Raw genomic sequence first — 42,716 nt, 5'->3', positions numbered from 1 at the left:
ACCAGAAGGCGGCCCCCGCGGGCCGCCCGGCCAAGCCACCACGTCAGGCGGCCGACATATTCACGGGGCCCGAGGATGACGCCTGGACGCAGAACCGTGGACTGCTCCGTGCCGATAACCGAGACTACAGCTCGCTCACATCCAGCCTTCAGAGCGCCGTACTGCCCCGCGTAGCCCAACTTGTCCTGCCAGCCGCGTGCGGTGAAGTAGCCCTTCAGATCGTGGTCCTCGGTGAAGTAATGACGCACCTGGCGGCCAATCTCGCCGGGTGCGGTGACGATCGCGATCTCGCGGGCGCCTGCGGCGATGCAGTCAGCGACTGCGTAGGCGACGACTGGCTGGTTGAGGATCGGCAGCATGCACTTGTTGATCGTTTTGCCGATCGGGAAGAAGCGGCTGCCCGTGCCGGCGACAGCGATGACGGCCCTCACTGACTCACCTTCCGGCCGGGGTCCACCGACCCGTCACGATGTTGTGACAGTGTGCCGGGCGAATCTACTGAGTTTAGGCCGGGCACAAGCGGCAGTCCCGGCTTTCCCCCGCACTATCCAGCGAGTGGCGCGGTGGCGACCGTTGTCCATCGGTAGGTGCGGTGTTCTCGGCGGAGCGCGATCAGCGTTGCCTGCTGCACGGTTACCTGAACAGGCGGCTGGTGGCGTAGGGCGGTGAGGCGGTCGCGAATCGGTCCGGCGGGTGCCGACGTGCCGCTGTAGGCGATGGTCACATGCGGTCGAAAATCCTCTGCGGCGTCCGGCACGTCCTGCCAGACGGCGCCGATGGCTTCGCGGATGGCCGCGCGTAGATGTTCGACTTGATTCCAGGGCTGAACGAGCAGGCCAATCCCTTCCGCGTCCGGATCGACGGGTCCGAGCATCAGGCGCAGGGGTTGTAGTTCGGCGCAGCGTTGACGGGCCTCGGCGACGATGCTGCTCAGGTCTTGGACACTGACGTTATCGGTGAATCCCACGCCTTGCATGGTGAGGTGCAGGGCACTGATGGGCACAAGGTCGAGTTCGGGCAGTGCCAGTTGGCTCTGGGTGTGGGTAGCGAGGTGGTGAAGGTCGGGTTGGTGCTCGAAGGTGAGGTGCCAGGTGTAGAACTGGCGGTCGGCTTGCCAGCCGGGGCGCCAGTACCAGTGGTTCGTGAGTTTGGGCAGGTTCTGGTAGGTGGTCCATCGCTGGTGCAGGCTGGCCAGTTCCCGGCTGCTCATGTCGCAAATGGTAAAGCTGGCGGTGCACGCCGGCTTCTGTGAGCGCGGGTGGCGAGCTGCTCCGCGATGTGACGAATCTGCGGAATGGCGGCGAACGGTTTGGCGCTGGTGAGGAATTGGTGGGTGCGCTGGTTGACCGACTCGTAGCGGTGGTCCGCGGTCAGGGCGAGAGCGTTCAACGCCAGCTCTGCGGCCTGTTCGGGATCCGGGTCAGCGTGGTGTAGGTAGGCGGTGGCCAGGTCAAGGCGGCTGAGGGCTTGCGGGCCGCGCAGCTCTGCGGCGTCGAACGCGTCGATGGCCCCGGAGAGGTGGGCGGTGACGTTCTTGCCGCAGTTCAGGACGAGGTAGGCGGTCGCAGCGTTGGCTGCTGTGCGGGGGTGGCAGTACGGGCCGAGGGCGAGGCTCGTGCTAACGGTCGTGCCGTGCGGTTGCTCGGCCAGCATGATGAACGAGTGGTTGACGGCTTCATCGACGCCGTAGCGGTCGCCAAGGTGTGCCAGTGCCCGCGCTTTGCCGTTGATCGTCAGGCGGATGGTGTGAGGGCCGGAGCCGGAGTGGCGCAGGCCGTCTTGGGCGTAGGCGAGCGCGTCGTGGTGGTCGCCGGTGTAGTAGGCGATGAGGCTTTGGGTGGCGCGCGCCCACGCCCGCACGTCGTGTTGCTGTGCTGTGTCGGCGAGGTCGAATGCTTCTGCGGCGTAGGCGTGCGCGACGCGGAACGCGCCGAGGTCCAGCGCGACGGCGCCGAGGAGTCCGGATAGGTGAGCGGCGAGGGTGTAGAGCCGGGCGCGTTGTCGTGGGTGCTGCCGTCTGTTCATGAGCTGATCGACGTAGGCGCGCAGCGGTCGCATGCGTGCCAGGAGGACGGCTGAGGGGAGTCGTTCGTTGTCGGCGATCGCGCGATGGACCTCGCCTTCGAGGTAGCTGAGTCGGGCGTCATCGTCGGTGCCGGACTTCAACGCGAGCCGGCGGGCGTTGATGCACTCCTCGGTTTCCCAGAGAGCCGAAACGTCCTCTCCGCCCTCGGTGGAACCGGTGCCGCCGGTGGGCTGCGGCCGGTCGGGGGTCTTCGAGAGGACTGCCGTCGACTGCGGTTGTTTCCGCTGGGCACGCTTGGCGGTGCGGTCGTACTCTTGGGCAAGGACGCCGCCGGTGTGCAGGGCGGTGTCGCAGCGTGCCCAGAACTCGCGCTCGGGGTGTTGGCGGCCGGTCTCGGTGTTGGCGACGGAGCTGCGGCCGTACTGCACGAGCCGAGCGAGGCCCTGCTGGGTGAGGTTGGCTCCCTTGCGCAACTGTGCGAGGTGGCGGCCCAGTGCGCGCCGTGCAGTCGTGATCTCGTCGTCGGCCATGGTTTGCCACCCCCTGGCGGTGCCGAGATGCGGTAACGGTGCGGGCAGACCGTATCCGCTGCCTCCGACAGTTCCTGGATTGGTCACCACGGGCCGTCGTGCATCGGTAGGGCGCTGACGGGGTTTGGCCGACAGCCGCGCGGGGCCGGGCAGCCTAGCGGCTGCGTCGGCCGCCGGTAGGAGTCACGCGCGGTCAGCGATGTCGCAGTCTTGTCGGCGTCGGCAGCTGGATCTGCCGACAATGTCGTGGCCCGGCGCGGCGGGCGTGTCGGGCGGCCGGCGTCCTACGGTCGACTCATGCCCGCCGAACGCCGTGACTTCACCGCCGATCTACCTCGCAAGCGGATGGCCGCAGGGCTGCTCCTGACCGATCCCCGCGGTCGAGTGCTGCTTGTCGAGCCGGCATACAAAGCCTCGTGGGAGATCCCCGGTGGGTGCGTCGAGGCCGACGAATCGCCCTACCAGGCGGCGGTCCGGGAGTGCCGTGAGGAACTCGGGCTGACCCTGACGCCCGGCCGGCTGCTGGTCATGGACTGGGTGCCACCGCAGCCTGGCCGCACCGAGGGGGTCATGTTCGTCTTCGACGCGGGCACGCTCACGTCCGAGCAGACGGACCAGATCGTCTTGCCGCCGACCGAGTTGCGCAGCTGGTCCTGGTGCGACCAACCGGAGGCCGATCAACGCCTGCCGGCTCTGCTGGCCCGACGCGTCGCTGCGGCCCGGGAAGCACGCGGCCACGGGTTCACCAGGTACTTGGAGCACGGGCTGCCGGTCACCTGAGCCCCGGCCCCTACACGGGCCAGCCGCATCCACGATCCGACTCATAGCCCTCTGCTGAAAATCCGATCTGCGGGAGGTCGCCTTCGGGCGACCGGCCCGATTCACACACGTCCCACTGCCATCCATTTGCACAATTTTGAGGAGGTTTGTCCATGGCTCAGACGACCACCGCACAGAGCCCCAGTACAGCGGGCCAGCCGGGCACCGCGCGACCGGAGTCGGTCTTGCCGGAGCTACGGGCCACATGGTGGGAGACGGGAGTGCGGGCGCGGGCGGAAGCGGGCGTGTTCACCGTCTTCGCGGAACTCCCCCGGCTCGTCTGGACCGCTCTGGGTGTCAGTTGGCGCGCAGACCGGCTGCGTACGGGTGTGGTGGCGGTAGCGACGGTCGGCGCCGGGGTGATGGCGGCCTTCGGCCTGTTGGCGACCCAGCGGGTGTTGGTGGAGTTGTTTGCCGGCGGGCCGACCGCGGACAAAGTCCGGGCGGCGTTGCCCGCGCTGGCCGTGCTGGCGGTGGCGGTCGCGCTGCGTGCCGGGATGGGCATCGCCACCGGGTACGCGCAGAACGCGTTGACGCCGCAGGTGAGCCGGGAGGTGGAGCGGGGCCTGTTCGAGGTGTCCACGCAGGTGCGGCTGGAGGCGTTCGACGCCGACGCGTTCGCCGACGACATGGAACGCGCCTCCCGAGGCACCGAGTCGGCCATCGGCCTGGTGCAGTCCTCGATGAACCTGCTCGCCGGGCTGGCCGGCGTACTGGCGGTGGCCGTCGCCGTCGTGGTGATCCACCCGCTGTTGCTGGTGGCGTTGTTGGTGGCGACAGTCCCGAACGGGTGGGCCGCGCTGCGGGCGGGGCACCTGCGGTATCAGACGTACACCGCCGGGTCGGTGCGGCGGCGCCGGCTGTGGCTGTTGCAGCGGCTGATGGCCGAGCGGGCGTCCGCGCCGGAGTTGCGGTCGTACGGGCTGCGCCGGTTCCTCCTCGACCAGTACGACCGGGTCATGCAGGTCGAGACCGACATCCAGCTCGTCCTGGCGCGGCGGGTCACCACCACCACCTCGGTCGGGGCGATGATCGGAGGAGTAGCGACCGCCGCGGTGTACGTCCTGCTCGGTCTGCTGCTGATCGACGGGCAGATCCCCCTCGCCGCCGCGGCGACGTGCGTGATCGCCGTGCAGTCCGCGCAGCGCTCCCTCGCCATCGTCACCTTCCAGGTCGACCGCGTCTACACCGAGGGTCAGCACTTCAACGACTACACCGGGTTCATGACCCGCGCCGCCGCCTACCTACCCCACCAGCAGACGGGACCCGATCCCACCGCTGCGCGACCCGACCGACTGCGCGAGCTGACGGTCAGCGGGGTGAGCATGTGCTACCCCGACCGCGACACAGCCGCCGTCGACAGCGTCACCATGACCATCACCGCCGGGCAGACCGTCGCGTTCGTCGGGGAGAACGGCTCGGGCAAGACGACCCTCGCCGCGATGATCGCCACCCTCCGTAGCCCCAGCGACGGCGTCATCGAATGGAACGGCCGCCCCATGTCGGAGTGCGACATCGACGGGCTACGGGCGCGGATCGCGGTGGTGACGCAGGAATACCACAAGTGGCCGTTCACCGCGGCCACGAACATCGCCATCGGCAACGTCGACACCGACGCCCAGCAGGACCGCATCGAGGCCGCCGCCGCCCGCGCGGTCGCCCACGACATGATCACCGAACTTCCCCACGGGTACGAGACGCTGCTCGATCGCACCTTCGCCCGAGGCCAGGACCTCTCCGGCGGGCAGTGGCAACGCATCACCGCCGCCCGCGGCTTCCTGCGCGACGCCGAACTGCTCATCATGGACGAGCCCTCGTCCGCGCTCGACCCCCGCGCCGAGGACGCCCTGTTCCAGGCCATCCGCGACCGCAGAGGCCGGGCCACCACGATCCTGATCACCCACCGGCTGGCGAACGTCCGCCACGCCGACCGGATCTTCGTCCTGCACCACGGCCGGCTGGTCGAGGCCGGCAGCCACGACGACCTCATCGCCACCGGCGGCCGGTACGCCGAACTGTTCGCCCTCCAAGCCGCCGGCTACGACACCACCCCGAGCGAGGGCAGCCCCATCCCGCAACAGCACCAGCCCGCCTCGCGATAGGAAGGACGGTCATGGACCACGCGGCCCCCACCGGCACCTCCGAGACGATCCTCATCAGCATCCGCGGCAACTCCAGCGCCGGGAAAAGCACCATCGCCACGGCGTTGCGGCGCCGACACGGCCGCGGCTGCGCCATGGTCGGCCAAGACCACATCCGGCGGATCCTGCTCAGAGAACGCGACAAGCCAGGCGGCCTCGCACCCGCACTCATCGCGCAGAACGTTCGCTTCTGCCTCGACCACGGCTACCACGTGGTCCTGGAAGGGATCATGCACACCGCCCGGTACCGCACCATGCTCACCGAGCTGCGCGACGCGCACCGCGGGCGAACGCTCTTCGTCTACCTCGATGTGTCACTTACCGAGACCTTGCGACGCCACGAAACGCGGCCCTTGGCGGCGGAGGTGTCGCCGGAGAACCTGCGCAGCTGGTATTCCCCGCGCGACGTCCTCGGCTGGCCCGACGAGCTCGTTCTGACTGAGACCACCACGCTGGAGCAAGCGATCGAGTGCATCGCCATCGCGGCCGGCCTGCCGTTGACCGGCCGTGACGACGACCTGCTCCCGGCCGTCCCGTGACCGCACCACCGGGAGCAACCCCAGACCATGCCGGGCTCGGGGCGGATGATGTGTTCCTGGCGCTGGTCGCCCGTGCCGCTGCCGCGCGGGTGGGGGTCGGCCGGGTTGTGCACCGTACCGGCAAGGCCGTCGTCGCCACCGGCCGCCGCGACGGCCGACCGGTGATCGTGAAGCTGTTGACCACCGACGGCCCGTACTGGGTCGGCCGGCGCCAGCACGAGCTGCGCATGTACGAGCTGTTCACCGATCAGCCGCCCTGCGTGCGCGTGCCGCGGGTCCTGTACGCCGATGCCCACCTGACCGTCCTGACGCAGCTACCTGGGCAGCGCCTGGACGACCAACGCCACCTCACTCGCGACGTCAGTCCGGCCACCGCACAGCTGGTCCTGGACACCCTCGACACCTTCGCCGCCTGGGCGCCGGCACCGCCACTGCCGCAACCTGTCGACTACCACGGCCGGATCGACGCCGAACGCGCCGCCGGGCTCCTCGACGACGCCGACCAGCACGCCCTGCACACCCTCGTCGACCAGCTCGGCCCGGGCCGGGTCACCGCACACGGCGACCCCCTACCCGCGAACCTGCTCCTCGACGGCGAGCACTGCGCCCTCGTCGACTTCGAGTACACCGGAAGCTACCTACCCGGCTACGACCTCGCGCTGCTGCACATCGTCGGCGCAGCCTCCGCCCCGACCCTCACTGCCGCGATCGCCGAACGCGTGCACACTGCCGACATCACCACCGCCTACTCCGTCAACCTGCTCCTGCTGACCTGCAGAGAGATCCGCCTGCACACTGTGCTGCCAGCACGCGGCGCGACCACGTCCCGGCTCGCGCACCTGCGACAGCTACTCAGCCAGGCACGCCGTGACGTTCAGGCGCTGATGCGATGGGCTTGAACCGCACAACCGCCGGCACGCCGGTCCAGCGCGGCCTCGCGGGCGGCTCACAGGCACCTCCCCCGCTGAGCCGTGACTTCCACCGACTGTGGGGCGCCTACTCGGTCAGCCAAGCGGGGTCCGCCGTCGGGGCGGGCGCGCTGCCGCTGGTCGCGATCCTGCTGCTGGACTCATCGGCTCTGCAGATCTCCCTGCTCGCGGTGATCTCCGGCCTCGCTTCGGCGGTCATCGTCTTACCCCTGGGTCCCTGGATCGAGTTCCGGCGCAAACGGCCCGTGATGATCGGCGCCGACCTGCTGCGCTGCGCGGCCCTGGCCAGCGTCCCCATCGCCGCCGCGCTCGGCGCCCTGACGTACGAGCAGCTGTGCGTCGTCGCCGTCGTGCAGACCGCCGGCTCCATCGTGTTCAGCGCCGCCGGCGGCGCACACCTGAAGCACTTGGTCACCGTCGATCAGCGTGTCACTGCCAACAGCCGATTCGAGACCTCCCAGTGGACGGCGAACAGCCTCGGCTCACCCATCGGCGGTGTCCTCGTGTCCTGGCTCGGCGCTACCGCGTCCATCACCGTCGACGCCGCGAGTTTCCTGATGTCCGCGCTCGGGATCCGCCGCCTCCGCAGCCCCGAACCGCCGCCACCAACGCGCCAACCCGCCCCGAGCCGGGGCCGGGAAGCCATCGAGGGATGGCGGCACATCCTTCACCATGCGGGCCTGCGGGCCCTGTTGATCAACGCCGTCATCTTCGGCGGCGCCATCACGGCCAGCACGCCCATCATCGCGGTGTTCATGCTCCGCGACCTACACCTGGCGCCCTGGCAGTACGGCCTGGCCCTCGGACTGCCCTGCCTCGGCGGCATCCTCGGCTCCCTCACCGCCGGCCCCCTCACCACCCGATACGGCCTCCGCACGGTCCTGCTCACCACCGGCGTCGCCCGCACCCTCTGGATGGGACTCATCCCACTCGCCCCGCCCGGCACACCGGGCCTGATCATCATCACCCTCGCCGACACACTCCTGCTGTTCATGGCGGGATCGTTCAATCCCACCTTCGCCGCCTACCGCATGAACCACACCAGCGAGCACTGCTTGTCCCGCGTCCTGACCGCCTGGTCCATCACCAGCAAACTCACCCAACCCATCGTCATCGCAGCCGCCGGCATCCTCGCCGCCGCCACCGGCCCCCGCACCGCCCTCACGGCAACCGCCGCCCTCACCCTCACCAGCGCCACGTTCCTGCCCTGGAAGACAACCCTGAACAGCCCGCTCCACACCGCCGACGCGAACCCGCCCAGCGGACGTCGCCTACCGGCACGTCGTTCCGGTAGCGCGAGCACCCGCCTACCCACCGCCGTCACGGCCACCGCCACCACACCCAGGGAGAACGCAAAATGAGCGATGACAACCCGCAGCGGCGGACACCCCGCCGGTACACCGGCACCACGACCGATTTCGTGCTGGACGGCAATACGGGACGCCTCACCACGGCCACGTCATCCGGTCAGCTCACCCACGTCGACCTGCGCGTCGGCAAACACGGCTCCACCCTGGCCGGCCTAACCGAAGCGCTGTCCACAGCGATCACCACCGCGCTGCAAGCCGGCGCGCCCCCGTCCGAGTTCGTGGCCCAACTACGGCACACCCACTACACCCCTTCCGGCGCAACCACCGACCCGGACGTGCCACACGCAACCTCGCTGAGCGACTACCTCGCACACCGTCTCCAACGCCAACACATCAGCACCCCGCCGCATCCAGACGCTGCGGAGCTGCCTGGAGACGTCCGAACCAGCCCGCAGCCACAACTGCCCACGGCCAGCTGGGTGCCACACCCCCGCAGCTGACCCGACCTCGATCACCCTCAACCTGGCGGGAGGCAGACAGGGCATGCGGGACGACGAGTTACGCGGCCTGGTTGGCGCGAGTCAGCCGCTGATGCGGGCGCTGCGCACCGTGCGGGACTCGGGCCTACCGGACGCCTGGATTGGCGCTGGTGTCCTCAGGGACCTGGTATGGGACCAACGCTACGGGCACGGATTCGACTTCTCCCAAGCGCGGGACATCGACGTGGCATTCTTCGACCCCACCGACCTGACCCGCACGAACGACGAGCACGCCACCGGACGTCTGACAGCGATCTGGCCCGGACCGCCCTGGGAAGCGAAGAACCAGGCCGCTGTGCACACCTGGTACCCCGCCCGATTCGGAGGCGACGCCGTCCCCGCGCTGCGGAGCATCGCCGACGCGGTCGCGACCTGGCCCGAATACGCTACCGCCGTCGCGATCCGTCTCGACGCCGACGGGCACATCGCTGTCTGCGCACCACACGGACTCGATGACCTTCTCGACGGCATCTGGCAACGCAACCCGGCCCGAGTCAGCCTGGCCGTGTCCGCGCAACGACTAGCGCGGCACCGCCCCGCCCACCGCTGGCCGCGAGTCCGAGTCCTCACCTGACCACCCACGATCGACGCCAGGAGGCTCACCCCGAAATGCTCGACGCCCTCCGAACGGACAACCCGTCCAATCTCACGATCGCTGCCGCCCAACCACTGGTCACCTGCGACGCCACGCTCAACGGCACCGCAATCCGTGCGCTCATGCGGCGCGCGCATCAGCAGGGCGCCCACCTGGTGCAGTTCCCCGAAGGCGCCCTGTCCGGGTACGCCGGGCAGGCCAAGGACCACTTCGCCGGCTGGAACGTCGACTGGACGTCCCTGCGGCGAGAACTGGACAAGACGGCCGCGCTCGCGGGTGAACTCGGCCTGTGGGTGATCCTGGGCAGCAACCACCGACTCAGCGGCGAGCACCGTCCGCACAACAGCCTGTACGTAATCTCCGACCAGGGACGCATCGTCGACCGCTACGACAAGCGCTACCTCTCCCACACGGAGGTCACCCGCTTCTACACCCCCGGCTTCACACCAACCGTCCTCGACATCGCGGGGTACAAGCTGGGCCTGGCACTCTGCATCGAGATCAACTTTCCGGAGCTGTTCCTCGACTACCTCCACAGGGGCGTGGACTGCGTCCTGTTCTCCACCTTCTCCGAAGACCCGATGTTCGCCGTGATCGCCCAAGGCCACGCCGCCACCATGAGCCAGTGGGTGAGCACCTCGGTGCCCGCGCAATGCAGCACCGCCATGCCCGCCGGAATTATCGGCCCACACGGCGGCTGGCTCGCCCGCTGCACACCCGATGGCACCGCCGACCTGGTCTGCGCCACGCTCGACCGCGACGCCCCAGAGCTGCGCATCGCCGTGCACCACGCCCGCCCCTGGCGCGTCACCGCCCGCGAAGGCACCATCTACCGACAGCGGCGCGTGGACGATCCACGCAGCCACAACCGCACCGAGAGGTGACAACGGTGCCGAACCTGCGCCGCCTGCTCCGCGGCCAACCTCAGCTCCCGCTGATGATCGTCGGACATGGCCGCATCGACCACGCCCACCTTCCCGACGGGCAGCGGAAACAACTAAAGGAACTGGCCGCTACCGACACTGCACAATGGGGACTGCTTTTCGTGCTCGACGCCCGGCGGCGCCGCTGGACCCTCTACTCCCCCGACGCGGAGTACGCGGCGCTGTTCGCGCCCGCCGCCCACACCCTGAACCTCGACGTCAACATCTTCACAACAAAGTTCCCCTGCTGGAACAGCGGATGGAGGATCACGTAGCTACGGCACCGGAGGGATCGCCTCGGCTGCGGAGAAGGGATCAACTCGCCCCGGACCGCCGGATCGTCGCTTGCCTGCCCATCGCCGCGCAGCCTTCCACCGCACGCTCAGGTGTGCTGTTAATCGTCGGTCCTGGTCCCGTACCCAAGTAGCTGCATCGCAGCGACGTTGTCGGGCTGGGCCCAGAAGAGCTGGTGTAGCTCGTCGGGCAGCTCGTCGCGATGGGTGCCGGTGAGCCCCTTGCGGAAGAAGCGGTCGTCGGACTGCTGCAGCTCGGTGAACGACGGAATCCGCGCGTCGGCGAGGGGTCGGAGCTGGGGTACCAGCTTTGCCATGACCTGTTCAATGGCCGCTCTCGGCTCGCGGGCGAGCTCCTCGTACCTGAGGACCACCCGGTGAGGTGCCGGTGGCCGCAGCCAGCTCAGCACGTTGCGTCCCCAGCTACCGGTTCCAACCTTGTCCCGCCGGATAATCATAGCGCTCAATTCTGATGGGAACCGTGTGGAGTCCTTCTCGCTGGCCAGGCGGGCCCACGAGACGAGTGCATCGCGGCCGTCTCGGACGAGGCAGATGGCCTTGTCCAACTCATCGACTTGGTCGTCGCGCTGCCGGTGTGTCTTGACGAGGTGCACCTCTTCGGACTCGCGCATGGCATCGATCGCTGCAGGCCGTTCGGTGAAGCCGACCAGATCGGCGCCCAGGCGCTCAGCCACACCGTCGACGTCATAGACGACGGATGTCCGCACGCCGTAGAGCCTGTTGAGGGCGATTCGCAGGAAGGTGTTGCCGGACCGGGGAAACGAGGACACCCAGACAATCACCTGTGCACTCTAGCGAGCGCGACCGCCCGCGTCGTTCACCATGCGCCTGGTCGAGGCCAACGGTGAGGTGTCACCATGCGAATCCTTCACGGCATCTGGGTAGCGTCCGTAAGCGTCATCGCGCGTCCGAGCGGCTAACCCGCACGGTCGTTCTAGCCACGGCCATCCTGAAGTGGTGAGATCTCAACGACCACCATGCCGGTAGTCATCAACGGCACCTGCGCCACAATCTCCCCCTGTGGGCTGATGACACTGGTCGGCCCGTAGCCGACACGATGCTCGTCGCGCTCGCCGGTCACATCAGCTGACACCAACCACATGCCAGTCTCCCGCGCGCGCTCAGCCCGGATCCCGTGGTGCAGGTCCTTCCAGCGCACTGCGGCCTCCCGCCGCATCATGTTCTGAGCTGGCACGAGCAGGACGTGGGAACCCTGCGCCGCCACCGCCGCGGCGGCCTCGGCGAACTGGGTGTCGTAGCAGATGTTGATGCCGTATCTGACGCCCTTCAACTCGAAGGTCGGGTAGGCATCGCCCCTGTCGAGCAGCGCTTCCCCGGGCAGTAGATGGGTCTTGCGGTAGACGCCCACAAGCACACCTTGCGTGACGACGACCGCAGTGTTGCAGTACCTGCCGCCGTTTCGTTCGATGACGCCGAACACGAGGGTCTGCTCGATAGAGCTCAGCCGCTTAAGCACCGACGCGAACCTCGCGGAGCTCAGTTCCATCGCCTGGGTGCGCATATGGTCGTCGTTGACCAGATACCCCTGCAGGAAGCACTCCGGGAATAGCAGGAGGTCGACGTCCTGCGCATCGGCCTGCCGGGCGAAGCCCTCGATACACGTCAGCGCTGCATCGATGTCGCCGAGGAACTCCTGGGTCTGGCATGCACCGATACGCAGCCTCTCCTGCACGCTCTGATCGTAGCGGGACGACGGCGAGGCAGCCGGCGACGACTTTTCGCGTAGTCGTCGACGCGGGTATCGCCCTTACATTGGCAGCACCTCCCCAACGCGTCGACCGTGCCGCGTGCACACCCGTCGCGTAACGCGGGATACAGATCTCCGCAAAATGGTCGGCACAGTACCGCGTTGGCTACGACTTCCGATGCCGGAGCGACGCCCTGCGGCGGAACCTTCTCTAGCTAGGGGCTAAGGATCTCCCTAGCCGGTGCCGGTTCGCCGGTAGCGAGCACCGCCTGCCCACCGCAGTCACGGCCACCGCCACCGCACCCAGGGAGAACGCAAATGAGCGATGACAACCCGCAGGGGCCGGCACCCGCCGCTACACCGACACCGCGACCGACTTCGCTCTCGACAGGCCACGGCACGCCTCACCACGGCCACCTCGTCCAATCAGCTCACCCACGTCGATTCTTAAGGACCACTGCCGATAATCGCTTCGGCTAGGCTGTGGCGCTACCGACGATCGCATCGGAGACCGGGGAACAATGACCGACCAGCACGCGAGCGCGCCAGGCCTCGAGGGTGGCCGGGCCACCTTCTCCCGCATGTACGACTACCTCCTCGGCGGTGTGCAGAACTTCGAGGCCGACCGCGAGGCGGCACGACAGCTCCTCCAGGCGTTCCCAGACGCGGCGGACACGGCCCGGTCCAACCGGCTGTTCCTGTCACGTGCGGTGCGTACCTTGGCCGAGGACGGCATCTGCCAGTTCCTGGATCTGGGATCCGGCATCCCCACTCAAGGGAACGTGCACGAGATCGCCCAGGCCATCGACCCTGCGATCCGAGTCCTCTACGTCGACATCGACCCAGTGGCGGTCGTCGCCTCAAACCAGATCCTCATGGGAAACCCGGCTTGCCGCGCGATCGAGGCCGACTTCACTCACCCCCACCTGATCCTTGACGCGCTCACCGCCGGCGACCTCTCCAACGTGATCGATTTGGACAGGCCCACCGCATTGCTCTACTGCTCTGTCCTGCAACTGGTCTCAGACGATTTGATCGACAGCGTCGTCGCGCCCATCCGCGACCGGCTTGTGCCCGGTAGCGCATTGGTGATCTCTCATCCAGGAACGGCAGTGACGGATGGATACGACGAGTCGAGCCTGTCTTCGGTTGCCGAGGTGTACCGGACCAAGGCTGCCGCCGAGATCGTCATGCGCTCGGACGATCAACTTGCTGCCCTCTTTAAAGGCTTCACCTTTATGGAGCCAGGACTGGTATCGATCAACGAATGGCGGCCCGAGCTGGGCGAGCCGGACCCCTATGTCTCCAAGTCCATGCCTTCACCGATGCGGGGAGCAGTGGCAGTCCGCTATTGACCGCTGGCGGCGTCGGCACGACTACGGCTAAGCGGCAGGCCCGCCTCGGCTATACAAAAACGGCCTAACCGGTCTGCGGCTTAGTGCGTTCCTGACGGATAGCCGCGTCGCCGGCCGATTGGTGGCAGCCTGGATCGGCGCTGGCCTCTTATGGCCATCGGTACGGGCACGGATTCGACTTATCCCGGGGCCCGAGACGTCCGCGTGGCGTACTTCGGCCCGCTGCCGTCGGGATCGCGTCCACACCTTCACGCCGTTCTGCACCGCTATCAGCAGCACGCCCTCGCTGGACCGACCTGGTGGCGCTGGGCGTCGATCAGCCGCGTTATCGACACTGGCTTGAAACTTCGGGCGCGTTGCCAGGGTGCCAGAGTGCGGCGGGACGGCACGGCACTCGGAGCGCGGTTTGACCTATGCCCCGGAACTTGGACCGTCGCCGCGTGGCAGAAGCCGGTGCCCTGGACAGCGAGCCATCGGCGGCGCATCAGGGACGGCCAGAGCCACACCGCTGCTGACGCACTTCCGGATGGGCCAAACCTTGCTTTCGAGGGGTCGTAGGCGTGGTGGGCCGTGGGGAGCATGCCATAAAAGCCAGTAGCCGGCTGCTGTGCGTTACAGACCCCCACCTCGGTGTGCGCAGATCAGCCAAAACGACTCTTCGGCGTTGAAGAAGTCCGCTACGCCTTCGTATGGTCGAGCCTAAGGCAACCCAGAGAAGGGAGATAGCTACCATGCGTAAGGGCGTCGAATGGGACTAAGTGGATGGTGTTGACCTGCTACGATGGATGACTCATTTCGGGAGGCGGGGGATAACGATCGCGGGGTACTAATTGAATCCGATCAGGCGTGACCGATGGGCGTTAGTCCTGCTCAGCACGTCAGGCGTCCTGGTAGCGCTTGCGTGCCTCGCGTGGGCAGTGCGTGAGGCACGGTGGCCGGCACCTCATCAGCAGGTTCATCTGTGGATGGGTGCCGCGCTCATGGCGATGGGAGCCGCTTTTTCGGTTCCGATACGACCGCGGATGTCAGTCCGGGTCACCTTGACGCCAACGGCGTGCCTTGTGTGCGCGGCAGTGCTGCCAACGCCGTGGGTGATCGTGTGCACGGCGGTCGGGGTCAGTGTGGCCCGGCTGGTGACGAGGTACCCCCGCTCCTCGGGCTTGTATAAGGCAGTGCACAACACCAGCATGGACATCTCCGCTGCCGCTCTGGCTGCCTCGGTGATGTATGGCTTCGGTGTCCACCCAAGCCTTGGGGACCCCGCGTCGGCTTCTCATTTCCCTGGGGACCTGCTTGGGTTCCTAGTCGCGGCAGTTGCGGTGCTCTTGTTCGAGGAGTTGACGACCGCGACGGCCGTGACTCTGGCGACAAAGCGACCGATGCCGGTCGTGGTGCGCTATCTCTGGCGAACTCGTTTGGTCGTCGCTGTCGTGGAGATCATCACCGCCGGACTGGTCACGGTGGTCGCTGGACTGGACCGGCGGGCGCTGTTAGCGCTCCCGGCGGTAATGCTCCTCCTGCGGTTCGCGCTCGCGTTTCGGCTGCGGATGGATGAGGAACGGCGGAGTTGGGAGCACTTGGCCGCTCTGAGTGACGCCCTGTCGGCGCGGGATCTGGATGCGGTGCTGCACACCGCCGCTGGTGGGGCAGTCGATCTGTTTGGCGCTCAGTCGGCGGAGATAGAGATCGCTGGCAGCCAACGGCTGGTACGGGCTAGTCAACAGGCCGGCATCGCTCGGGTGGTGTACGACGGTTCGGCCGCCGATGCGCCGGAGGCCGCCGAGACGTGGGCGCCGGTGCGGCATGAAATCGGGGTTGACGCGACCGGGTTGCACGGGGCGATGCGTCTGTACCTGCGCGGGCCGCGTGATGAACTCTCGGCGCGAGAGCGCGTTGCTCTGCGCGCCTTCGCGGCGACCCTTTCTACCAGCCTGGACATCGCCCATGCCTACGGTTTGTTGGCGGTCGAGGCGCGCCGGCACGAGCTGGCGGCGACCACCGACGCGGACACCGCCATGCCTAATCGCGCGGCATTGCTCAGCCGAGTCAGCGAGGCTGCGGTCGGGCCGTGTTATGTGGTGGTCATCCGCTTAGAGAACTATCACTTTTTGGCCGACGCGATCGGCCGTGACCTAGCTGTTGAGTTGCTGAACCGGCTCGCTGCTCGGCTGTGTCACGTCGCGCACGAGCCAACCTCGGCGGTGGCCCGTGTGGGTGACGTGACTCTCGCCCTCGTCACGTGGGGCGTCACGGCGGACACTGCCTACCAACGAGCCTGCTGGGCGGTGGCGGCTCTTCGGCGTGAGGTCAAGATTGATGGGTGTCGGCTGTTGGTGCGGGCGAGTGCCGGGATGACAGCCGGCGCGCCTGAGACCGCCGCGGACCTGCTCGACGGGGCAGATCGGGTGTTGTCGCGGGCCATCAGGCGGGGCGAGGACAGGCTGGTGTCGCGTCAGATGGGCCCGCTGCGTGAATCGTCACTCGCCCGCGAGTTGGGGCAGGCGCGGATGTCGGTCTCATTCGAGGCGGTTGTTGACCTCACTTCCGGCAGGATTGCCATGGTGCAATCCATGCCACGATGGCTGCATTCACGCCATGACGTGCTGGCCGCTGACGAGTTCGCTTACCAGCTCATCGATGACCCCGACAGCCTTGAAGGGCTAGCGCGGCAGGTGTTGACGCGGTCGCTGGCCGCAGCGGCGACCTGGCGCGATGCACTTCCCGAGGCAGCGCTAGTCGTGCCGGTACCGGCTGGCGCCCTCACACCCGCCTTCGCCGAGGCCGTGCGCGACGTGTTGCGCGAGCACGCCGCTCCAGGGAGTTCGCTGGTGCTCGCGATCAGCCAGCCGACGGACCTGCACACACGGGAGGCGGCCGAGCAAATCAGGCAGTACGGGGTGAGGCTGCTGTTGGACAACTACGGCAGCGGTCACGTCGGCCTCGACTCGGTCAACGCCGTGGCTTGGAGTCTGCTGCGCCTGCACCCGGCCTACGCGCTGGACGCCGGCTGGCGACCCGCGCGGTCGGTCATCCACGCGGCGGTGGACCTCGCCACTGATCTGGATCTTTCCGTCATCGCCGCGGGAATCACTGCCGAGGATGAGCGACGCCTGCTCGCCTCGATCGGATGCGTCCTGGGCAGCGGGCCACTGTTCGGAGGCGAGATGTTTCCCAGCCAGATGCGCAGCCACGCCCAGTTGTGGAAGCCAACGGCGCTGGATCCCGGGGCACGCGTATTGCGGCTACACCGCGCTGGCCGATCGGCCGCGCCGCGCCGCGCCTAACGCAAACATCGGTGTGTCGGCCACCATCCTCGGACGCGGTAACGCGTCCGGGTCGCTACCGGCCACCACCGGCACACAACGAGCGATCTCGGCGGCGACCAGCGGGGAATCATGCAGCGCGCGGGCCACGGCGGCCAAGCGACGAGCCTCGGCGCGCACGTCAGGCAGGTCGTGGCGGTCACGGCGCTGCCATGGCAGAGGTGGGTCGTCGGCCTCGGGTGGCAGCGAGGCCTGGCGGCGGCGCAGTGCAACGGCAAAGGTGGCGGCTTCCGCGACGGCCGCGACAGCGTCGTCATCGAGCCGGTGACGCTGAGCGCTACGGGTGGCACTGGCGTACACCTGAGGACTGCACCATGGGCGTAACACCCGCAGCGCCTCGTGAACCTCGATGACCGTGCGGTGGCGTTGTCGCCTGCCGCCGGCTTCGACGGCGACCGGCACAGCGGTGCTCGTGCTGATGATCACGGCATCGGGCATGCCGGTGCGCAGCGTCATCCACAGGCGGTGAACGTGCCAGTCGGTGCTTCGGTCGGCCCACCAGTCCGATGGCCCGCTGGGCAGCCGGATGGGTGGAAGGACGCGCCCGGCGCGAGTAGACGGTCGTGTGGCACCGACGGCCGCTCGCATCAACTGCTCGTGAAGCAGATCGGCGGCCAGTTCGGCCTCGGCCTCGACGGCCGGATCGACGTGGTCGTTCAGCACATCGCCGTCGTGATCGAGGAGATAGTGCCCGAGTTCATGCAGAGCGCTCTGGTCGAACGCGAGCGCCGGCATCGCCACGTCGACGAGGATGTGATCCACACCGTCGCGCGCGACGATCACCCCCGGCGGCAGGTGAGTGCCCAGCTGCACCGCGTGCACCTTCAGCGGACGGCCCCGAGCTCGCCCAATCGCCTCGCACCAGGCCTCCACCGTGTACGGCTCACACGGTGGAGGCACACCCGCGTTGCGCAGGCGCCGCGCGACCCGAACCCTGGCGAAGATCATCTGCGCCTCCTGACACTACGATCAGTGCCGGACGAAAGATCAGAGTGTAGCCGCTCCGACTACGCTCGCGGCTACCACGAATTCGTTGGGGCGCATCAGCAACGGATGATCGTTTACGCTCCGACTCCACACTCGACGGCAGCGGCACGCCGTCGGATGCACACGCAGTCTCGGGGGCATCGGTGACTGACCAGCACAGAAGCACACAAGATCCCGTCAGTGGTGGGGCCACCGTCGCCCGGGTATACGACTACCTACTCGGCGGCAAGCAGAACTTCCCAGCCGACCGCGAGGCCGCACGGCAGCTCCTTCAAGCCGTGCCGGAGGCAGCAGACATCGCCCTATCGAATCGACTCTTCCTGCGTCGCGCGGTGCGCACGCTGGCCCAGGACGGCATCCGGCAGTTCCTCGACCTGGGCAGTGGCATCCCCACACAAGGCAACGTCCACGAGATCGCACAAGCCACCGATCCGACCTGCCGAGTGCTGTACGTCGACATCGACCCAGTCGCGGTGATCGCCTCCAACCAGATCCTCGTCGGCAACCCCACCTGCCGCGCGATCGAGGGAGACTTCACCCGCCCCGACCAGATCCTCGACGCGCTCTCCGGCGGCGACCCCGCCACCGTGATCGACCTCGAGCAGCCCACCGCGTTGCTCTACTGCGCGGTTCTGCAGCAGGTATCCGGCGACCAGATCGACGACGTCGTCACACCGATCCGCGATCTACTCGTCCCCGGCAGCGCAATGGTCATCTCCCACTTGAGCGCGGCGGCGGTAACCGACAGGTACGGCGACTCCACCATCGACAAGGCCAAAGGGGTGTACCGCACCCGAGCCGCCACCGAGATCAACCTGCGCACCGACGCTCAGCTCACCGCCTTGTTCGGCGACCTCGCCATGGTTGAGCCAGGGCTGGTGCCGCTCAATGACTGGCGGCCCGATCTCAGCGAGCCGGACCCCTACGGCGGTGCGCCCACACCTTCTCCGATGCGGGGCGCTGTCGCGATCCGTCACTGAACGACCCTGAACCCAAGGTCACGATTCAGCCCGGCCGGTCCGGCGCTGGAGCTCTCAAGCCGAGCGTTTGACGGCTTCAGCGCCCGCACCCACCCTACGTCGGCCTGCCGCACGACGCCGCCTCCGCCGATCAGCCCGCTGACGCCGGCGGACAGGGGGTAAGCCCACCTAAATCGCGGAGCACCGCGCCCTACGGATGGCGCTTCTCATTCCGCATGGGGCTGACAAGCCGTTTGCTGACTGTCCTGCTGAGCTTCACGCCGGTTGATAGCCCGGAACAACCCGCGCCCGCCGACGCCACGCTGGTGTTGCGCTCACGCACCCGGGCTAAGCAGAAGCGTGTACCGCACTCAGGCCGCCACCGAGATCACTCTGCGCACCGACGAGCAACTCACTGCGCTGTTCGGCGACCTCGCCCTCATCGAGCCAGGACTTGTGCCACTCAACCGCTGGCGGCCCGAGCTCAGCGAGCCGGACCCATACGCCACGGCGCCTACACCGTCACCGGTGCGAGGTGCTGTGGGGATCCGCTACTGAGCAGTCCGGCGATCGGCTTCGGCCTGCGGCGTTCTCATCGGTGACCATGCCGGCGGATCTACAGCTGCCACGTTAAGGGCCATTGCCGCCGCGCACGCTGCCCTCCCGGCGCCCCGCGGCGGCAGCCGACTGTCTCTCGACAGCGAATCGCGCGGCCGAAGCCCTAGCGAAAGATCCGCAGGCCGACTCGCATCGCCTCGTCATCGGCTCACCCTCGGGCAGACACATGAGCACGGGCAGGGCGTCGTTTCGCACTGCTCGCACGACCTCCGGCACCCCTGGTCGGCCATACCGGTGTGCATCGCGCCAGCCGTAACCTGGCCGCAGATCCCCAGGTGAGTGCGCTTCTCTGGGTCTGTTGACGGCTCGGTGATGCTGCCAGACCTAGCCAGAAATATGGACACCGCGCTCGAGTACGTGCTGAATTGAACCCACTGGTGGCCGCGCCACCGACGCGAATAAGAGCAACTTCCCGAGAACCTGCCGCAAATCGCGCGTAGGGCAATCGCTCACGTCCGAAACAGGTAACAGAATGACGCTTCCGTCAATTCAATCTCCTATCTCGTCACGTTTGTACCGCCGCTCGTCCGCCGGGACGGTGCTCTGCGCCTTCGGCGTCGTGGGACTAATCGGAGCAGGGTGCACCGCGAAGGACGACGTACCCGCGGCCGCGACCCCGCCCGGCCAGGTAGCTCATTCGAGCGCGCCGGCCACGCCCGCGCCTCCGGCAGCTTCCTACCGGCCGGTGGACGCACTGTGCACGCGCCTCGACCTGCAGGCCGTCGCCGACATGGCCGGTGAAGTCGGCACCCCGCAGGACACCTCCCGCACCGCGGGCGGCACTGCCACCTTGGCGTGCGCGGTCACCGTCGGGCACCTCCCCGACGGCGTTGTCGTGACGGTCCGCGCGGACGTCGGCGCGCCCGAATCCGGGCAGCTGATGTACGAGGGTCTGCGCCAGGTGCAGGAGGCTGGCGGTCCGGTCACTGAACTGCCCGGCATCGGCGCCGCCGCCTACACCTACACGGACAAGGCGGCTGGCACCTACGTGGTGGCCTACGACGCGAACCTGTACCTCACCGTCGGCGCGGCACCTTTACGCATCGCAGCGGCTCTGCCCGCTGACCTGGCCAAACGGCTGAGCGCCGTCGTCTCGTCCGCAATGAAGACCCTGCGCGCCTGAGCACCCCTGCGCAGGCCGATGCCCCCTGCGCAGCAACTGACTGGAGGCCCCAGAGATGCTCACGTCACCCCTGCCGCCGGTACTGCCCGGGAGCGGCGCCGACGACTATGCCCGCTACATGCGCACCGACGAACTGCTCGCCCTGCAGAGAGGGCCGGCGGAATGGGTGCATCCTGACGAGCTGCTGTTCCAGATCGTCCATCAATCCAGCGAGTTGTGGCTCAAGCTCACGCGCTCCCACCTGTCTCGCGCGCTCACCCACGTCGGCGCTGGAGAGGTGGGCGCGGCTGAGCTGCTAATTCGCCGGGCTGCGGAGGCGCTGCGGTTGATCACCGAGCATCTGCACATCCTGCGGTCGCTGCCACCGGCGCAGTTCGCCATCATCCGCCCCGTACTCGGCACCGGATCCGGATTCGAGTCCCCCGGCTGGCGGCTGCTACGCACCGCGAGCACCGAGCTGGACATCGCCTTCAGCCGGCTACTGTCCTCGCTGCGCCTCACCGCGACCGACCTGTACCGGGGCACAGCACCGTCGGATCCGCTGTATCGCCTGGCGGAGGCGCTGGTGGAATGCGACGAGCGGATCGCGTTGTGGCGCACGGAGCACTACACCGTCGCCACCCGAGTCATCGGCCAGGGAGTGCTCGGCACCCGCCACACACCGGTCGACAGCCTGAGCAAGCTGATCAGCCACCGACGGTTCCCCACGCTGTGGGAAGCCCGTGCGGCACTGATGGACGCGACCGCACCGGCTGCATGCCCGGGACAGGTTCAGCGGTGACCGCCGCGACTCTCACGATGCCCGCGGCGCTGCGGCAGCGGCTGGCCGCGCCGTCCAGCGGAGCCCACCTGGCGGCGTGCAGCATCGCCCCCCGCACCATTGACGTCGACCAGGCCATGGCCCAGATGCTCGAGGACCTGTCCCGGCCCGGCTTCTGGGACGCGTGCGAGCAGAAGGTGGCGCAGGCTCGCCGCCTGTTCGCACAGCTCATCGGCGCTGATGTCGACCAGATCGGCATCATGCCCAACGCCAGCATCGCTGCCCACCAGGCCGTCACCGGCCGCCGCTGGCGACGACGCCGCGACATCCTGACCAGCACCGCCGAGTTCCCGGGGATCACACACGTGCTGCTGGCCCAGCCGGGAATGCGGGTGCGCTGGTGCGGCACGGTAGGCGGAGCCGTTCGGACGAGCGACTACCTGTCACAGATCACGCCGCGGACCGCCCTGGTGTCGGTGCCCGCCGTCACCTACCGCGACGCGACCCGCCTCGACGTATCCCGGATCGCCGCCGCCGCGCGAGAGGCCGGCGCGGAGGTCCTCATCGACGCGTACCAGGCCGCTGGCGTGATGCCCGTGAACGTCAACACGATGGGCTGCGACTACCTCGTCACCGGCGCCAGCAAATATCTGTTCGGGCTGCCCGGGCTCGCCTTCATCTACGCCCGCCACCCAGGGGGACCGCCGCCCACGCTCACCGGGTGGCTCGGCCGCACCGACCCCCACGCGATGCGGGCGACCATCCTCGACTCGCCGATGACCGCCAGGCGTTACGAGACCGGCACTCCCGCCGCAGCCGCCGTGTACGCCGCCGTCGCCGGCCTGACCCTGGTCGGTGACCTTGACCTGCAACGGGTGCGTCACCACACTCAGCGGCTGATCGCCACGACCGCCCAGCGCCTCGCAGCCCAAGGCGAAGTCGTCCGCCTGGCCGCCAGCGTGGATGCGCAAGGCGCCCACCTGGCGATCGTCGAGCCACGCGCCGAGGCGATGGCCGCCTGGCTCGGACACCGCGGCGTCATCACCGCACCCCGCCACGACGTCCTGCGCTTGGCCACCCACGCCTACACGATCGACAGCGACATCGACGTCGCGTGCGAGGCGATCGCCGCCTACCGGTACCGCGCCCGGGTCCTCTCCGGTGCACGCCGATGAACGCCGACGCCCTGCGACGGTGGCTGGCTGAGCCACGAACCGCCGCGTACCGCTTCCCGGTCCACGCCGTCATCGACGCATACCAGCACTACGGGAAGCACACCGTCCCCGCTGAATGGACCGTGCTGCTGCGCTGCGCCCGCGATCGTCTACCCGAGGTGCCAGACCCGAACGAGCTTCTGGCCACGCTCCTGAACATCCTGCTCGACAAATCCGACGGCCGCTTCGACTACCGCAGCTACCTGGCCTTGCCGCTGATACCCATACCCGATCCGGACGACAGCCCTCAGCCGGCCCATCGGCTGCTGGCCCGCCGCGACCGACTGCACACCCTTCTGCTGACCGACCTCATCGCCTTCGAGCTACGCGCCCTGGACACCACCAGCGCGCCCCTACCCCTTCAGCGCCCTGACCTAGCCCTCGTCACCAAACGTCTACGCCACGCCGTGCGCGCCGCGACGCCCGCGCTGCGACGGCTCAGCTTCGTCATCCCCGACGCCGGCAGCCCGCTCGCGAATGCCCGGCGGCTGGCCGCGTCGGTGGCGATCAGCCAGGGCACCAGCGCACAGCAGATGCTGCGGACCACCATGCTGCCGGTCTCACGAGTCCACGACGAGTGGATGTTCATCCGGGTGCTGCAGACATTCGAGCTGACCTTCGGCCTACTCGCCGTGGACCTCGCCGCGATCATCACCGCGGCACACGGTGGGCAGCTGCCCACCGTGGGCGTGCGCCTGTCCTTCGCCGCCGCGCTCCTGCGGGAAACAACACCCCTGTGGTCCCTGCTGGCCACCATGCAACCGGCGGCGTTCCACACCTTCCGTGTCCACACCGACGGGGCCAGCGCCATACAGTCCCGCGCCTACAAACTGTGCGAGTCGCTGTGCCGCACACCCGACCCGGACCGCCTGCACTCCGCGGCGTACCTGTCGGTGCCCGACGTGCAGGCCCGTATCAGCAGCGGGCAGGCCACCATCGCCGACCTCCTCGCCGCCATCCACAGCGACGAGCGCGCGCTCGCCGAACAGCCAGTCCTCGCCGACGGGCTCCGAGAGTTCACCGCCGCCGTCCACCAATGGCGCCGCACCCACTACCGCCTCGCCGTACGGATGCTGGGGACCGACCAACGCGGCACCGGCGACACGCCAGGAACTCCCTACCTGCTCCGCAGCCGCGACACTCCCCTGTTCGAAGGCCCCGACGCCACAGACCCGTCACAGGCCAGCCGATGAGCGTGCACCCAACGCCAGCATTTCTGGCCGGCAGCACGCACCACGACCTGCTCGCCGAAGCCCACGGCTTTCTGAGTCAGCGCCACGCTGAAACCGGCACGTCGGGGCTCACACGCCGGTGGCGCGACGTTCGTGACGAGATCCGCACAACGGGAACTTGGCAGCCGACCTACGACGAGCTGGCCTACGGGGCGCGCGCCGCCTGGCGCAACTCCGGCCGCTGCATCGGCCGGCTGCGGTGGCCCAGCCTGATCGTCCGCGACCGCCGCCACGCCACCACCCTCGACGAGGCCACTCGGGAGCTCACCGCGCACCTCGACGAGGCCGCCAACGGCGGACACGTCCGCTCCGTCATCACCGTCCTCGCACCCGCCACCGGCACCTCGGCCCCTCCCGTGCGCATCGTCAGCACCCAACTGGCCCGATACGCGGCATGGCGCACCAACGACGGCATCCTCGGCGATCGCGCCAACCTGCCTCTGACCAACGCCGCCTTGGACCTGGGCTGGCCAGGCCCCGCTCGGCGCGGCGCTTTTGACCTTCTGCCGTGGCTGGCCGTCACCGCTGACGGACGGCTGCACCTGCTACCGACCGACCCGGGCCGGATCCGCGAGGTACCGATCGAGCACCCCGAGCATCCGTGGATCGCCGGCCTCGCTCTGCGGTGGCCCGCCATCCCCGTCGTCAGCAACATGATGCTGCACCTCGGCGGACTGCGGTTTCCCGCACCATTCAGCGGCACCTTCATGGCCGGCGAGATCGCCACCCGCAACCTCGTCGACCACCACCGCTACAACCTGCTCCCCACCATCGTCGCCGGCCTCGGTCTGCGCCCTGACGATCGACTACGTGCCGACAAAGCGCTGCTCACGCTCCATGAGGCGGTGCTGCACTCCTTCGAGGCCGCAAGGGTGGCCATCACCGACCACCACCGCGAAAGCCGCCGCTTCGCCCGCTTCGTCGCCAACGAAGAGGCAGCGGGACGCCGCGTGACAGGCGACTGGAGCTGGCTGAACTCCTACCCCATGACTCCCCAGGACCCCTCCTGGAACCGCTACTACGACACCAGCCAACCCACCCCGGCATTCCTGCCGGACCCGCACTGCCTCGCCCTCACCGCCGGTCACCCCAACCCCGGCCAAAGACCCTCGCCGCGTCAGCACGCCGATGTCCCCCCGGCCGCTGCCGCTCCACCCAACCAATCCAGGGAGGACACGTGTCCACACGCTCATCTACCCGAACCCACCACTGGCTGACCCGCCTGGCCGCGATCGCGGTCACGCTGCTGAGCACCACCGCCGGCCTCGTCGTCACCTCCGCACCCGCGCAAGCGGGCGGCTGCCGCGTCGCTCCGTACAGCGGCTACCCCAACTACAGCGACCTCTACATGCTCTACGACGGCGTCGAGATCATCAGTCAACCGCAATACCCGAAATACCTCACCACGACCAGCCAGTGCAGCGACATCCAGATCCGCAACACCGGCGACAACGACAACTACGGGCCCTTCGACGCCTGCATCAACTTCTACGGACGCGCCACCTGCAACTACTGGACGCACGTGCCCGTCGGCCAGTGGCGCAACCTCGCGACGAACGTGAAGGACGGCACCAAGTTCTACATCTGGATCCGCATCGACTTGGGCAGGTGGTACGGCTTCAAGGCCGCCGGCGACTGGTGACCGATCGCTGGGGGTCGCCGCGGGCGGCCCCCAGCGTTCGGGTCGACGACAGCCTGCGCCCGCCGACCGCGTTCGCAACCAATCCGGGGCACACCTAGTCGAGGGTCTCCCAGGCCAACGCACTTGGACGTTGCCCATCGCTCGTGAGGAACTGCCGGGCGGCTTCCCGGGCGCTCGCGTTAGTCACTCTGGTGCGCTCGGGCCACGCGTCGGTGGGGGTGCCGGCATAGTCGAACGTGAACGGTGGCCCGGCTTCAAGATCCGGCTCGTATCCCCAGGCGCTGCTGCCATCGGCGCCGACGTGATAGACGAACGACCGTTGCGGGTGGCCGACGCAGATGTCGAGCATGACCGGGAAATCCGCTCCGCTGGGAGCGACGAGGGTAACGCAGTAGGGCAGGCGTTCGGGGTGGTCCCGAGCGACGCTGCTGAGCGTGGCGTCGAGTTCGGCGACGGTCGTCACGGACACCGCGCCGTCACCGCGTCCCCAGGTGATGTCGATGCTCATCGCCGGATCCCTTCTCCTGTTCCGACGTACAGCTTATGGAGCCACGTCCGGTCGCCGTCGGTGAGGAACACCGTCAGGCGAGTTCCCTCCGGCAGGATCGTGGCGAGGATCTTCTCGCAGACCAAAGGTCGCACCGGGTCGTCACATGGAGTGTGGTTGAGCACGAGGACCGCCTCCTCTGGGCCGCCGCGACGACGAAGAACGGCGGCGGCCTGCGCCTCGGCGTGATCCATGACCGTGGCCTGGGCCAGCGGCGGTTTCAATCCCACCCCGGCGGCGGGAAGCCGGCCGACACGCAGCTGGCGGCTGCGAAGCCGCCCGTCAGGCTCCGCCGAGAAGTCAGAGTCATGGATGACCGCGCTGTCGGCGAGGAGGACCGCTTCGGTCTTGTCGTGCGCACTGGTGCGACGCGCCAGGCTCGCAGCTGCCCGAAGGACAACTTGTGGTGTGTCAGGCGATGCGGGTGGTCGACGGTTCTCGTCGCCACCCGCCGTCAATTTCCCAGCCCACCCAACCCTCTCACCCGGGCGAGGATGTCCTGCACCTTGCTGGCTGACTGCGCGACCGCCACGCTCACGCCGTCAAGCTGACGTGCGCTGCGGTCGACCATCTCCGCCGCGCTGTGGTCGGCGGCGCCGTGCAGCGCCGCTTGAATCAACGCCCGCGCTTGGTGAAGTTCAGCGCCGGCTGCCCGGATCAACTCTCGGGACCGATCGAGATGAACTTTCGCCTGGAGAAGCCGAGTCATCAGTTCCGCCGCGCTCACCGACACACTGTCCCAAAACATCGATGCTCATGCGATGGGCGGTCAGCGCATACGTCGGGCCGCAAGCGTGCCAAGGGCCGGCGCTATCGCGACGACGGCCAGCGCGACGGCCGGGCCCCACGTTTGCCACAGGGTGGCGCACAGCGCGGTGCCGCAGCCGCCGCCAAGGAACGTCGCGAGAGTAAGGAGACCGCTTACGCCGCCGCGGGATTCGACGGCGGTGTGGGCGGTGACGTGGGCGGTGAGCAGCATCTGGGTGATGGCCGAGGCGGTGAACGCGGCGGTGGCCGCTGCGACGATCGCCCAGGGGCGCGGGGTGATCGCGGCGTTGAGCATCGTGGCGGCGAGGATCACGCTCACCGCGGCCAGGACGTGCCGTGCGGGCAGGCGGCGAGCGGCGAGGGCGGCGAGTCGGGCCAGCGCCGCGCCGATCACCGCGCCGGGTAGCAGGAGCAACCCAATCTGCATGGTGCTGTAGCCCTGCTGGTTGAGCAGGTGAGGTGCGGTGTAAAGGACGACGAACAGAGCGGCGTACACGCCGGCGCCGACGATGGTGGCCTTGTGGAACCAGCCGGCGGACAGGATCCCGCGGGTGAGGAACCCGCCCGGGTGTATGCGGGTGCGCGCGGTCAGGCCCAGGGCGGCGGCTGCGGTGGCAGCGGCGAGTATCGCGGTGGTGAGCGCGCTGGTGTGGGGTGCCGTTTGGGCGGTCAGCAGCAGTCCGGCGGCGACGGCCGCGAGGAGTCCAGCGCCCGGCCAGTCGAGTCGGTCATGCTGCGTGCGTGGCGCGGTGAGGGGCCAGCATGACGGGATCGCGGCGATGGACAGCACCGGCAGGATCAGCGCCGCGCGCCATGACCAGTGCGCCGCGAGCGCGCCGGCCAGCGGGGCGGTCGCGGCGAACCCGGCCATGCAGGCGCCGAAGGTCGCCATGCTGGCCCGTCGGTGGGCGGCGGGTAGGCGGGCTGTGCTCGCGAGTGCCGCTGCCATGACCGCTCCGGACCCTGTCGCGAGCAGGACGCGGCCGATGACGACGGTGTTCAGGGTGGGGGCGACCGCGCAAATCAGGGCGCCGAGTGTCAGCAGTGCCGCGGCGCTCAGGAGTACCCGGCGGGTGCCCCACAGGTCGGTGAGGCGTCCGGCGGTGACCGCGCCGACGCCGACGCCTGCGGCGTATGCGGTCAGGATCCACGCCAGCCCGGCAGCGTTGGCGTGGAGATGGGTGGCGGCGTCGGGAAGCGCGACGGCGGCGGCGCTGACTCCGTAGACAGCGGGCCCGTACAGAACACCCAGCTGCCACCCCGCAGGCGAGCCGCTACGGACGACAGTGCTGGCCGTGGAGGTCAAGGTCAACGTGCTGGCGGGGGCCGTCATCGGATCCTCACTTCCTGAGCCGGCGCGTAGGCGTGCGCGTCATCGAACGGGTTATCCACAGGCGTCGGCGGCTGTGGATAAAGGTGTGGGGTGGGTTCCCGACGTCGGTGTGCCCAGACAGCGGCGGCCACGACGGCAGGTGCGAGCAGGAACGCCGCGCTGAGGGCGGCCACCGCGGCGACGGCGAGCGCGGCCACCGCCGCGCAGGCGCGCTGGCGTGGTGCGGGCAGCAGACGCACCGCCGCGGCGAGGCCGAGCACCGTGACGCAGGCCAGGAGCGCGGCGAACAGGCGCATCAACGTCTCCACGGTGATCACGCGCGGTGCCAGCGCGGCGGCGACCGCGACGACGGCGGCGGCGCCGGCCTGCGCCGCGACGCCGCGTCGGGGCGCGCCGTCGCTGGTCACGACCGCGAGACCGTGAGGCAGGATGCGGTGACGGGCCAGAGACACGCCCGCTCGCGCGCCGGCGGCGACGAAGGTGACGCTGGCCGCGACGGTCAGCAGCACCGCCGCGCCCGCTACCGCCCCGGGCGCCCACGGCTGACCGGAGATGGCGAGCAGACGCATCAGCGGCACTGTGGTGTCGCCGGCCTGGTTGCCGAGGACTCCGACGGTGCAGATGGCCAGGCCCGCGTAAAGCACCACGATGATGGCGAGGCTCGCCGCGGCAGCGCGGCGCACCTGCCGCGGGTGGGCGAACTCGGCGCTGAGGTTGGCGGTGGCCTCCCACCCACAGATGGCGGTGAACAACACGGCGACGGCACTGCCGACCCCGGCCGCGCCGTGAGGCGCGAACGGGCCGATCCGCTGCGGGTCGACGTGCGGGCCGGCCACCATGATGACGGTGACGAGGAGCGCGACCAGGGCGCCGGTGAGCGCCAACTGCAGGCGCCCGGACACATGCAGGCCCACCATGTTGGTCAGGAACACGACGGCCAGGAGCCCGGCCGCGATCCCCACCGTCGTGGCCGGCGGGGTGTGCAGTGCGGTCGCGGTGTAATGGGCGCCCGCCACCGCGCCAGCGACCACCCCGACCGGAACCGCCGTGTACAGCCAGCAACCAACGACCGCCGCGGCCCGGTCGCCGAACGCCCGGCCGGTGAACGCGGCGACACCGCCGGTGTCCGGGTAGCGGGTGCCGAGGTCCGCGAACGTCGTCGCGATCAACGCGGACAGAGCGAGCAGCGCCGCCCACGCCAGCAGGGACGCCGGGCCGGCGGCGCGCACCGCGACCGCTGGCAGGACGAGAACTCCGGGGCCGAGGACGGCCCCGACGCACAGGGCCGTGCCCCGCGCCACACCGATACCGCCGCTCATCGGGTGCCCCCGGCATGCGGGCCGCCGTTGGGACGGCGGGTGCGTTGGGCAAGGAGCCTCAACGCCCGGGCGAAGTCCTCCTCGGTGGGCATGCCCGGTGCGGCGAAGAGGGTCGACTGCTGGGCGTCAACGCGCCGCCGCAGCTGCCCCGCAAGGTCCAGGCCTGCCCGGGTGGGACGCACGACGGTACGCCGCAAGTCATGCTCCTGCAGTTCACGCCGGACCAGGTCACGGTCGCTGAGCAGACCGAGGGCGTTGGTGAGGGTCGCCCTGGCGATCCCGATCTCCGCCGCGATGGCCGGCGGCTCCAGCACGTCACAAGCACAGACAAGGACCAGCACGTCGTAGGTGGTCCACGTCAGGTCCGCCTCCCGCAGCACCGTGCGCTCAAGGAGCGCGCGGACGGTGTTGGCGGTGCGGCACAGTTGCGCCACCGGGTCGGACTCCGGGCGCGACGCCGCGCGCCGGTTGGTCATGTGCCGGTGCACACCTGTCACCCGGCGTGAGGTGGTGGCGCTCATCGTGACCACCGGCGCTGGCGCGCACGGCGCACGGTCTGCCGATCGCGTCGCCGTCTTTCGCGACTGCGCTTGGCGGGTGTGGGCTGCGGTGAGCTCCCGCGTGACTGCGGGAAACGTTGACTGGGCATGGTGAACCCCGTTCATCCGTATGTTGTCGACCGTCGCTGGTGTGCGGTCTCTGGCCCTACGTCAGGGCGCGCGTGATCGGCGTCTGTCGGCGGTGTCACCGCCCGTGGCAGCGCTCCAGGACGCGGTCCTACGAGCCCGCTGCGACGCGAAGCTTCTAGTGATCGCCCTGCGTTGCGGTGAGTTGCCGCAAATGACTCGGACCGCCACCGGAGGGCATGCCGGTGCTCCTGATCGCGGTCCTGTCGCTACCGCCGTAGATCAGGCGTGCGGGGAGGAATCATCCGCTGACATGGGCGGGGCGCCGAGTGCGGCGTTGACCCGCTGACCGAGCAGGCGAAGTTGGTGATGGACGTCGACCAGCGCTGCCCGGCGTGACGCGGTGGGCCGGCGTTGCGCGGTGTCGACGAGAGCGTCGATGTCGACGCGCAGCTGGGCGAGGCTGGCGCTGATAGCGGTCAACGGCGCCTCGAACGCGGTGGTCGAACTGGTCCGTCGCCTAGTGACACCTCGCCCGGCAGTGCGTCGCCGGACCAGCAGGTGCGGATCGTTGGCCGTGCGGGCCTGTCGTTGTCTGATCACCGCTGCCTCTTTCCTAGTCGCCACATCAGGGCCACCGTTGCCTGGTTCCGCGCCGAGCGGGGCCTGTGGCAGCGAGACACCGTGTGAGCGGTGGGCATGTCGTGGGGTGGAGGACCGGCGGGAAGGGCCCCTCTCCCCGCCCGCCGGCTCCCCCGGCCCATCACCTCACCGGCACGGGGGGCCCGATGAGGTGATGAGCTGGTGAGGCAGCTCCTGCTCGACCGTCTGCGCCTACTCAGGCGCGTCGGCCCGCACGACCGGAGTCATCGCGGCTCCGCCTGTCGGTGCTGGCGCGATCCACGCGTCGACCAGTTGACCTGCCCCAACAGCGACGGCGCGTCCCCTCCGACGCCGTCGCCCGCACATCCGGGTGGCCGCATGGCGCACACCACCCCGATCCGCTACGCTCCAACCAACTTCAGTTCGATTAGCACCGAACCGTAGTTGCCGAAGCGGTACGGAGAGCTAAACACGGAACACCGAGCGCGTCAACTGTGGTTCGCTCGCAAACCAACCAGAGTTGGGAGGGCTGCGTGAGCGACACGCCTGCCGAGCAAGCCGAGGACGCCACCTCCCGGCTGATCCAAAGTCGGCTTCGCGAACTCTTCGAAGCCCGCGGCGAGGACCGGCCGCCCTACACCGAGACCGAAGTCGCCCGGGAACTCAAGCAACGCGGATACCCGATCACCCCGGAAGGCATCCGCGTTCTCCTGCGCTCACCCAAGATCAACCCCAAGGCCACCACGCTGGTCGCCCTCGCCGAGTTCTTCAGCGTCCCGGCCGGCTACCTCCTCGGCGACGACGACGTCGAACTGACAAGCCGCGAGGCACGAGTCATGGCCAGGTCCTTCGACAAACTTCTTCCCAGAACCCGCAAAAGCCTCGCCCGAGTCATCGACGAGTTCATGCGCCTGGAGGAAGCCGCGCGCGACAAGGACCCCGACTCACCACACCCAGAGGTATAAGCCCGCGCAGTTCCGAGATCCCCTCACAAGACCGATTGCAGTCCACCAGGACGCTTGAATTTGTCCTGGTGAGCGAGTTCAGCAACGCACCACGAGGCCCTTGATCTCCCACAGCCCGCAGCGGCCTCCGCTTAGAGTGACGAAGTGACCGGCATCGAGGACGTGATCAATGCGCTGCTATTCCGACAGCCGAAGTGGTCCCCGTCCGCGGGTAGCAGCGTCGAGCGACTCGGCAACGGCGAGTTCCACGTGGACTACCACGATCCCGACCACGTCTATCTCGTTACCGTGCGCCACATACCGCGGGTCAGGCTGCCGCTAGAACACCCGGTCCGCCCGTAGGTTTCCCGACCATTCGGGGATGCGGAACAGAAATCCGAACCAGTTCTCGCCACGACGGCCGAAGCCGGGCCAGGAGATCGTGCCGGCGAGACGCGGTAAGTGGCACTCCGGGCCACTCTCCTCTCGGATCTCCCGGCGCATCCCGGCAACCACGTCCTCGCCGGGCTCCAGCTTCCCACCCAGCCCGTTGTGGTAGCCGAAGTGCACGTCGTCGGGTCGCTTGCCGCGCCGGATCAGCAACACCCGCTCGCCGTCGGGATGAAGGACGTAGCCGAGTGTCGCGAGGATGGCCTGCACCCGTCTCAACCTACGTGGCTCGACCACCAACGTTTCAGCATAGGCGGGGATGGTCGGGCCGGCGGGGTTGATACCGCAGATCACTTCGTAAGCCAGTGCGGCGAGGTCCGATTGCGAGGCAGACCGCTTCCACACCAGGAGAGTCGGTCGGCCGCTACCCGACTGGGTCGGCGCCGGCCCCGGACGATGTCATCCACGCCGCGAGGGAGAACCTAGGCGCGCGAGCGCGGGGGGACAGATGGTGAGGTCATGGTCAGGTACCGGAAGCCAATTTCGATGAGTCTGTCGGCGTTGAGGCAGTGTCGTCCGTCAAGGACGAGTGGTGAGCGCATGGTGGGGGCGAACTTCGCCCAGTCGAGGTCGCGGTAGTGCATCCATTCGGTGGCAACCACGATGGCGTCGGCGTCGTCGAAGACGTCTTCGACGCGGTCGGCGAGGTGCACGGCGAGGGTGGGTTGTTCGCGGCGGAAGCGGTCGGCGGCGACGGGGTCGTGCAGGGTGATTCGGGCGCCGCGTTCGAGGAGCAGGTTCGCGATGTCGATGGCCGGTGAGTCACGCAGGTCGTCGGTGTCCGGCTTGAACGCGAGGCCAAGGATGCCGATCTTGCGGCCTTTGACGATGTGAAGCTCGTCGAGGAGCCGGTCCACGACCTTGGTGCGCTGGCGGTGGTTGACATCGCGGGCGGCGGTCACGATCGGCATGGCGAGGTGATACTCGTTGGCGGTGGCGATGAGCGCGGCGGTGTCTTTGCCGAAGCAGGATCCGCCCCAGCCGATGCCGGGGTTGAGGAAGCGGGGGCCGATGCGGGCGTCGAGGCCGGTGCCGCGGGCGACTTCGCGGACGTCAGCGCCGACCTTGCCGGCGATGGCGGCGATCTCGTTGATGTAGCTGATCTTGAGGGCGAGGAAGGCGTTGGCAGCGTATTTGATCAGCTCGGCGGAGGCCAGGTCGGTGGAGACCAGAGGCACGGCGCTCATGGCGGCTGGGCGGGGCAGCACGGTGGGCGGGGTGAAGGACTGGTTGAGGATGGGTCGGTAGAGCTGGTTGAGGACGTCCAGGCTCTTCTGGTTGTCGGAGCCGATGACGATGCGGTCCGGGTAGAGGGTGTCGGCGAGCGCGGTGCCCTCACGGAGGAACTCGGGGTTCGACGCGACGGCGAATTGCCCGTCGGGGCGGTTTCCGTGGTGGCGTTCGTAGGCTTCGCGCAGAATTGCGTCGACCCAGTTGCCGGAGCCGATGGGGACGGTGCTCTTGTTGACCACGACGGTGAAGTCGCCGCGCAGGTGTTCAGCGACGCTCTCGGCTGCGGATCGCAGGTATCGCAGGTCGGGGTTGCCGTTGTCCTTCTGTGGAGTTTGCACGGCGATGAACACGACGTCGGCGTCGGGAACGCCTAAGGCGTAGTCGGTGGTGAACGTGAGACGAGAGGCAGCCTGCTCAAGGAGCGCTTCCAGGTGCGGTTCGTAGATCGGGCAGTGGCCGGCGCGGAGGGTCTCAATCTTCTGCTTGTCGAGGTCGATGCAGGTGGTGTCGTGGCCCAGGAAGGCCAGGCTGACGCTGGTGGTGAGACCGACGTATCCGGTGCCGACAACACAAACCTTCATTGAGTGTTCCCTCTCCCCTATAGCGGGACCGATGCGTGGTGATCGGGTTGAGACGTCAGCGGTGCCGCTGACCCAGCGATTTCGGCGCGCTTGCAGCTTTAGTGTGGCGGCCGTCCGGCGGGAAAGGCCGGGCGCGCCTGCTGCACGCCGGAATGATACCTATCCGTGGCCGGGTGGTGGGTCTTGTCCCAGCCGAGTGGGACAGTCAGGAAGCGTCGGTCGCTCCCCTGCTGTTGAGGTGCCCGAGCAGGGTGTCCTTCTGGTGGAGATAGTCCCGATTCGCAGGGTTAACGAAGCCGGAGTGTGGCACGCGGTCGACGACGATCCCGGCGGCTCGCAGGGCGCTGATCTTGTGGGGGTTGTTGGTCGCGAGGTGGACGGAGGTGACGCCGAGCCAGGTCAGCGCATCGACGCCTGGTCGGTAGTCGCGGGTATCGGTGGGGGCATCGACCGCGGCGTTCGCGGCGACGGTGTCGTATCCCTGGTCCATAAAGGTGTAGGCGCGGATCTTGGCGGCGAGGCCGATGCCGCGGCCTTCGTGGCGCAGCAGGTAGAGCAGGATCCCGTAGTCGGATGTGCCGATCGCGTGCAGGGAGGTAGCCAGTTGAGGGCCGCAGTCGCATTTCAGTGATCCGAGCAGGTCACCGGTGGCGCAGGCGCTGTGCATCCGTACCAGCGGGATCTGCCCGTCGGCGGTCCGGGGGCGGTGGACGGCGACGAGGACTTCCTCGGGCCCGTTCTCGGGGCCGAAGACGTGCAGCTGAAAGTGTCCGTGGGCTGTGGGAAGGTCGCAGCCGGCGAGCCGGACGGTGGCGGTCATCGCGTCTCCTGCGTGGCGGTGGCGGTGCTGTCGGGTGCGTGCTTGTGGGCGATGAGCAGGACGTGTTCGGACATGCCGAGCAGTGAGGGTTCTGCCTCGATTCGGCGAATCGCCCGCAGGAGAAGGTCTCGCCGGTGTGGGTCGCGCAGGCGCTCGGCGAGGTCGGGCAGCAGTTTCGCGGCGCCTTCGACCGCGAGCACAGCGTGCGGGTGCAGGCCGGCGGCGGTGGCTTCGACGGCGAGTTCGTGCGGGGTATGGAAGTAGCCAGTGGTGAACAGTCGCCGATCACCGGTGGGGTTGCGATGTTGCCCGTCGCGAAGATGTCGGGCGAGGATCTCCTCCACTGCCGGGTCGTCGTAGAGGTTTTTCGCGAGGTATTCCCAGGTGGTGTAGAAGCGCGACGTCGCCGCGGCGACGACCACGCCACTGGAGACGAGCACGCGGTGGGCCTCGGCCCAGGCGCGGGCGCGGTCGGCGGCGTCGGTGAGGTGATACAGCGGGCCGAGCAGCAGGACGGCGTCGCAGCTGCCGGAGTCCAGCGGTAGTTGGCGTGCGTCCCCGCGCAGGATCGACGTCAGCGGCGACTTGGCGTCAGCTGAGCGGGCTTCGGCTTGTTCGAGGTGCAGGGGGACGGGGTCCACGAGGTGTACCCGGTGGCCGTCGGCGGCCAGTCGAAGCGCGTACGCTCCAGGTCCGCCGCCGACGTCGGCAACGGTTGCTGCTGCGGGGAGGTGGCGGGTCAGTAGATCGAGGGTGCGCAGGTACTCGATGTGCCGGCGTGGGTCGTTCAGCCGTTCCTCCTCGGCGCCGTGGGTATAGAAGGCGAGGATCTCCGGGGTGATGCTCGTCCCCACAGCCGCGTTGGACCTGCGGCCGGTCACGCTGGCACCTTCGTCGTGCGGCAGTCCAGGAGCGCGAGGAAGCGGTCCTGGAACTGTCGGCGTAGGCGGATCTGCTGTGCCGACATGATCGGGCCGTGGAAGCGGTCGAGGATCGAGGCGACGCCGCCTCCGATCGCGGGGCTGCTGCCGATGGCGCTGAGCAGCTTGAACTGCATCACGAGATACACCGGTGCACGGCCGCGCGAGCTGCCGGGTTGCGGTGGGGACCAGAATCCGAGGTGATAGTCCAGGCCGGCCAAGGTCAAACACCGGTTCGCGAGGTGCATGTCAGCCCGCATCAAATCCATTTCGCGGCGGGTGACGTCCCGTAGCAACGACCGCAGCCTGAGCAGGCCCTGTCGGGCGGGTTCGGACAGCCAGGTGAGCTCGTCGAGGTTCGCCGCGACCCGATCGGGCGGCAGCAGCTCTGGCCGGGTCCACGGCGGTGACGCTGCCGCGCTACCGGTAAAGCACCTGCGCAACTGCGCGTAGGCGCTCGCCGCCACATCATGAAGATCGATAAGAAGCCGCGCGCAGGCGGCATCGGGCAGAAAGTCCCAGCCCGGAAGAGCGATCTTGAATCCGACGGGACCATCATCTGAGTCGAGATCCGCATCGCCCGCCAACCGGCAGCCGATGGGCAGCGGCTGCGTACGGATCGCGTCACGCATGATCCGCGCGGCGAGGTGCGCGATGGGATCGACCAGCGCCCGTCGCCGGTTCACGTCGTCCACGTCGCCCAAGGACACCATGGAGGCGTCGCGGTAGGCGGTGGCGGGCCAGCAGTTGAGGTGCCAGTGCATCCGCTTGTCCCACCACTGGCCGTTGTCTCGGTCGGTCGTGGACGGGTCATAGTTCGTGCCGATCATCAACTGTGCCCCGTCAAGACCGAACCGGCGCCGGGTAGAGGAGGCGTGAACATAGCGGACGAACTGTCCGCAGAACGCGAGCAACGTCGTCAGCACGGCCTCGGGGACATCACTGACCGATGACGCGATGACTGTGTCGTCGCCGACGGTGGCCAGCAGCATCATGTCGTAGACGCTGTGCGGGAACGCCTTGTCGATGACCACGATCCGGTCCCCGGAATCTCCGGCGGGGCATTCGCGCAGGATGGCGCGACCGTAGTGGTCGCGGTAGTGCGCACAGAGGTTGCGCACGTCGGCTGGCGGCGCGGCGAGTCTCGGCATCGGAAGGCTGGGGATGACCGGCAATGTCATCGCCGACGCCGGATACAGCGGCCCGAACCGGTCCGCGACCGGACGGCGGACCATCGCGGCGGTCATGCCAGCTTGCCGTTCGCGATGGCATCGCCAGCGGCAACGCCCATCATGGCGGCCTGCACGATGCCCTGGGCGATTCCGGCGGCATCACCGACCACGCTAATCGGCAAATTCGCCACCTTGCAATCCTTGTCGACCGGGACCCGGTCCCAGAGGAACTCGACCTCCGGCCCGACAACAACAACGTCGTCAGCAAGCTCATCCAGTGAAATGTCGACGTCGGCGTGGTCCAGGATCGAGCCCATGACCCGGCGAAGACTTTCGACGAGACTGGCGTGCTCGGCGTCGGTGAACAGGGTGTCAAGCCGGGCCGTGTTCAAGTCCTTGACGGACGGCTCAAACGTCACCGCCGCCGCCAGCTCCGGCCAACTGCGCGGCTCAGCCACCCTGGCCATGAACGCGCGCAGACTCTGCGCGACCGGCCGGCCTGCGCTGAGCCGCCCGTAGTCCGACAGGATCTCCGCGCGAACTTCAGTGCTGGTGCCGGGTCGGGCGAGCTGGCACAACAGGCCGAAATTCGCCGCCAGCGGCCGTTGCCCCGGCGTGCGTTCGGTGGTCTCGTGCCCGTCCAAGGTGATGACCTCGCGGCCGAAAGAGCGCTGATAGTTGGTGAACTTGATCCGGCCACCGTTCGGGCCGCCACAGAAACAGAACGTCTTCGTCTTACGATCCACCCGCTCCAGCTGGGTAATCTTCAGATCGGGATGCTCGACGCCGATCGCGGCCAACACCTCGGCCCTGGTTTCGAGACGCACGCCGAGCGACATGTCCGGCGCGATCGTCTGCACCCCGAACGCCGTCAGAAGGTTCTGTGTGCTGGTCACCCCGTGCCGGCCCGTGGCCAGCACCAGATGCGCTGTCTCGACCGTGACAGGGCCGCTGGGTGTCGCTACCGACACCGTCAGACGGTCCTTGTTGAGGGCAGCGGCAACAAGCTCCGACTTCTCCCACACCGTCAGCGCGTCGTCGCCGAAGCCGTACAGCGCCGTGAGCATGTCTCGGACCTGTGTCTCGCCCAAGACCGCGACCGGGTACTCCCGGATGGCGAGACCATGACGGGCGAACGCCTCGATCACCGGCGCACCAAGGCTCGTGCCATGCAACGCCGGCCGCTCCGGCAGCGGTGCGGTCAGAAACTGAAACGCACGCTCACACAGCTCACCGGCGCGGTCCTCACCGAAGTGATCGACGAGGCGACGCCCGGACGGCAACAGGCTCAACTTCACCCCGTCGCCGTAATGCACACAACCGCCGAACCCGCTGATCACGTTGCAGATCCCGGCACACCCCGTACAGCGCAGCCCTCGATCGACCGGACACGGCCGATTCCGCATCCCCCGCCCGGCCTCCAGCACCAGTACACGCCGGCCCGGGGACTGCCGCACCACCGTCTGGGCGCACGCTAAACCACCCGGGCCAGCACCGACGACAACCACATCGACGAACATGACGATCCCTTCCTCGCGACAATGGACTGCGATCGGAGGCGACCAGCCGCCGTGCACGACCGGACACCGATACCTGTCCGCGGCGGCACTACACCTCGGCACACAGCCACGGCCATCGCGGATCAGCGTTCTTCGCACCGAACGCGGGTGCGATCTCGGGGCGAACCCGAGGCCGTAGCTGCGTAGGACCGAGACTTGCACCGGTCCCAAGGGCCTCAACAGGCCGTAGACAGCGCACGGCAAGGTGCGTGAAAGGTGCGTTCGCACCCTGACCGGTCCACCCGTCGGTACTCTGTGGACGCATCACACGCCCGGCCACACCGATGTGCGTTAGAGGCTCACCATGAGGATGCCGTCACGTATCGCCAACCCGGTCTTGGCGGCGCTGCTCGAAGGAAGCGGCTTCGGATCGCTCGACGAGTTCGCTGCCGCCGTCAACGCCCTCGGCGCCAGCGAGTACGGGCTGCGACTGTTCTACGACCACGTCGCCGTCAGACGATGGTTGTCCGGAGGAAGCTGCCGGCAGCCCGACCTCGTGGCTGCCGTGCTCTCCCGGGCGTGGGGGCTCGACATTCCGGTCGCGGTGCTCTGGCCGCAACGTCGCCTGGGCCTCGCACCGGCACCACCACATCAAACTCCCAGCGTCGCCGCTCGTACGCTTGATGAGCTAGCCGCCTACATCGGGAGCGACATGCTGACCAGGCGCTCACTCTTATCCGACGCGATCGCCCTCACCACCGGCACCGCACTGACCGATCCGCTGCTGCGCTGGCTGACCGGACCCACCGGCCCGCTACCCGACCGCGCCACTACCGGCGGCCGGATCACCATGTCTACCGTCGCTGGCATCGAGGCCGCCACCACCGCCTTCGGCACCCAAGACGCCGCAATCGGCGGTGGCCTGAGCCGCGAAGCCGCCGTCGGGCAGCTCAAACACGCCGTCGACTTGCTGCGCGACGCCTCCTACACCGACGCCGTCGGCAACCGCATGCTCGCCGCCGTCGCCGAACTCGCCGGCATGACCGGCTGGATGAGCCACGACGTGCACATGGCCGGCCCCGCACAGCGGTACTTCGTCCTCGGTCTGCACGCCGCCCGAGAGTCCACCGACCCCCGATCGACGCCTTTGCAGGTCAATCTGCTCGCCGACATGGCCCGCCAGCTACGCGACCTCAACCACCCCCACGACGGCCTCCGCCTCGTCGACGCCGCACTCACCCTGCTACCCCGCGGCCAGCACCCCGCCGCCGCGGCCATGCTCTGGAATCTCAAGGCGCGCATGCTCGGCGCACTCGGACCCGGGTCGGTGACCGAACTACGCCACGCCATCGCCCTCGCCGAAGACCTGCAAGGCAGCGCTGAGCCCGACGACGACCTGCCCGCCTACACCGGCCCCGCCGAACTCGCCGGCAACGCGGCCCTCGCCTGGCAGGACGCCGCCGCCCACCAACCCGACCTCGCCGTGCACGCCCAAAACCAGGCACTGGCCGCACTCGCCGCCCGCCCCGACGGATACTCCCGCTCCGCGGTCTTCGATCAGATCACCCTCGCCGCAGCCCGGTTCACCAGCATCGACCCGGACCAGGCCGCCGCCGACGGACACCGCGCCATCGACATGGCCGCCGAAGTGGCCACCTCCACCCGCGTCGTCGACCGCCTGCGTACCCTGCTGCACTACTGCGCACCCCACACGGCACGACCCCCCGTGCGCGACTTTCGCGAACGCCTGACCGAAACCCTCACCGCCGCCGTGAGCTGACCAGCAACCACGACGCTCAGCCGACCGCAGACCATCGGACACCCCGATCACCGCGTCGCAGCGACGCGATCCGCAGCGCCGCCTGGCGCGCGTGCGGCGGCGACACTGGGGCACGACGGATGTGCGCGGCGACCGACCGCAACTCGTAGATGTCGCACAGCACCGCCCAACCGGGATCTAAGGTCGGGTCCGCCCCGTACGCGGCCAGCAACTCGGTCAGCAAACGCGGGGACCCACCGAAGCGCTGCTCCACCGCAGCCGGCACCAGATCCCACTCCCGCGGCGCCGTCGACACGTTGTCCCAATCTCCCAGCAACGAACCTGCCCGGGACAGAAAGACGTTGTTCAACTGTGCGTCGCCATGCACCAGGCCCCACCCCAACCGGAACTCCGTCCGGTTCAGACAAGCCTCCAAATCCGCCGTCCGCTCCTCAATCCACTGCCGATCCGGCGCCGCGAGCCAGCCGCTCTCCCGCACGGCCGCGGCGAGGCGCTCGAGCGGCCGAAACCTCGGCAAAACGAACGGCGGACACAGCTGATGCAGCCGCGCGAGCAGTCGACCCAAACCAATCGCCGGTACCGAAGCCGGGTCGGGACCTACGTCGGCCATCTCCCAGAACGTCACGGGGATGCCCTGTGCCGAGCCACCAGCCACCACGACGGGCTGACTGATCCCACCGACCGGCACGACTGTCGGAAAATGTTGCCCGGCCAGCCACCGGGTCACCATCACAGCCCGACCGGCCCGGCCAACAGCATCAGCGCCCGCACCAACCCGCACGACAACCCGTCCGGGCAGGGAGAACACCGCGTTGCTGTGCAGCCGCATCGGCTGCAGCCCAGACGGATCGAGGCCCGCGATCACACAGGCAACCCGAGCCTGCTCCAGCGGCGACTCGGGCTCGGTCACAACGCTCCGATCTAAGGTCACGCCGCACTGAGCTCACGGCGGGTCGAATACGTGGGCCTGCGTCTGCCGCCAACTCCTTCCGAGCCAATCATGGTAGGGATGGCACCGGAAGGCAGATCAGAGAAGACGTACGGCTACGCGATCCGGCTCGAAGCCGTCGCTGCCACTGGACCCACCGAATACCAACACACGCAGTGCTTTGACGCCGTGCTAGCGGCTCAGCGTGACAGGAGCAACCGAGGTACGAGGGAAAAGAAGATACCGGCATCCACCCCCTGGATACCGGCTCCTCCTCGCGCCTCGGCGACAATCCTGGCACCGGGGCGCGAACCCCTCACCCCTTCATCTCCCCAAGCCTGCACCAGGTTACGGATCTGGATCCGCATTCGAGGGCGTCCACCAGTACTCACCACTGCGAGAAGACCTCGGCCAGCGAGTGGACAAGTCTGGACATCACCCCGCAGCGCTCGATTTCTGGCCGCCGTCACCCCACCGGCAGCCACCTGGCCGGTTTGCCTATGCCAACGCTGCCGTCACCCGCTCGGCCAACTCCGTGACAGACAGTCGTCCGTCGAGCACCACCGTGCCGGTCGGCATCGATTCGACAGCAGCGCAACACCGCTGTACCTGTTCTAGGCGCCAGGACCGCACCTGCGCATCACGAACCTGATCATCCGGCCAGACCACCTGATCCATGATTCGCTTGCGCAGCACCTCACCGGGCACATCAACGAAGAAATGATCAACACTGACGCCGCGGCCCCGCAGACCGTCGAAGATCTCCTCAAGGTAGGACCGCGTCACGACGGTCATCGGCACCACGAGCGGCCGTCCGTACTCCTGCAGCAACGCGACCGCTGTGTCGACCACGCTGCGCCGCCATACACGCAGGTCCTGAAAGTCTCCGCTCGGCGGCACGGCAACGATCTCGCGCAGCATGAAGCCCGGCAACTCGGCATCGAACAGCAACAGTCGCGGATCATTGGCGACCAGCCGCTGCGCCAGCGTCGTCTTGCCAGCGCCGAACGCGCCGTTCACCCAAATCACACGCATATGCTCTCCACTCGCCCGACCGTGCCGACGCTAGCGGACTAGCGGCGGATATAGGCGGTCGCCGTGCCCCCGATGTCATATTCAGCGCTGGTGCGCGGTAGAGGTCTCGGTCGAACTTCGGCGGGCGTCCGCCGCGGCTGCCCTTGGCCTTGCGGTGGGCGTCCTGGTCGGTCTTGCTCGGGATGCATGCCTTGATTCCACGCTTGCGCAGGTAGGCGCGGTTACCGCGGCTGGTGTACGCCTTGTCCGCCAGGACCAGGTCGGGGCAGGTGCGGGGCCGGCCTACTCCGAGACGGGTCACCTTGATACGGCGTAGGACCGGGATGAACTGCGGGCTGTCACCACGGTGCCCGGCGGTCACGACCATCGATAGGACCTTCTGCCCCTGCTCGCAGGCCAGATGCGTCTTGGTGGTCAGACCGCCGCGAGATCGTCCGAGGGCGTGATCGGCGGGCTCTTCGTGCACGCCGCCGGGTGGCTCTTTCTGCAGGTGGCCGTCTCTGCGGGCGCCGGCGGCGTGTTGGTGGGCGCGGCTGGTCATCGAGTCCACGCTGACCGTCCACGCGATCCGG

Annotated in this window: 43 protein-coding genes and 1 pseudogene; 22 read left to right on the top strand and 22 right to left on the bottom strand. The window is 68.4% G+C overall.

Annotation, left to right across the window (positions count from 1 at the left end):
• From AB0C25_RS35425 to AB0C25_RS35415, 3 genes are all read right to left on the bottom strand, one after another.
• Nucleotides 1-431, bottom strand: a 431-nt coding sequence (locus AB0C25_RS35425) for a sugar phosphate nucleotidyltransferase (RefSeq protein WP_357379346.1), incomplete at its 3' end; no start/stop codon positions are given.
• 113 nt (nt 432-544) lie between these two features.
• Complete coding sequence (locus tag AB0C25_RS35420; protein WP_357310801.1) at nt 545-1,210, bottom strand: 2'-5' RNA ligase family protein; 666 nt, start codon at nt 1,208-1,210, stop codon at nt 545-547.
• A complete protein-coding gene (locus AB0C25_RS35415; protein ID WP_357310803.1) occupies nt 1,207-2,556 on the bottom strand; it encodes a helix-turn-helix transcriptional regulator in 1,350 nt (449 codons plus the stop codon). Before AB0C25_RS35415 ends, AB0C25_RS35420 begins: the two co-directional genes overlap by 4 nt.
• A 297-nt stretch (nt 2,557-2,853) precedes the next feature.
• Here AB0C25_RS35415 and AB0C25_RS35410 point away from each other — a divergent pair, with 297 nt between their 5' ends.
• The 9 genes from AB0C25_RS35410 (at nt 2,854) to AB0C25_RS35370 (ending at nt 10,626) form a co-directional block, all read left to right on the top strand.
• Nucleotides 2,854-3,336 (top strand): NUDIX hydrolase, encoded by a 483-nt coding sequence (locus AB0C25_RS35410; protein WP_357310805.1) that lies wholly within the window; start codon nt 2,854-2,856, stop codon nt 3,334-3,336.
• A gap of 152 nt (nt 3,337-3,488) precedes the next feature.
• On the top strand, nt 3,489-5,477 hold the full coding sequence (locus AB0C25_RS35405; RefSeq protein WP_357310807.1) for an ABC transporter ATP-binding protein: 1,989 nt from the start codon (nt 3,489-3,491) through the stop codon (nt 5,475-5,477).
• An 11-nt stretch (nt 5,478-5,488) separates the two neighbouring features.
• Entirely contained in the window at nt 5,489-6,055 is a 567-nt protein-coding gene (locus tag AB0C25_RS35400) for a kinase (protein WP_357310809.1), read from the top strand.
• A 50-nt stretch (nt 6,056-6,105) separates the two neighbouring features.
• The gene (locus tag AB0C25_RS35395) at nt 6,106-6,954 is read left to right on the top strand and encodes a phosphotransferase (RefSeq protein WP_357379342.1); all 849 of its coding nucleotides are present in this window, start codon (nt 6,106-6,108) and stop codon (nt 6,952-6,954) included.
• The gene (locus tag AB0C25_RS35390; RefSeq protein WP_357310813.1) at nt 6,951-8,345 is read left to right on the top strand and encodes an MFS transporter; all 1,395 of its coding nucleotides are present in this window, start codon (nt 6,951-6,953) and stop codon (nt 8,343-8,345) included. Before AB0C25_RS35395 ends, AB0C25_RS35390 begins: the two co-directional genes overlap by 4 nt.
• Nucleotides 8,342-8,794, top strand: a complete 453-nt coding sequence (locus tag AB0C25_RS35385) for a hypothetical protein (protein WP_357310815.1) — start codon at nt 8,342-8,344, stop codon at nt 8,792-8,794. The genes AB0C25_RS35390 and AB0C25_RS35385 overlap by 4 nt, the downstream gene beginning before the upstream one ends.
• Before the next feature lie 43 nt (nt 8,795-8,837).
• Nucleotides 8,838-9,407 carry a nucleotidyltransferase family protein gene (locus tag AB0C25_RS35380; RefSeq protein ID WP_357310817.1) on the top strand — a complete coding sequence of 190 codons (570 nt, stop codon included), beginning with the start codon at nt 8,838-8,840 and terminating at the stop codon, nt 9,405-9,407.
• Nucleotides 9,408-9,442: 35 nt separating this feature from the next.
• Nucleotides 9,443-10,312 (top strand): carbon-nitrogen hydrolase family protein, encoded by an 870-nt coding sequence (locus tag AB0C25_RS35375; protein ID WP_357310819.1) that lies wholly within the window; start codon nt 9,443-9,445, stop codon nt 10,310-10,312.
• 5 nt (nt 10,313-10,317) lie between these two features.
• Nucleotides 10,318-10,626 (top strand): hypothetical protein, encoded by a 309-nt coding sequence (locus AB0C25_RS35370; protein WP_357310821.1) that lies wholly within the window; start codon nt 10,318-10,320, stop codon nt 10,624-10,626.
• Nucleotides 10,627-10,745: 119 nt separating this feature from the next.
• Here AB0C25_RS35370 and AB0C25_RS35365 read toward each other — a convergent pair whose 3' ends face one another.
• Nucleotides 10,746-11,447 carry a sulfotransferase domain-containing protein gene (locus tag AB0C25_RS35365; RefSeq protein ID WP_357310823.1) on the bottom strand — a complete coding sequence of 234 codons (702 nt, stop codon included), beginning with the start codon at nt 11,445-11,447 and terminating at the stop codon, nt 10,746-10,748.
• A gap of 152 nt (nt 11,448-11,599) precedes the next feature.
• Nucleotides 11,600-12,358, bottom strand: coding sequence for a carbon-nitrogen hydrolase family protein (locus AB0C25_RS35360; RefSeq protein ID WP_357310825.1), 759 nt, complete (start codon nt 12,356-12,358; stop codon nt 11,600-11,602).
• A 536-nt stretch (nt 12,359-12,894) separates the two neighbouring features.
• Between AB0C25_RS35360 and AB0C25_RS35355 the strand changes: the two genes are divergently transcribed.
• Together AB0C25_RS35355 and AB0C25_RS35350 are read left to right on the top strand one after the other, a co-directional pair.
• On the top strand, nt 12,895-13,728 hold the full coding sequence (locus AB0C25_RS35355) for an SAM-dependent methyltransferase (RefSeq protein WP_357310827.1): 834 nt from the start codon (nt 12,895-12,897) through the stop codon (nt 13,726-13,728).
• A gap of 1,187 nt (nt 13,729-14,915) precedes the next feature.
• A complete protein-coding gene (locus AB0C25_RS35350) occupies nt 14,916-17,012 on the top strand; it encodes an EAL domain-containing protein (RefSeq protein ID WP_357310829.1) in 2,097 nt (698 codons plus the stop codon).
• Here AB0C25_RS35350 and AB0C25_RS35345 read toward each other — a convergent pair.
• Nucleotides 16,971-17,999, bottom strand: coding sequence for a DUF6545 domain-containing protein (locus AB0C25_RS35345; RefSeq protein ID WP_357310831.1), 1,029 nt, complete (start codon nt 17,997-17,999; stop codon nt 16,971-16,973). The two genes, AB0C25_RS35350 and AB0C25_RS35345, sit on opposite strands and share 42 nt — an antisense overlap.
• A 182-nt stretch (nt 18,000-18,181) precedes the next feature.
• On the opposite strand from AB0C25_RS35345, the gene AB0C25_RS35340 reads away from it, so the two are divergent.
• The 8 genes from AB0C25_RS35340 (at nt 18,182) to AB0C25_RS35305 (ending at nt 25,586) form a co-directional block, all read left to right on the top strand.
• A complete protein-coding gene (locus tag AB0C25_RS35340; RefSeq protein WP_357310833.1) occupies nt 18,182-19,018 on the top strand; it encodes an SAM-dependent methyltransferase in 837 nt (278 codons plus the stop codon).
• 339 nt (nt 19,019-19,357) lie between these two features.
• Nucleotides 19,358-19,555 carry an SAM-dependent methyltransferase gene (locus AB0C25_RS35335; RefSeq protein WP_357310835.1) on the top strand — a complete coding sequence of 66 codons (198 nt, stop codon included), beginning with the start codon at nt 19,358-19,360 and terminating at the stop codon, nt 19,553-19,555.
• Nucleotides 19,556-20,300: 745 nt separating this feature from the next.
• The gene (locus tag AB0C25_RS35330) at nt 20,301-20,738 is read left to right on the top strand and encodes a hypothetical protein (protein WP_357310837.1); all 438 of its coding nucleotides are present in this window, start codon (nt 20,301-20,303) and stop codon (nt 20,736-20,738) included.
• A 55-nt stretch (nt 20,739-20,793) separates the two neighbouring features.
• Complete coding sequence (locus AB0C25_RS35325; protein ID WP_357310839.1) at nt 20,794-21,519, top strand: tryptophan 2,3-dioxygenase family protein; 726 nt, start codon at nt 20,794-20,796, stop codon at nt 21,517-21,519.
• Nucleotides 21,516-22,673, top strand: a complete 1,158-nt coding sequence (locus AB0C25_RS35320) for an aminotransferase class V-fold PLP-dependent enzyme (RefSeq protein WP_357310841.1) — start codon at nt 21,516-21,518, stop codon at nt 22,671-22,673. The genes AB0C25_RS35325 and AB0C25_RS35320 overlap by 4 nt, the downstream gene beginning before the upstream one ends.
• Nucleotides 22,670-23,905, top strand: a complete 1,236-nt coding sequence (locus AB0C25_RS35315; protein WP_357310843.1) for a tryptophan 2,3-dioxygenase family protein — start codon at nt 22,670-22,672, stop codon at nt 23,903-23,905. The genes AB0C25_RS35320 and AB0C25_RS35315 overlap by 4 nt, the downstream gene beginning before the upstream one ends.
• Entirely contained in the window at nt 23,902-25,161 is a 1,260-nt protein-coding gene (locus tag AB0C25_RS35310; protein ID WP_357310845.1) for a nitric oxide synthase oxygenase, read from the top strand. The genes AB0C25_RS35315 and AB0C25_RS35310 overlap by 4 nt, the downstream gene beginning before the upstream one ends.
• Entirely contained in the window at nt 25,122-25,586 is a 465-nt protein-coding gene (locus AB0C25_RS35305) for a hypothetical protein (RefSeq protein WP_357310847.1), read from the top strand. The genes AB0C25_RS35310 and AB0C25_RS35305 overlap by 40 nt, the downstream gene beginning before the upstream one ends.
• Before the next feature lie 94 nt (nt 25,587-25,680).
• On the opposite strand, the gene AB0C25_RS35300 is transcribed toward AB0C25_RS35305, so the two are convergent.
• The 7 genes from AB0C25_RS35300 to AB0C25_RS35270 all read right to left on the bottom strand — a co-directional run bounded on the left by AB0C25_RS35300 (nt 25,681) and on the right by AB0C25_RS35270 (nt 30,782).
• Complete coding sequence (locus tag AB0C25_RS35300) at nt 25,681-26,094, bottom strand: Imm1 family immunity protein (protein WP_357310849.1); 414 nt, start codon at nt 26,092-26,094, stop codon at nt 25,681-25,683.
• The gene (locus AB0C25_RS35295) at nt 26,091-26,591 is read right to left on the bottom strand and encodes a DddA-like double-stranded DNA deaminase toxin (RefSeq protein ID WP_278124733.1); all 501 of its coding nucleotides are present in this window, start codon (nt 26,589-26,591) and stop codon (nt 26,091-26,093) included. Before AB0C25_RS35295 ends, AB0C25_RS35300 begins: the two co-directional genes overlap by 4 nt.
• Nucleotides 26,588-26,860: a hypothetical protein gene (locus tag AB0C25_RS35290; RefSeq protein ID WP_357310852.1), complete on the bottom strand. Its 273-nt coding sequence runs from the start codon at nt 26,858-26,860 to the stop codon at nt 26,588-26,590. Before AB0C25_RS35290 ends, AB0C25_RS35295 begins: the two co-directional genes overlap by 4 nt.
• Before the next feature lie 42 nt (nt 26,861-26,902).
• Nucleotides 26,903-28,234 (bottom strand): MFS transporter, encoded by a 1,332-nt coding sequence (locus tag AB0C25_RS35285; RefSeq protein ID WP_357310854.1) that lies wholly within the window; start codon nt 28,232-28,234, stop codon nt 26,903-26,905.
• Nucleotides 28,231-29,553, bottom strand: a complete 1,323-nt coding sequence (locus AB0C25_RS35280; RefSeq protein ID WP_357310855.1) for an APC family permease — start codon at nt 29,551-29,553, stop codon at nt 28,231-28,233. The genes AB0C25_RS35285 and AB0C25_RS35280 overlap by 4 nt, the downstream gene beginning before the upstream one ends.
• Nucleotides 29,550-30,074 carry a MarR family winged helix-turn-helix transcriptional regulator gene (locus AB0C25_RS35275; RefSeq protein WP_357310857.1) on the bottom strand — a complete coding sequence of 175 codons (525 nt, stop codon included), beginning with the start codon at nt 30,072-30,074 and terminating at the stop codon, nt 29,550-29,552. The genes AB0C25_RS35280 and AB0C25_RS35275 overlap by 4 nt, the downstream gene beginning before the upstream one ends.
• 387 nt (nt 30,075-30,461) lie before the next feature.
• Entirely contained in the window at nt 30,462-30,782 is a 321-nt protein-coding gene (locus AB0C25_RS35270) for a hypothetical protein (RefSeq protein WP_357310859.1), read from the bottom strand.
• Nucleotides 30,783-31,315: 533 nt separating this feature from the next.
• On the opposite strand from AB0C25_RS35270, the gene AB0C25_RS35265 reads away from it, so the two are divergent.
• Together AB0C25_RS35265 and AB0C25_RS35260 are read left to right on the top strand one after the other, a co-directional pair.
• Nucleotides 31,316-31,747, top strand: a complete 432-nt coding sequence (locus AB0C25_RS35265) for a hypothetical protein (protein WP_203149461.1) — start codon at nt 31,316-31,318, stop codon at nt 31,745-31,747.
• 144 nt (nt 31,748-31,891) lie between these two features.
• Nucleotides 31,892-32,089, top strand: a complete 198-nt coding sequence (locus AB0C25_RS35260; protein WP_357310861.1) for a hypothetical protein — start codon at nt 31,892-31,894, stop codon at nt 32,087-32,089.
• On the opposite strand, the gene AB0C25_RS35255 is transcribed toward AB0C25_RS35260, so the two are convergent.
• The 6 genes from AB0C25_RS35255 to AB0C25_RS35230 all read right to left on the bottom strand — a co-directional run bounded on the left by AB0C25_RS35255 (nt 32,066) and on the right by AB0C25_RS35230 (nt 38,422).
• Complete coding sequence (locus AB0C25_RS35255) at nt 32,066-32,386, bottom strand: NUDIX domain-containing protein (RefSeq protein ID WP_357310863.1); 321 nt, start codon at nt 32,384-32,386, stop codon at nt 32,066-32,068. The genes AB0C25_RS35260 and AB0C25_RS35255 overlap by 24 nt on opposite strands.
• 212 nt (nt 32,387-32,598) lie before the next feature.
• On the bottom strand, nt 32,599-33,990 hold the full coding sequence (locus AB0C25_RS35250) for a UDP-glucose/GDP-mannose dehydrogenase family protein (protein WP_357310865.1): 1,392 nt from the start codon (nt 33,988-33,990) through the stop codon (nt 32,599-32,601).
• A 205-nt stretch (nt 33,991-34,195) separates the two neighbouring features.
• Nucleotides 34,196-34,810, bottom strand: coding sequence for a GTP cyclohydrolase II (locus AB0C25_RS35245; RefSeq protein WP_357310867.1), 615 nt, complete (start codon nt 34,808-34,810; stop codon nt 34,196-34,198).
• Nucleotides 34,807-35,691: a methyltransferase domain-containing protein gene (locus AB0C25_RS35240; RefSeq protein ID WP_357310869.1), complete on the bottom strand. Its 885-nt coding sequence runs from the start codon at nt 35,689-35,691 to the stop codon at nt 34,807-34,809. The genes AB0C25_RS35245 and AB0C25_RS35240 overlap by 4 nt, the downstream gene beginning before the upstream one ends.
• Complete coding sequence (locus AB0C25_RS35235) at nt 35,688-36,977, bottom strand: hypothetical protein (RefSeq protein ID WP_357310871.1); 1,290 nt, start codon at nt 36,975-36,977, stop codon at nt 35,688-35,690. Before AB0C25_RS35235 ends, AB0C25_RS35240 begins: the two co-directional genes overlap by 4 nt.
• Entirely contained in the window at nt 36,974-38,422 is a 1,449-nt protein-coding gene (locus AB0C25_RS35230) for an NAD(P)-binding protein (protein WP_203149453.1), read from the bottom strand. The genes AB0C25_RS35235 and AB0C25_RS35230 overlap by 4 nt, the downstream gene beginning before the upstream one ends.
• Before the next feature lie 343 nt (nt 38,423-38,765).
• On the opposite strand from AB0C25_RS35230, the gene AB0C25_RS35225 reads away from it, so the two are divergent.
• On the top strand, nt 38,766-40,181 hold the full coding sequence (locus tag AB0C25_RS35225; protein WP_357379328.1) for a hypothetical protein: 1,416 nt from the start codon (nt 38,766-38,768) through the stop codon (nt 40,179-40,181).
• A 16-nt stretch (nt 40,182-40,197) separates the two neighbouring features.
• On the opposite strand, the gene AB0C25_RS35220 is transcribed toward AB0C25_RS35225, so the two are convergent.
• From AB0C25_RS35220 to AB0C25_RS35210, 3 genes and pseudogenes are all read right to left on the bottom strand, one after another.
• Complete coding sequence (locus AB0C25_RS35220; RefSeq protein ID WP_357379326.1) at nt 40,198-41,091, bottom strand: aminoglycoside phosphotransferase family protein; 894 nt, start codon at nt 41,089-41,091, stop codon at nt 40,198-40,200.
• A gap of 516 nt (nt 41,092-41,607) precedes the next feature.
• Nucleotides 41,608-42,138: an AAA family ATPase gene (locus AB0C25_RS35215; protein WP_357379324.1), complete on the bottom strand. Its 531-nt coding sequence runs from the start codon at nt 42,136-42,138 to the stop codon at nt 41,608-41,610.
• A 100-nt stretch (nt 42,139-42,238) separates the two neighbouring features.
• Nucleotides 42,239-42,716, bottom strand: a pseudogene (locus AB0C25_RS35210) (transposase); the annotation flags it as partial.

This window comes from Micromonospora sp. NPDC048839, assembly GCF_040649915.1.
Classification (GTDB): Bacteria; Actinomycetota; Actinomycetes; order Mycobacteriales; family Micromonosporaceae; genus Micromonospora.
Note: the sequence above shows the minus strand (reverse complement) of the source record. Positions and strands in the feature narration are given on the sequence as shown.

What these genes read in the sequence shown, in the direction of transcription:
- AB0C25_RS35355 (WP_357310827.1), top strand. Translation starts at nt 12,895, where the DNA reads ATGACCGACCAGCACGCGAGCGCGCCAGGCCTCGAGGGTGGCCGGGCC.
- AB0C25_RS35315 (WP_357310843.1), top strand. Translation starts at nt 22,670, where the DNA reads ATGAACGCCGACGCCCTGCGACGGTGGCTGGCTGAGCCACGAACCGCC.
- AB0C25_RS35350 (WP_357310829.1), top strand. Translation starts at nt 14,916, where the DNA reads ATGGACATCTCCGCTGCCGCTCTGGCTGCCTCGGTGATGTATGGCTTC.
- AB0C25_RS35410 (WP_357310805.1), top strand. Translation starts at nt 2,854, where the DNA reads ATGCCCGCCGAACGCCGTGACTTCACCGCCGATCTACCTCGCAAGCGG.
- AB0C25_RS35250 (WP_357310865.1), bottom strand. Translation starts at nt 33,990, where the DNA reads ATGAAGGTTTGTGTTGTCGGCACCGGATACGTCGGTCTCACCACCAGC.
- AB0C25_RS35310 (WP_357310845.1), top strand. Translation starts at nt 23,902, where the DNA reads ATGAGCGTGCACCCAACGCCAGCATTTCTGGCCGGCAGCACGCACCAC.
- AB0C25_RS35280 (WP_357310855.1), bottom strand. Translation starts at nt 29,553, where the DNA reads ATGAGCGGCGGTATCGGTGTGGCGCGGGGCACGGCCCTGTGCGTCGGG.
- AB0C25_RS35325 (WP_357310839.1), top strand. Translation starts at nt 20,794, where the DNA reads ATGCTCACGTCACCCCTGCCGCCGGTACTGCCCGGGAGCGGCGCCGAC.
- AB0C25_RS35345 (WP_357310831.1), bottom strand. Translation starts at nt 17,999, where the DNA reads ATGATCTTCGCCAGGGTTCGGGTCGCGCGGCGCCTGCGCAACGCGGGT.
- AB0C25_RS35285 (WP_357310854.1), bottom strand. Translation starts at nt 28,234, where the DNA reads ATGACGGCCCCCGCCAGCACGTTGACCTTGACCTCCACGGCCAGCACT.
- AB0C25_RS35420 (WP_357310801.1), bottom strand. Translation starts at nt 1,210, where the DNA reads ATGAGCAGCCGGGAACTGGCCAGCCTGCACCAGCGATGGACCACCTAC.
- AB0C25_RS35400 (WP_357310809.1), top strand. Translation starts at nt 5,489, where the DNA reads ATGGACCACGCGGCCCCCACCGGCACCTCCGAGACGATCCTCATCAGC.
- AB0C25_RS35225 (WP_357379328.1), top strand. Translation starts at nt 38,766, where the DNA reads ATGAGGATGCCGTCACGTATCGCCAACCCGGTCTTGGCGGCGCTGCTC.
- AB0C25_RS35405 (WP_357310807.1), top strand. Translation starts at nt 3,489, where the DNA reads ATGGCTCAGACGACCACCGCACAGAGCCCCAGTACAGCGGGCCAGCCG.
- AB0C25_RS35235 (WP_357310871.1), bottom strand. Translation starts at nt 36,977, where the DNA reads ATGACCGCCGCGATGGTCCGCCGTCCGGTCGCGGACCGGTTCGGGCCG.
- AB0C25_RS35275 (WP_357310857.1), bottom strand. Translation starts at nt 30,074, where the DNA reads ATGAGCGCCACCACCTCACGCCGGGTGACAGGTGTGCACCGGCACATG.
- AB0C25_RS35375 (WP_357310819.1), top strand. Translation starts at nt 9,443, where the DNA reads ATGCTCGACGCCCTCCGAACGGACAACCCGTCCAATCTCACGATCGCT.
- AB0C25_RS35245 (WP_357310867.1), bottom strand. Translation starts at nt 34,810, where the DNA reads ATGACCGCCACCGTCCGGCTCGCCGGCTGCGACCTTCCCACAGCCCAC.
- AB0C25_RS35385 (WP_357310815.1), top strand. Translation starts at nt 8,342, where the DNA reads ATGAGCGATGACAACCCGCAGCGGCGGACACCCCGCCGGTACACCGGC.
- AB0C25_RS35230 (WP_203149453.1), bottom strand. Translation starts at nt 38,422, where the DNA reads ATGTTCGTCGATGTGGTTGTCGTCGGTGCTGGCCCGGGTGGTTTAGCG.
- AB0C25_RS35380 (WP_357310817.1), top strand. Translation starts at nt 8,838, where the DNA reads ATGCGGGACGACGAGTTACGCGGCCTGGTTGGCGCGAGTCAGCCGCTG.
- AB0C25_RS35415 (WP_357310803.1), bottom strand. Translation starts at nt 2,556, where the DNA reads ATGGCCGACGACGAGATCACGACTGCACGGCGCGCACTGGGCCGCCAC.
- AB0C25_RS35300 (WP_357310849.1), bottom strand. Translation starts at nt 26,094, where the DNA reads ATGAGCATCGACATCACCTGGGGACGCGGTGACGGCGCGGTGTCCGTG.